We start from the raw sequence: 55,528 nt of genomic DNA, 5'->3' as shown, positions 1-55,528 counted from the left end.
ATCGTTTCAGCTTTTAAATGAATTTACCCTTATGAGGATTAATCCAAACTATTTATCTGATGATGTTGCTTCAAATAAATACGCAACATTGATGGAATGGAATAATGTTGATTATCAGCCGAACACGAAACGTTTTTACAAAACATCCAATCCTGTTCGCATTTGTGTTGTTCAGTATATGATGAAGCAAATTCGTTCATTTGAAGAATTTGCAAAACAAGTAGAGTATTATACAAATGTAGCTTCAGATGCAGGCTCAGACTTTGCTGTTTTCCCTGAAATCTTTACAACACAGCTCATGTCATTTTTAGATGAAAAAGTTCCAAGCTTGGCTATTCAACGTTTAACTGAATTTACAGAAGAATATATTGAATTATTTACTGAACTGGCAGTCAAGTATAATGTGAACATAATTGGTGGCTCACATGTCGTAGAAGAAGAAGGGCGGATTTATAATATTGCTTACCTTTTTAGAAGGGACGGAACAATTGAGAAGCAATATAAGCTCCACATTACACCGAATGAAAGAAAATGGTGGGGAATCAGCCGCGGTGACCAAGTGAAGGTGTTTAATACAGACTGTGGAAAAATCGCCATCCAAATTTGTTATGATATTGAATTTCCTGAGCTGGCGCGAATTGCTACAGACAAAGGAGCAAAAATTATCTTTACTCCTTTCTGTACAGAAGACCGCCAAGGATATTTACGTGTACGCTACTGTGCCCAGGCACGTGCTGTGGAAAATCAAATTTACACCGTTATCGCTGGAACTGTTGGAAATCTTCCGCAAACGAAAAATATGGACATTCAATATGCTCAATCTGCCATCTTTGCACCATCAGATTTTGAATTTGCCAGAGACGGAGTCGTGGGAGAATGTGATCCAAATATCGAAATGGTCATCATCGGTGACGTCGATCTCGAAATCCTAAGACGCCAACGCCAATCAGGTACTGTGAATCAATTGAAAGACCGCAGGAAAGATATTTATTCGATACAATATAAAAAATAATATGTAAAGCCAACTCAAAGATTATGATATAGAGTTGGCTTTTTTAGGGGTGTATTTTTAGATGTTAAACCCAAGATCAGGTTCATGTCATTGTGCTTTATAAGCAGTCTTATAACCTTTCTTTGCACTTTGGTAAAAGGAATATTATTATTTTTTTTTCAAAGTTCTATAAAAAGACTAATTTGGTTGATTGAAGCGAGCATCCTGGAGCTTCAAACAACCATACCTATAGACTTATTACATAGCAACTAAGTAAAAAAATGGGGAACCTCAAAAATTTTGTCGAAAAACAAATATAGTAATAAAGCAAATCCACCAGCTATATACACATTACTTTATTCCGATAATTGTTCTAAAATAACGTCTCCCTAACAACCTAAGCAAATGCGCGGAATTTGTAGAAATTCAATTATGTGGAATGTTCTATAATATGCTAAAATTAAGATGAAATTTTAGTAAAACTCCTAGGAGGTAAAAATGGGCTGGGAACAAAGCTATCAACGTTGGAATCAAAAACAAGATTTAGATCAAGAACTACGAACTCTATTAACAAACTTAGAAGGAAATGAAAAGGCTTTAGAAGATTGCTTCTATAAAGAACTAGAGTTTGGAACAGGTGGGATGCGTGGTGAAATCGGACCGGGTACCAACCGTATGAACATATATACAATCCGTAAAGCTTCTGAAGGTTTAGCAACATACATAAATTCTTTTGGTGATGAAGCCAAAAAACGCGGAGTCGCGATTGCGTATGATTCCCGTCATAAATCACCTGAATTTGCGATGGAAGCAGCAAAAACATTAGCTTCACATGGCATTCAAACATATGTATTTGAAGAATTACGTCCGACTCCTGAATTATCATTTGCTGTAAGACACTTACATGCATTTTCAGGAATCGTGATAACAGCCAGCCACAATCCACCTGAATATAATGGATATAAAGTGTATGGCGAAGATGGCGGACAATTACCCCCAGCTGCAGCAGATACTGTGATCTCTTATGTAAATCAGGTTGAAGATGAACTGGAAATAGAGGTTAAAGACGAGAGTGAATTAAAGTCTCAAGGTTTAATCAATATGATCAGTGAAGAAATTGACCAGGCTTATACAGAAAAGCTAACAACCATTTCAGTGAATCCTTCATTATCACAAGAAGTCGATCTGAAGGTTGTATTCACGCCGCTACACGGTACTGCAAATAAACCGGTTCGTCGCGGTTTAGAAGCATTAGGTTATAAAAATGTAACAGTTGTAAAAGAACAAGAGCTGCCTGATCCAAACTTCTCAACTGTTAAATCTCCAAACCCCGAGGAACATGATGCATTCACTCTAGCAATCCGTGATGGAAAAGAGATCGATGCGGATGTCCTGATTGGAACAGATCCAGATGCAGACAGACTTGGCGTGGCGGTTAAAAATAATGATGGGGAATACGTTGTTTTAACTGGTAACCAAACAGGTGCATTACTCCTGAATTATCTATTGTCAGAGAAAAAGGAACAAGGAACACTTCCTGAAAATGGAGTCGTCCTAAAAACAATCGTTACATCAGAAATCGGCAGAGAGATCGCAAAGTCATATGGTCTTGATACAATTGATACACTAACAGGATTCAAATTTATTGGTGAAAAAATCAATGAATATGAACGTACAGGACAATATCAATTCCAGTTTGGATATGAAGAAAGCTATGGCTACCTCATTGGTGATTTTGCTCGTGATAAAGATGCTGTACAAGCAGCGTTATTATCAGTTGAAGTAGCGGCTTATTATAAAAAGAAAGGTCTTACCTTGTACCAAGGCTTACTTGAAATCTTTAAAGAGTACGGCTACTACAAAGAAGGACTTCAGTCTCTTACGTTAAAAGGAAAAGAAGGTGCAGAGCAAATTCAAAGCATTCTGCAGTCATTTAGATCAAATCCTCCTACTGATGTTGCAGGCAAGAAAATTGTAGCAATTGAGGATTATAAAAGTAGTGAACGTCAAGATGTTGCGGCAGGTACAAAGGCGAAAATCGATCTACCTGGTTCAAACGTGTTGAAATACATCTTAGAGGATAATTCATGGTTTTGTGTAAGACCATCCGGAACTGAACCAAAAGCGAAGTTCTATTTTGGAGTGAAAAGTGACACACTTGAACAAAGTGATCAAGACTTATCAACTCTGGAAGCTGGAGTTATGGAAATCGTAAATGAATTAATCACAGCATTATCGAAGTAATACCAAAAAGCGGACAAGCTCATAATTGTCCGCTTTTTGTTTTCAAAAATACTCCAAAAGTCGTATAGAAATTAAGTCAGAAAGAGAAGGTCGTAAAAAGGGAGTTGTTGATATAATAAAGATAAGAAGACTAGGGAGAAAAGCAAATGACTGGAACTGATAAACGGATACAAGACTTAAATACGCTCAAAATCATTGCAGAAAAGTTAAATGAAGCGACGGATATTAAAGATATGTTAAATGATGTGTTAAAGGAACTCCTGCATGTAACAGATCTTTCAACAGGGTGGATTTTTTTAATCGATGAAAAAGGTCATTATAAGTTAGCAGCTGATCATGATTTGCCAACAGGGTTAACATGGAAACAAAAGAAGCCAATGTGTGAGGGCGGCTGTTGGTGTGTGGATAGATATCAGGCTGGACGATTAAACAAGGCGATTAACATTATTTCATGTAAGCGAATAGAAGAGGCGATCGAACATAATTGGGGAGAGACGAACGGAATTACCCATCATGCAACAGTCCCTCTGAGAGCTGGAAAAGAAAACTTCGGACTGCTTAATGTTGCGTCACCAAATAAGAAGCATTTTTCAGAAGAGGAACTTGCCTTATTAGAGTCTGTTGCTTTTCAAATTGGAACAGCTATAAAACGAATACAATTAGTCGAGAAGGAAAGAGCTCATGCATTGGTCAAAGAAAGAAACAGACTTGCACAGGATCTGCATGATTCAGTTAATCAGCTGTTGTTTTCCATTATGTTAACAGCCAGAGGAACGAAGGAAATGACAAATCAGGCAGATGTGAAAGAGATGCTGACATATATGCAGGAACTGTCCCAGGAAGCATTGAACGAGATGAAGGGTCTGATATGGCAGCTTCGACCACAAGGGCTGGAAGATGGGATTGCAACAGCACTTATTCATTATGGAAATGTGCTCGGATTAAACATATCTTGTGATATAGAAGGTATTTGTACATTGCCTCAATATATTGAAGAAGAGCTGTGGCGTATTGGTCAGGAGGCGTTAAATAATTGCAAAAAGCATGCTGAAACAACTGTGGTGAATGTCGCCCTTTCAAAAAAAGATGTATATGTAAAAATGATGATAGAGGATCATGGAAGAGGCTTTCATTATGATGAAAATGTTGCTATTCCTTCTTTAGGGCTAAAAGGAATGAAAGAAAGAGTAGAACGTTTGAACGGGAATTTTAAGTTGGTAAGTTTGCCGGGTAAAGGGACAAAGATTGAAGTTGAGATTCCATTAAGTAAAGGGGGATAAATGATGTCCAAAATTAAAGTGTTAATTGCAGATGATCACCATGTTGTGCGGAGAGGGTTGCTTTTCTTTCTAAAAACCCAGAAGGATATAGACATTATCGGAGAAGCAACAAACGGGAAAGAAGCTGTAAAGCTGGTTTCAGAACTAAATCCGGATGTTGTTTTAATGGACTTATCAATGCCTGAAATGGATGGAGTGATGGCTACTAAAATTATTAGGGAAACAAACACAACAGTTAAAATCATCATACTAACAAGCTATGGTGATCAAGATCATGTCATCCCTGCATTACGTGCGGGTGCTTCCGGATACCAATTGAAGGATATTGAACCAGATGATCTTGTTCAAACCATAAGAGACGTGTTACAAGGACAGAGTAAACTTCATCCGAAGGTCACTTCACATGTTATGGCTCACTTGTCTACACCGGTGATTCAGCCCCAAACAAAACTAGACGACTTAACGAAGCGGGAAAAGGAAGTGTTAAACGAGCTGGCGAAAGGGAAAAGCAATAAAGAGATTGCAAGTGCGTTATATATCACAGAAAAAACGGTTAAGACACATATATCAAATATCCTTTCCAAATTACAGCTGTCAGATCGCACACAAGCAGCTATATATGCGGTGAAAAATGGATATGTAGAATCTTAAAAATAAAGGAGAATGAAAATGAAATTATTGATTATCAATGGGGGCCCAAGAAAATCAGGGAGAACAAAAATAGCCGCCACATACATGGCAAAGGTCTATAAGGCGGAACATTTTGATTTAAGTGAAAAGGAATTCCCACTTTATAATGGAGAAGAAGCAGCTTCACAACATCGACATGTTCAAGAATTAAGAAAATTGGTTGTAGAGGCAGATGCTATTGTTTTATTATCTCCTGAGTATCATAATGCAATGAGCGGTGCCCTTAAAAACGCATTAGACTTTTTAAGCAGTGAGCATTTTTCTCATAAGCCTGTTGCACTTGTAGCTGTTGCGGGTGGAGGAAAAGGTGGAATTAATGCGTTAAATAACATGAGAACGGTGATGCGGGGATTGTATGCCCACTCGATTCCGAAACAAGTTGTACTTGATCCAAATTGTTTTGACTATGAACGGAAAGAATTACAATCGGAATCTGCATTGCTCATTGAACAATTAGTAAAAGAATTAGCTGTTTATACAGAAGCGCTTCAAAATATTCATCAATAAAGACTGACTAAGGGTAGGTGTGTGTATACTATCCTAAGTCAGTCTTTTTCTTAATGTAAAGCCTCAATAGCAAATGGTTCTTCCTCCACTGCGTGGTCGATATATCGCAAAAGGGAATACAGTTGTTTTTCAACCTCTTTATAGTCATGTTCGAAATTATAGGCATGTAAGAAATGTTCTATTTTCTTTGATAAAAAATCATCTTTCGTTCGAACCATTAAAATGAGTAAGTTATCCCACTGTGAACGATGTGTGTAATACAATGCTTTGTCATAATCAACATTGTTCATAATCTTCCCTCCCTTAAGGAGATATGATTATTGTATGTGATTTATGTTTTTTGTTACTGTGAAAATCTTGGTGTCGTTGCTATAAAAGGAATGGTAGTCATTACCCACATAAAACACTTCAGAGATGGTAACCTAAAATCAAAAAAGGATGAAAAAATGAAGAATTGTTTAATCTTAATTCTCATATTCTTATTAGCGTTAGGACAAAGTGTACAAGCGAAGGATATCGAGCAACAGATGTATACATATCAACTCATGAAAAAAGATCTTCTTTCGATTGCAAAAGAGTATGACCTGGAAGTAAGAAGGTTTGGTAAGTCAGAATTTGGACGAGATCTTCTTGCGGTGAAAATCGGTCATGGAGAGAATACCGTTTTTATTACAGGAAGTCACCACGGACGCGAATGGCTGTCAACACACATCATGATGGAAATGATCAAGCAATACGCGGAGGCTTATAAACATTCCCGTCCATTTTCAGGGCATTCTCCTGAGATCTTAGATGATGTTGCGATTTGGTTTATCCCGATGGTGAATCCTGACGGTGTGACGATTCAACAAAATGGGGTTAGCTCATTTCCCTATCTGTTTCAAGAGGTCTATATCGATATGAATGAAGGAAATGCAGATTTTTCCCGTTGGAAAGCAAATGGTTTAGGAGTGGATTTAAATAGACAGTATCCAGCCGGATGGGACAATATTGAAGGAGATACGGCATATGCATCCTACTCACATTTTAAAGGCGATAAGCCTCTGGAATCAAAGGAAACGAAAGCTTTAACACATTTTACAAAGCAAATAAAGCCTCTTACAGCAGCGGCCTATCATACCTCTGGTCGAGAGCTGTATTGGTATTATTTTAATTCTTTTCACCATCTTCAGCGTGACTACTCGCTTATTGAAAAAATCTCAGAGAAAACACGCTATGAAATCTCCTATCCGCCCTTTGATGCTATAGGCGGGGGATACACAGACTGGTTTATTCAAGCATATGAACGACCGGCTGTAACGATTGAACTTAGTTATCTTGTTGAGGATACAAACCCTCCATTGTCCGTGTTTGACGAGGAGTGGAAACGGAATAAAGAAATTGGATTCATTCTCTGTGAATATGCAAAGAAAGAGCTGCTGGTAGAAAAATAAATTATTTCTTTAGAGAATATGGACAAAATGTCGGGGCAGATTAATTGATAGAAAGCCGTAATGGAGGTCTGTCTTATGAAAACATTATCAAAAGTTTTTTTTGTGTTCATTGCTCTCTCAATTATTTTTACTGCAGGATTAAAAGCTTACGGGGAACAAAATGTACAGGAAGTGGATTACAAAAAATGGAGCCGTATTGCTTTATCATCTGCAAAAGAAAAATATCCTGACGCTGAGTTTGTTGATTATAAGTATGATGGAAGAGAAGCTGTAAATGAAGAAGAGTCAAAAGATGTTTTTCATGTGAAGGGAAAGCAAAACAATAAACCGTTTATTGTAAAGGTTGATGTTGTATTTAACCCGAAAACAGGACAATTGATTACCGTGAATGTTTCCGAAATGAGAGAAGGCAACCTGTGAGGTCGCCTTTTTTTATTTAGATAAAAAATAGGAGAGTAGAGCAGATTGATTCCTTGCTACGTCAGCTAAAGTATATTGATCAAGGACTTCCAGATATGCTTGTAATGCTTTGTTTAATACATGTTTTAAGCCACATGCAGGAGAGATAATGCATTGATTGTTGTCTTGATCAAAACACTCGACAAGATGAAAATCTTCCTCAGTTTTTCGAACAATATCTCCGATATTAATTTCCTCTGGAGGCATGGCTAACCGAATTCCGCCATTCCTGCCGCGGATTGTTTCGATGACATTCATTTTTCCGAGCTCATATGTGACCTTCATTAAGTGATTTTTTGAAATATTATAAACTTCTGCAATTTCTTTTATATTTGAAAGATCTTCTTTAGGTTTTGTAGCAAGATATACCAAGACTCTTAACGAGTAGTCTGTATAAAGGGTTAGTCGCATAAAACATACCTCACATTAATTTTTAGAAAGATTTAGTCGGACTGAAATGGATTTTTTGGTCATGATATTACTTCATAATTAGTATAGCGTATGGTTGATTGAAGCTCCAGGATGCTCACTTCAATCAACCAAAACAGTTTTCATAATAGAACCTATGTTTAAAAGTAACTTTAGACCTATCTTACCATAGGGTGTGTACGTTTTAGATATTATTGTAGGAAAATGTGACAGCTTTTTTAAAGATGTATTTTATATATTGCTTTTAAATCATGGTTTATCTATGATAAAGATGTATTCAAAATACTTCTTTAGGAGTTGGAATAGATGTTATCTAATAAAACAATTGAAATTGTGAAATCAACAGCACCAATCTTAGCTGAGCGTGGAGTGGAAATAACATCTTATTTTTACAAAAGCCTGTTTGAAGCACACCCTGCATTATTAAATATTTTTAATCATGCCAATCAAAAACAAGGTCGTCAGCAAACTGCTTTAGCTAATACGGTTTATGCAGCAGCAACATATATTGATCAACTAGAAGTATTATTACCAGCGGTTAAACAAATAGCTCACAAGCATAGAAGTTTAAATGTAAAAAAAGAACATTATCCAATTGTAGGAGAATTCCTATTAAAAGCGATTAAAGATGTATTAGGAGATGCAGCAACACCTGACATTATTGAAGCTTGGGGAGAAGCATATGGAGTGATCGCCCAAGTCTTTATCGATGTTGAGGAAGAAATGTATAACAAAGCCAAGAATGAGGCTTGGGAAGAATTCAAGGCATTCAAGGTTGTTAAAAAGGAACAAGAAAGCTCTGTTATTACATCGTTCTATCTTGAAGCTTCTGATGGTAAGCCAGCTCCAAATTTTCAAGCAGGTCAGTATATTACGATAAGATTATCTATTCCAGGTGAAGAGTATTTACTTAATCGTCAATACAGTCTTTCTGACTCTCCTGGGAAACAAACATTACGAATTTCCGTTAAGAAAGAAACAGGAGAAAACATAGATCAACATGGTAAAGTATCAAACTATCTTCATGATTCAGTCAATGTTGGTGATGAAGTAGAAATTACTGCTCCTGCAGGTGACTTTGTTCTAGATAGATCAGCAAATTCTCCGCTTTATCTCATTAGTGGTGGTGTCGGCATTACACCGATGCTTAGTATGCTAAAAACAGTTGGAGATAACCAGCCAAGTCGAATGGTAACATTTATCCAGGCAGCAAATGATGGAAATGTACAAGCCTTTGGACATGAAGTTAGTGAAACGGTTCAATCAATGCCAAATGCAAAGAAATATGTCATCCTCCAACAGCCAACTGCATCTGATCGTGAGGAAAATAAATTTGATTTTGAAGGATACTTAGATTTACAAAAGCTTGAACAGATTGTGATAGAAAAGGATGCAACATTTTATGTATGTGGTCCAGCACCATTTATGGGAAGTGTAATCGAAAACCTTCAAAGACTTGGTGTGAAATCAGAGAATATTAATTATGAATTTTTTGGTCCTGCAATTGATTTGAAGCAGTATCAGGAAGCGTAAAGTTAATTTTGAAGCGAGCCACTCACTTTAGGAAACGTATTCCTTACAGTTAGTGGTTTTTTGTATTTATAGGGCTTTATGGTTCAGAGTAAATTTTTCCTGAAAGGGTATAGATAAACTTATCAACTAGTATTATGCTTATATATTTGTAAAGTTAGGTGAGATAGATGGAGAAAGACTTGGAACAAAAGCAAAAAACAATCGATTCCAAATACATACAACAACACCTGGCAAATGAGCGAACATTTTTAGCTTGGATCCGAACAGCGATTGCGATTATTGGTGTGGGATTTCTTGTATCAAATTTACATGAAAATATGGAACCGAATCTTTCACAGACTAGTGATTATTTAGCCAATATTATTGGGATAACATCAGTTGGAGTAGGAATTTTAACGATCATTATGGCAACCATTGCTTATTTACGAAAATATAAAGCAATTAACGACCAGACATTTAGAACCCCGAAAATAACCGTGATTACACTTGGGATTTTTGTAATCGTGATTGCGTTTATTTTTGGGATCTACTTTTTATTAATGTAGAAGATGCTAGCGTCTTCCTTTGAACAGATTAGCATGTTTTTCAACTAAGGCTCATACATTATTGTAAGATTTGCTTTAGGGGGAGACCATGAAAGCAGCTGACCAAAAGGCTTTGGAATATGCTATTAGTGAAATAACCGAAGTTGCGAAAGGCTTCGGACTTGATTTTTATCCAATGAGATATGAGATATGTCCTGCTGATATTATTTATACATTTGGTGCATATGGTATGCCTACAAGGTTTTCACACTGGAGCTTTGGGAAACAATTTCACAAAATGAAGCTTCAATATGATTTAGGTTTGAGTAAAATCTACGAACTTGTCATTAACTCAGATCCTTGCTACGCATTTCTTTTAGATACTAACTCTTTAATCCAAAATAAATTAATCGTCGCTCACGTATTGGCACATTGTGACTTTTTTAAAAATAATTCACGTTTTAGTAATACAAAACGTGAAATGGTTGAGAGTATGTCTGCCACAGCAGAGCGAATTAAGAAATATGAACTCATTCATGGAAGGCAAGAGGTAGAAACATTTTTAGATGCGGTTCTTTCCATACAGGAACATATTGATCCTTCCCTTGTTCGTCCAAAGCTTTCTTGGACGATTGATGATATTGAATTTGACGAAGATGCGGAAGAGCCGAAGGTCACTCCATATGATGACCTTTGGAATCTTGATAAAAAGGCTGAACCAAAGCCTACAATAAAAAAGAAGAAAAAGAAATTTCCGCCTTCACCAGAGAAAGATATTTTATTATTTATTGAAGAATACAGCCGGGAATTAGAGGATTGGCAACGTGATATTTTAACGATGATGAGAGAAGAAATGCTCTATTTCTGGCCTCAGCTTGAAACAAAAATCATGAATGAAGGCTGGGCTTCATATTGGCACCAACGCATTATCAGGGAGCTTGATTTAACTTCTGATGAAGCAATAGAATTTGCGAAGCTTAATGCAGGTGTTGTACAGCCATCAAAAACAAGCATCAATCCATATTATTTAGGGCTGAAAATTTTTGAAGACATTGAAGAAAGATACGATAACCCGACAGAAGAAATGTTAATGTTCGGTGCTCAACCCGGGTCAGGCCGTGAAAAAATGTTTGAAGTCCGTGAAGTGGAATCCGATATATCGTTTATCCGTAATTATTTAACAAAAGACCTTGTCATGCGTGAGGATATGTACTTATTCCAGAAGCAAGGCCGGGATTATAAAATTGTTGATAAAGGCTGGGAATCAGTTCGCGATCAGCTTGTCAGCATGAGGGTAAACGGCGGCTTCCCATATATTACGGTTAATGATGGGGACTATTTGAAAAATAATGAACTTTACTTAAAGCACTGGTTTGAAGACATTGAGCTTGATCTAAAATACTTAGAGAAGGTGCTTCCATATATTTATCAATTATGGGGCAGACCTGTTCATATGGAAAGTATGCTGGAAGGGAAAAATGTGTTGTTTTCTTATGATGGAAAAAGTGTATCGAGAAGATACTTGTAAAAAATCGCTGCTTAGGCAGTGATTTTTTTATTAGCATAAGGATATGCATGAATGTAGAAACTTTACATAGGACTATATTTAGCTATTGAACATATAAGTAAATTATTATATAGTAATCTACGGATGCAAGTGGAGGTGTAAACAATGTCTGAAACAACTCTTGAAATAGATAAAGCTGCGACAGTATTAAAACTATTAGGTGACAGAACACGTTTAACAATGGTGAAAATGTTGGATTCAAATGATTGTTGTGTGTGTGAGTTTGTTGAAATTTTTAAAGCAAGTCAACCAGCCATCAGTCAACATCTCAGAAAACTAAAAGATGCAGGAATTGTTCAAGAAACGAGAAGAGGACAGTGGATCATTTATTCATTAAACAAAAGCAGTAATTATTATCCATTTGTTCAAAACGTACTTGAACACCTTCCGAACCAGGATTATCGAATAAAAGAATTAGAAGAACAAGGATTACGTATTTCGTGTGAATAATGGAGGGATGAAATGACATCAGTAATTTTGGCATCCGTTATCTTTTTACTCACACTTACGCTCGTCATATGGCAACCAAAAGGGTTATCCATTGGCTGGTCTGCATGTGGCGGGGCGATTTTAGCCCTTCTTGTAGGTGTTGTTGATTTTAAAGATGTAATCGATGTAACGTCAATTGTTTGGAACGCAACCTTAGCATTTATTGCGATTATTATTATTTCTTTAATATTAGATGAAATAGGTTTCTTTGAGTGGTCAGCTTTACACATGGCAAGGGCTGCAAAAGGAAACGGCATGAAAATGTTTGTTTATGTCAGTATATTAGGGGCAATTGTAGCTGCACTCTTTGCAAATGATGGAGCAGCATTAATCCTTACACCGATTGTCCTTGCGATGGTAAGAAACTTAAACTTTAATGAAAAGATGGTGTTTCCATTTATTATGGCTAGTGGATTTATTGCAGATACAACCTCACTTCCACTAGTCGTTAGTAATTTAGTGAATATCGTATCAGCAGACTTTTTCGGGATAGGATTTGTCGAGTTTGCATCAAGAATGATTATTCCTAACTTTTTCTCACTAGGTGCAAGTATTTTGGTTTTATTTCTCTTTTTCCGTAAAAGCATCCCGAGAAATTATGATATATCTCAATTGAAAAAACCAGTAGAAGCCATTCGTGATGAAAAGATGTTTAAATTGTCCTGGGCTGTATTGGGAATCTTACTTGTTGGATACTTTGCAAGTGAGTTCATCGGCATTCCTGTATCGTTCATTGCCGGTATTGTTGCCATCTTCTTTTTAGTCATGGCAAAAAGAAGTCCTGTTGTTAACACAAAAGCCGTCATTAAAGGGGCACCTTGGGCAATTGTCTTTTTCTCAATCGGAATGTATGTCGTTGTTTACAGCTTACGAAACGTTGGTTTAACAAATGTATTAGCCGATTTAATTCAAGTAACAGCAGACCGAGGGTTGTTTGCAGCAACAGTTGGAATGGGGTTTATTGCGGCAATCTTATCGTCAATCATGAACAACATGCCTACTGTTATGATTGATGCACTAGCCATTTCCGATACAAATACAACAGGTGTAATAAGAGAAGCTCTTATCTATGCTAATGTAATTGGTTCCGATTTAGGACCGAAAATTACACCAATAGGCTCTTTAGCTACTTTATTATGGCTTCATGTCTTATCTTTAAAAGGTGTGAAAATCTCTTGGGGCACTTATTTTAAAACAGGAATTATCCTAACCATCCCAACATTGTTTATTACCCTTGTTGGTTTATATATTTGGTTACTTATCATCCATTAATCTTATCTGAAAAGGAGAAATAAACATGTCTAAAAAAACAATCTACTTCTTATGTACAGGAAATTCTTGCAGAAGCCAAATGGCAGAAGGCTGGGCAAAAAAGCATTTAGGTGATGAGTGGGAAGTAAAAAGTGCCGGCTTGGAAGCACATGGTTTAAATCCAAATGCAGTGAAAGCAATGAAAGAAGCAGGTATTGATATATCAAATCAAACATCTGATGTGATTGATCCGGAAATTTTAAATCATGCTGATTTAGTTGTAACACTTTGTGGTCATGCGGCAGACAATTGTCCAGTTACTCCTCCACATATTAAACGAGTACACTGGGGGTTTGATGATCCGGCGAAAGCAGAAGGAACAGATGAAGAAAAATGGGCGTTCTTTGGGCGTGTACGTGATGAAATCGGAGAAAGAATTGAACGTTTTGCAAAAACCGGAGAATAATAAAAAAGCCGTGGGACACATATCCCGCGGCTTTTCCTTTACCAATACTATTCATTCATTACAACAAGAATCAATGGTATCTACTTCAGTGTCTTCTTTTGTTAAGAAAAATTCCCATTCGTGGCCATCAGGATCTGTTATCCAAAATTTATCTTGCTTAGCATAGCAGCATGTAGTATCACTTTCATTACGAGAGAAAAAACCTTCCGTTTCCAGCCTCTCTTTATGTTTTACCAACTCATCTGTACGGAATACTTGAAAACCAAAATGATTGATATGATTACCCTCTACACGATCTACTGGTCGTAATGTAAAGTTTAACCCGGGGTTCTCTAACAAAAACTTCACATAATCTGGTTTTACTTTTACAGGTTTTGCACCAAATAACTTAGAATAAAAGGTAAGGGAAGTCTCTAAATCTGTTACATTTAAACCAATATGAATGTTCATATTTTCATTCCTCCTAAGGGTCTATTTCGTCATTAATTCTCCGTTTTTAGCAACAAACTGTTTGGCAACAAATCATTTCAATTGATTTAGTATCATCAGTACGCTTATCTTCTTTAGTTACAGGAATCGAAAAAGAACTAAATTCAGTCATTTCATTTTGTTTTATTTTTGAAAGCATATAAATCTCATACTCATTAAACATAACTTCCTCCTAAAACAAATTATTTTGATCTATTTATCAAAAAAAATTGATATATTACAGAAAAAAATTATCAGCAAGTTGGCCGAAATAGACAACAAAGCTCTGCTGATAATAGGTGATTTACTTCATCGAGGTTAAGTTTGTAATAATTCCATGTACCTCTTGTTTCTCTTATAATAAGGTTGGCATCTAAAAGTATTTTTAAATGATATGACAGCTTTGATTGTGTCATGTTTACCATTGGAGCCAGATCATTAACATTAATTTCACCTTTTTGTGTAAGAAGGTTCATGATCTGCAATCTTTTTTTGTCTGCAATGGCTTTAAACTTGCTCTCATACATTTCAAAGGTTTTTTCTAAAGATACATCTTGGAAGTTGATTTCCTGTTTCATGAAATACACCTTTTCTATATCAATTTTTTTTGATGTTTAAACTATATATCCAAATTTTTCTTTTGTCAACGATTAATCAAAAAAAATTGATGTAAATGGATGTTAAAAAATATATATATAATGTAAAAGATATCTGAGTTTTTATCACAACTGTTTTTGCATAAATCGTTGCTATAATTGTAATGATAGATAGTGAAATGGAGCGGAAAACACTTGACTCCTGCGGGATGTGAGGAAAGGCTGAGACCCCACCGGCTCAGCTTCCTCCCCGGCGAGTCTTGTGTCTGGAGCGGAATGGAACGAATCGGTTTTTATCTTCAACTATCTAAATTACAACATAGAAACCTTTATTTTAGATAAAAAGTGTGAAGTAACAAAAGAAGCTACCAGATTAGGTAACTTCTTTTTGTTCGACATTAAATCAATCCAATAAGTAAACCTCCAACAGCCCCGGTCAACACAATGATCCATGGAGGAAGCTTCCAATAAACTAACATACTGAATAATACGGCAGCAAAGGCAAAGTCAATTGGTGCAAGTATACTGCTGGTCCAAATAGGGTGATAAAATGCGGAGATTAAGATTCCGACAACCGCTGCATTTACTCCAAGTAACGCTCCCTTAATTTTAGGATTACGACGCAATGTATCCCAAAATGGCAAAGTTCCTAGAATTAATAGAAATGCGGGTAAGAAAATAGCAACCGTTGCTACTAATCCACCTTGCCAGCCATTTATAACGGCACCTAAATAGGCTGCAAATGTGAAAAGTGGGCCGGGAACTGCTTGTGCTGCTCCATAACCGGCTAAGAAGGCTTCTTCAGACAGCCACCCGGTTGGAACAAATTCACGTTCCAATAAAGGCAAGACGACATGCCCTCCGCCAAATACTAATGATCCTGAGCGGTAAAAGCTATCAAACATTGCAATCCAACTTATCGAAGTCATTTCTCTTAAGATTGGTAGTAGAATGAGTAACCCGAAAAATAATGATAAGCAAACAATGGCAAATCCTTTTGAAATAGGAAACTCAATTCTTGATTCTTCAGATTCTGCGTGATCTTTATATAAGAGAAATCCAACGAATGCGGCGATGATAATCACACCGACTTGTGTAAAGGCTGTTAGCCATAACAGTGTTCCTACTAAGGCAAATAAAGCAATTGTTTTCCTCTTTAAATCAGGAGTTAATTTTTGTGCCATTCCTAGGATTGCATGGGCAACCACGGCAACGGCGACTATTTTCAGGCCGTGAATCCATCCGGCATCTGCGACATCAAATCCCTGAAGGATTAAAGCAAAGATAATAAGTGCTAAAACCGAGGGAAGGGTAAAGCCTATAAAGGAAGTGATTCCTCCCAATACTCCCGCACGCATGACACCAATCCCAATCCCTACCTGGCTACTGGCCGGTCCGGGGAGAAACTGGCAAAGTGCTACTAGATCCGCATAGCTTTTTTCATCCATCCATTTCCTTCGTCTAATATATTCTTCATGGAAATAACCTAAGTGTGCAATGGGTCCACCAAATGATGTAAAACCGAGTCTTGTTGAAACAATTAGTATTTCAAGCAACGTCTTTAGTGTATTTTTTTGTTCCATTATTATTTACCTGCCTTTCCTATTCTTTTATTTCTTTGAATAACTCATATGCTTTTGCCCGAGCTTCATTTAGAACCATGTTCCCTTTTTCAGTAGTTGTATAATATTTTCGTATTTTTCCTTCTACATTTCGGTCTTCTCTTATTAAGAGACCATCTGACTCCATGGTGTGAAGGATAGGATAAAGGGTGCCGGGACTGATATTATACCCGTGTTCTCTAAGTTCTTCGAGCATCCAGACACCAAAAATTGGGTGTTCCTTTGCATGGTGAAGGATGTGAATGTGAATAAAACCGAGAAACAATTTCCGCAGGACTTTGTCTTCCAATAAATCACCTCATTAATTTATGCCGATATCGAACTCCAATATTGGGTTTCGATATTAAATATTGTAACATCTTCATTTAATTTTTCCACTCATACCTACAATATTTACAAAACCTTTACATTTCTTAGAAATTAATAAAGTTGATATGATTTTTGCATACTTTCTGCAAAGTCATTTGTTATGTTAGAAATATAGAGACCTATAAATAAGAAAATATAGGGAATTACTTTAACAACTAAAATAAGAAAAAGGAGTAGTAAAATGAAAAAAATCCACCTAATTATTTTGACAAGTTTATTAGCCATTTTATTAGCTGCATGTACTAGTAATAATGAGAAAACATCTGAAAATAATGAGGATACGAATACAAATACGGCAAAACATTCGGAAATGGATCATTCTGAGATGAACCATTCAAGTTCTGGTGAGGTTCCGGAAGGTTTAAAGGAGGCAGAAAATCCTACATATCAAGTGGGGAGCCAGGCTATCCTTGAAACAGATCATATGGAGGGTATGAAGGGAGCAGAAGCAACAATTGTTGGGGCTTATGATACAGAAGTTTATGCTGTTTCTTATACACCAACAACAGGCGGAGATATAGTTGAAAATCATATGTGGATCATTCATGAGGAAATCGAAGATGCAGGGGATACACCATTTAAGCCAGGTGAAGAAGTTGTTTTAAATGCTGATCATATGGAAGGTATGAATGGTGCAGAAGCTGTAATTGACTCTGTTGAAGAGACGACTGTGTATATGGTTGATTACATACCTGCAACTGGTGGAGAAGAAGTGAAAAACCATAAATGGGTAACAGAAAGTGAATTATCACCAATAGAAGAGTAAGTATGAAGGAAAAGAGAACTTGGGATAACCCGAGTTCTCTTTTCAATATCGTTTTTTTATTTGTCGGAAACCCATTTATAACCTATTCCCCAAACTGTTTTTAAATATTGTTCTACAGGGAAGTTTGCTTTACGCAGCTTTTCTCTCATATTCCGTATATGTGAGTCAATGGTTCGATCTTCTGTTTCAGCCTTTAAACCCCATAAAGTTGAAAGTAAATGTTCTCTTGAAAATACTTTGTTTTGGTTTTCTAAGAACAATCCGAGTAAGCCATATTCCTTAGGTGTCAGAACAAGTTCTTTCTCTTGATATGTTATCTGATATGTGGACTGATTTAGTAATAACCCTTCAAAATAAATTATGTTTTCAGAGTGAGAAGTTCTGCTTGTTCTTCTCATAATGGCTTCTAAACGAGCGATTAACTCGTCTTCATGAAATGGTTTGACCAGGTAATCATCAGCACCTTTTTTTAAGCCTTTTACAATATCTTCCTTTTCACTTCTGGCTGTTAACATGATTATGGGTACATCAGATATTTTTCTTATTTTTTCACAGGTTTTCCATCCATCCAATTCAGGCATCATAATATCAAGGATTACAAGGTCAATGCTTTTGTGATACAGAATTTCTAAGCCCTCATTACCAGATCTCTTTTTAATACAGGTATATCCATAAGGTTCTATATATAAAGATAATAAATCGAGCATTCTTTGCTCATCATCTATCAGCAAAACGGTTTTCATCATACAGCCCCTTTAACGTAATTTTAAAGCATGTTCCCTTATTTACTTGACTTTCTACCGAAATAGTTCCACCATGGGCATCAATTATTTCTTTCACTATTGATAATCCTAACCCATAACCTCCCGTTAACCTTGAGCGTGATTTATCTACTCGATATAGGCGGTCAAAGATATATGGTAAATCTTCATCAGGTATTCCTGGACCTTGGTCTCTGACATAAATATCTATTATCTCTTCTTCCTTTGTTATTTCAATTTCAGTCAATGTATTGGTATCAGAGTATTTGAGTGCGTTATCCAACAAATTTAAGAAGACTTGTTCAAATCGAATAGGATCGATATGTGCAAAAGTTTCTTTTTGACAAATAAACTTAAGTTTTACTCCTTTGTTTTCAAAAGCCGGTTTCATTTTTTGAAAAATAGATTGTATGAATAAGCAGATGTTAACTTTGTCCTTTGAAATAGAAAAAGTATGTTGATCCATTTTAGCTAAATCAAATAGTTCTGTTAGAAGATCACTCACATGGTTTGATTCTTCATAAATAATATGTATGTAATGAAGTCGATCCTTTTCAGATATGTTGTTTCTTTTTGCGATATCTGCATAACCCTTAATATAGGTAAGAGGGGTACGTAGTTCATGAGAAATACTTCCTAAAAATTCATTTCTTTCTTTTTTTAAATAGTTTAAGTCGTTAGCTAAAATATGAATGGAAGTTGATAACTCTCCTATTTCATCATTTGAAGTTTTAGGCAGGGAAACTGAAAAATCCCCCTTACTTATTCTTCTTGTTGCTTCCTTCATTAAAATCAAAGGTTTAGTTAGAGCGTTTGATAAGAAGAATATGGTAAACAGCATGAGAAAGATAATGAGAACTGAAGCCAGCATAAAATGTTCATTTAATCGTGATATAACATGTTGTATTTGGTCGGTACTTTTGAACATATAAACAAACCCAAGCTCTCCATTACGAGCCTGGAATGAAGAAACCGTCGAAATATATCGTTCATCTTGCCAGTCAGATTGAATGAGAAGACCATTTTTAGATTCTTCATGTTTTGTTTTTAGGATTTTGTTCATTTCTTTGTCTATTGTTTTAGATGAAGTAATGACTTTTCCAACGTCATTTGTTATAACTACCTCAGTATCTGTTTGTGACTCCATTATTTTAATGTGATGTAATGTTGCCTCATCATAAGAAATTTCAATAACATCACGATGGCTGTTTCCCCGTAATTTTAGGGCGTTTAACTCTTCATTAACAAGAGAATGGACAACATTACGATGTAAGAAAAACATAGAAGATGCTTCAATGATAAAAATGCAGATAAAAAACCATAGACCGAGTTTAATAGAAATTTTCATAGGATACACCTTCTTAATTTTTATATGAATATTGTAAAGGTAAATTGTTGAGAAAATATGCAGAAATAAAAGAGCAAAGCTAATCACGCTTTGCTCTTTGACTATAAACCTTAGATTGTTCAATTTCTAGTGCTGCTTATGAAACCATTTGTCGACATGCTTCAGCACATTTAAAGCAAGAATCGGCACAGTTTTTGCAATGGTCATGTTCATGTTTCTGACACTCTTGACCACATGCCTCACAAATATCGGCACATAGCTTACAAATTTGTTCAGCAAAAGGACTATTCGATTGCATAGCTTTTACTGCAAAACCGCAAATATCGGCACACTCCCTGTCCAGACGGATACAGTTTGACATCATAGTTACATCATCTTCTTTTAGGCAGGCATGATAACAAGTATTACAAGCCTCCATACACTCTAAGCATGCCTGAATACATTCCTTAAATTGTTGAGTTAACATTTGACATTACCTCCTTATTTTTCACATAAATAATAGTACCCGTCCAAATTTTTAAAGAAACGTAGTTTTATCAACTCCTTTGAATCTGCACATTTAGACAATCACGAATCAAAAATAGAATGGGCCTTGCACAACAGCTTTTCCATGAAGCATATGATAAGTTGACATTTTATGTTTGAGGAGGACAATCATGTACATATATAATCCCACCTATCAATATGTTCCATTTCATAATGGGTATCATCGGAATACAAATGATAAAAGGCTCTTAAAGGATATTCAGAAAGCAATCAATGCCGAATACAGTGCCATTTCTTGTTATGAAAAATTAGCTAAATTGGCACCTAACCAGGACATAAGAAAGCAAATTTTAGAGATACAAAAAGATGAGAAACGACATCTTGAAGAATTCAGTAGAATTTACACAAATGTAACAGGTAAACAGCCAACCTATAAAATCAGTGAAGAATGTCCAGGAAAGTTTAGAGAAGGAATTGAATTTGCATTTAAAGATGAGCAGGGAGCGGTTGATTTTTATTTAGATATTGCTGATCAAGCTCAAGATCCTTTTATTAAAGAAAGATTTAGACGGGCAGCAGCTGATGAGCAAAATCATGCTGTTTGGTTTTTATTTTTTTACAAAAAGTAAATAAGACATTAGATCGACAAGGTGAAAATTATGGTGCAAAAGGGGCTTTGAGTGTATCAACACTGACCTTACCCAGTATGCTAACCTATGCTCTCCAAGATGAATATTTAGCACAGGCACGGTATAAAAACATATTAGAGACATTCGGAAATATCCGTACATTTACCCGAATAAAAGAAGCAGAATTGAGGCATATAAGTGCACTATTACCACTTTTTGAACGATATCAAGTGTCTATTCCAGAAGATAATTCAAGTCCATACGTAACAACACCTTCAAACATAAAGTCAGCCTATTCTGCTGGTGTTCAAGGTGAAATTGAAAATATTGCTATGTATGATAAATTCATATCACAAGAGATTCCTAATGATGTGAAAGCAGTCTTTACACAGCTACGCAATGCTTCTTTAAATCATCTAGAAGCATTTAAAAGAGGGCAAGCAAGAAATTAGGAGTGTCATATCTCAGGGAAGGCTAATTGGAAGTGTATTCCTCCTATCATGCTTTCCTGAGATAAGTTATTCCTGGTCAATAGGAGAATGAATATAGTCCTTGAACGTATCAACATACATATTTCCATTAGCAGCTAATACTGCATAAACCACATCATTTTTAGTTAATTTTCGTTTTTCTAATTCTAATTGTAACCAATTTTGAGTTAGGTTGTTTTGCTCAAGATTTTCTTTAATGATTTCACCATCCATAATTAGCTCAATAGGTAGTCTTTGTTCAGGAGCTGCTGCAACCGATAAATCCTGTCTCGTTACATTCCTAAATTGCGGTTTTTTAAGTACCGTTAATGTTCCATTCGTCTCAACAATGGCAAATAAAACTTCTTCGATATTAAATGTGTCTTTTTCCCTTAGCTGTTGATTTAAATAATCTAGTGTATAACGCATTTTATTCATATTTCTTTCTAAGATCTTTCCATTCTGTATGACAATCGTTGGATCACCGGCAAAAAATTTCCTTCCTTTACGGTTTTTTAGTGAAATAAGGGCAATAAAAAAAATGACGGCGACAAAAATGCAATAAGCAAGAATCGTATGATGAACCTTAATTGATGTATTAAATGCTAAGTTTGCAGCAATAGCACCCATAGAAATGGAAGCAATAAAATCAAACATTGTCATTTGTGAGATGGTTTGTTTGCCTAGAATTCGTGCCCCGATCAGGAGAAGAATAAAGGATGTGATTGACCGTAAAATTACCTCATAATGTTCAGCCATGTATTTCACCTCTGAAACTTAGAGTTTACAAATTTAATGCAAATCATTCCAAACCGACTTTCTTTCTATATCAGTTAAATTTACTTGCTCCTTGCCGTTCTGAGTAGAAGTATCTGAATAAGTATTGATCGCAAAAATTATTCTTTTGGAGACTTTCGGGTAAATTATGAAAAAGTCCAAAAGAGAAGGGATTGTTTCAATTGTTCGATTATACTGTTACAACAACTAAAAATATAAACGAAGCCATATCTAGTCTTGAATTAAAGCTAAAGGAAGAGAAATTTGGGGTATTATGGATGTTTGATATTAAAGAAAAGCTTAAAGAGAAAGGATTGAAGTTTGAAACAGATTATCTCGTTTTAGAAGTTTGTAATCCACATGAAGCTGAAAGAGTATTGAAAGAAAATTTATTAGTTGGTTATTTTCTACCATGTAAAATTGTTGTTTATCGTGACAATGGTAAAACAAAAATCGGAATGCCAAGACCTACAGCTTTAATAAATTTAATAAATAATGAAGAAATAAAAAGACTTGCTAAGGATATTGAGGAAAGATTGATTCAATGTATTAATAAAAGCATTCAAAGTTAAAGTAACATCCTATATGAAGGAGAGGGGTAAACATTGTTACCCTTCCTTATTGAATCTGTATTTTGGAATAATGATTTATTTAACTACTTCAAAAGCTGGAGGAAAAAATAAATATGAGGTGTTGACATTATACCCCTAGTGGTATAATATGAATCTTGTAAGTTGTTCCTTGCTACAAAAAAGGGAGGAGCTTTTCACATGGTGATCGTCAGTTTATTTGTGCTAATAAGTATCATGCATGTCTTATTTTTTAGATATTTTCCCGTTTTTGGATTGAATGAAATTGATATAAATAAAATAGAGTCAAACAATTCTTATGTAATAGATTTAAGGGATTATAACGAATCATATAAAGATCCTATCGATATAGGAATGAATATTCCAATTGCCTACCTTAAAAGATACTACAGTGAAATTCCCAATCATGAATTAATAGTCGTAGCCTCGAATTGTATGGAAAGAAATATTGGGGTTCGAATTCTTCGTAATAAGGGATTTAAGGTAGTTGGATACAAGATGACATCCCGCAAAGGAATAAGAATGGAAAACCAATTAAAATCAGAAATTTTTTGTTAAAGGAGGTTTTTGTAGTTGGAGTATACTGATCAAATGAAAAATAGAGTAAAGCGCATTGAGGGACAACTTAGAGGTATTTTAAGAATGATGGAAGAAGGAAAAAATTGTAAGGAAGTTATCACACAGTTATCTGCAGCAAGAACAGCAATTGATCGAACAATCGGCGTTGTTGTTAGTTCAAATTTAGTAGAATGTGTTCGACATGCAGAAGAAACAGGAGAACACAACACAGAAGAGCTAGTGAAAGAAGCCGTAAATTTACTTGTTAAAAGTCGATAATGAATGAGTTGACATCATCTTTTATTTACATTATTATATACCCGTAGGGGTAACTGTACTAATTAAAAACTAGGAGGATTTATGAATGAATATAGATAAAGTATTAGATGCAAAAGGTTTAGCATGTCCAATGCCAATCGTGAAAACAAAAAAGGCAATGAATGATCTAGAATCAGGTCAAATCTTAGAAATTCATGTAACAGATAAAGGTGCAAAAAGTGATTTAACAGCCTGGGCTAAATCTGGTGGTCATGAATTTTTAATGCATGAGGAAGAAGATCAAGTGCTAAAGTTTTGGATTAAAAAGGGATAAAAAATTTTAATGAATTTTATACCCTTAGGGGTAAGAGGAGGAACTACTTTGACAGAAAAGAAAAAAACAACGATTGTATTATTCAGTGGGGATTATGATAAAGCGATGGCTGCTTATATTATTGCGAACGGTGCAGCTGCCTATGATCATGAAGTAACCATCTTTCACACTTTTTGGGGATTAAATGCTTTACGTAAAGATGAAAATATCCAAGTGAAGAAAGGGTTTATGGAAAAGATGTTTGGCAAAATGATGCCTAGAGGGGCAGAAAAAATGGGATTGTCCAAAATGAACTTTGCCGGATTTGGTCCTAAAATGATTAAAGACGTAATGAAGAAGCACAATGCCATGCCTCTTTCAAATTTAATCGAAATGGCACAAGAACAAGAAGTCAAATTAGTAGCATGTACGATGACGATGGACTTACTTGGTCTTCAACAAGAAGAACTATTAGACAACATTGACTATGCAGGTGTTGCAGCATACCTCGGTGATGCAGAAGAAGGAAATGTGAACTTATTTATCTAACACGAATAGGGGAATACTCCCCTAAGTATGCAGGGAGGAAACCAATGGAATACTTGAACTATATCGTCATGGCTCTTTTTATATTTTTAATCCTGAACAAAATCATTCCTTCTAAAGGAGTTAGACAGATTTCGACAGTTGAATTGAAACATGAATTGAAAGATAAAAATAAGCAGTTTGTGGATGTGAGAACACCTGGTGAATATAATGGCAATCGCATTAAAGAATTTAAAAATATTCCGCTTCTCGAACTGAGTCAAAAAGCTAAAAAAGAATTATCAAAGGACAAAGAAGTAATTGTCATTTGTCAAAGTGGGATGAGAAGCCAAAAGGCTAGTAAGATACTTAAAAAATTAGGGTTTCCACATGTTACAAATGTAAAAGGCGGTATGAGCGCCTGGAGATAAAAGGAGGATTTTAAAAATGAAACAATTTAAGGCAAAAGAAGTCGAAAACATGTTAACTCAAGGTCAAAATGTAAACATCATCGATGTGAGAGAAGTAGAAGAGGTGGAAGCAGGGAAAATACCTGGTGTCATTCATATTCCATTAGGATTATTGGAGTTTCGTATGAATGAGTTAGATAAAACGAAAGAATATATAATGGTATGCCGCTCTGGCGGAAGAAGTGGTCGTGCTTGTCAATTTCTTGAGAGTTATGGGTTCAATGTGATCAATATGACTGGTGGAATGCTTGACTGGGAGGGCGAAACAAACTAATTTTTTTAAATGCAAATATACCCAGATGGGTAATTAGGAGGAACTTAATAGATGAACTCAATTAAAACAGATTTATTAGTAGATGCAAAAGGTTTAGCATGCCCGATGCCAATTGTTAGAACAAAGAAAGCGATGAATGAAATCGAAGCAGGACAGGTCTTAGAAGTTCAAGCAACAGATAAAGGGTCAAAGGCGGATCTCCAAGCATGGGCGAAAAGCTCTGGTCATCAATATCTGGGTACACTTGAAGAAGGGGATGTTCTAAAGCATTATTTACGTAAATCTTCAGATGAAGAAATGGTTGAAACAAAACATCCACATGTAACAACGAACGAAGAACTTGAGAAAAAACTAGAAGCTAACGAAAACATTGTGGTAATAGATGTAAGAGAAGCTGCAGAATATGCATTTAACCATATTCCAAACGCAATTTCGATTCCATTAGGGGAATTGGAAGAGCGTATTAGTGAATTGAATAAAGAAACTGACATTTATGTCGTATGTCGAACTGGTAGCCGTAGTGATCTCGCATCACAGAAACTGGCTGAAAAAGGTTTTACAAAAGTAAATAATGTTGTACCAGGTATGAGTGCTTGGTCAGGTCTAACGTCTACATTAAATAAGTGAAAATTTTTTTAAAACAAAATATACCTTAGGGGGTAATTTGGAATGACTATAAAAGCAATGACTTCAAAAGAAGTAACAAGAAAGGTCTTTGATAAAGAAGCATTATTTATTCTTGATGTTCGGAATGAAGCTGATTTTCAGGATTGGAAGATAGAAGGAGAAAACGTTGGTTATTTAAACATCCCATATTTTGAATTACTTGATGGTGTTGAAGAAATCTTAGGTAGTATTCCTACGGATATAGAAGTTCTAGTTGTGTGCGCGAAAGAAGGCTCTTCTATCATGGTCGCAGAAATGCTTTCAGAACAAGGTGTGGATGTTTCTTATTTACAAGGTGGTATGAAGGCTTGGAGTGAACACTTAGAGCCTGTGAAAATCGGCGATCTAAGAGATGGCGGAGAAATTTATCAGTTTGTTCGTATAGGTAAAGGCTGTTTATCATACATGGTTATTTCAAATGGTGAAGCGGCAATTATTGATTCAACTCGAATGACTGCTACCTATCTTGATTTTGCAAAAGAGATTGGTGCAACCATTACTCATGTATTTGATACTCATCTTCACGCTGATCATATTTCAGGAGGTCGCATCATCGCTGAAACGACTGGTGCAACATACTGGCTGCCGCCAAAAGATGCAACAGAGGTAACGTTTGAATATAGCCCACTAGAAGGCGGCAATACAGTGACAATCGGAAATACAGCTATTGATATTCATGCTTTATATTCACCAGGTCACACAATTGGTTCAACATCATTTGTTGTTGATTCATCTTACCTTTTATCAGGAGATACTCTCTTTATCGATTCAATTGGAAGACCGGATTTAGCAGGAATGGCTGAAGATTGGGTTGCAGATTTAAGAGAGAGTTTATATACACGCTATAGAGAACTTTCAGAGCAACTGATTGTTTTACCTGCTCACTTTATGATCATTGAAGAATTGAATGAAGATGGAAGTGTGGCTAAAAAGTTAGGGACGTTATTTGCAGAAAACCATGGTTTAAATATCGAAGACGAAAATGAATTTAGAAAGCTGGTAACTGAAAATTTACCACCACAACCAAATGCATATCAAGAAATTCGTGAAACAAATATGGGGAAAATCACTCCGAATGAAGAAAAGCAGCGTGAAATGGAAATCGGGCCAAACCGTTGTGCGGTTCGTTAATTTAGAAAAGGCTGAAATATAAAGGGAACCGAGTGTAGGTTCCCTTTTCTAAATCGGAGGGTAGAAACATGGAATTAGGATTTATTATGACAATTTTTCTAATAGGTTTTATAGGTTCATATATTTCAGGAATGTTAGGAATCGGCGGGTCTATTATCAAATATCCAATGCTATTATATATCCCGCCACTATTTGGTTTAGCAGCCTTTAGTGCTCATGAGGTTTCAGGGATTAGTGCGGTACAAGTATTTTTTGCGACGATCGGTGGTGTTTGGGCATATCGAAAAGGCGGATATTTAAATAAAACCTTAATAGGCTACATGGGAGTCAGCATTCTCATAGGAAGCTTTATTGGAGGATATGGTTCAAAATTAATGTCTGAAGGAGGCATTAATTTAATCTATGGAATTTTAGCTTTCATTGCTGCTGTGATGATGTTTATTCCTAAAAAGGGAATTGATGACATTCCACTCGATCAAGTGAAATTTAATAAATGGCTTGCAGCTATTTTAGCTTTAATCGTTGGTGTAGGGGCAGGAATTGTTGGGGCAGCAGGAGCATTTTTACTAGTCCCAATTATGCTAGTTGTACTAAAAATTCCAACTCGAATGACGATCGCTTCATCTCTGGCTATTACGTTTATTTCTTCCATTGGTGCTACTGTTGGAAAAATAACGACTGGGCAAGTTGATTACGTTCCGGCAGCTATTATGGTTATGGCTAGTTTAATTGCATCACCCCTTGGAGCGATGGCGGGTAAGAAGGTCAATACAAAAGTATTACAAGTTATTTTAGCTTTATTGATTTTTGCGACGGCTATTAAAATATGGTTGGAGATTATTTAGAAGTGCTAGAATAAATAAAATCGAGACATAAAAAACTCCACACCCTCAGTTTAAGAGGAACAGTGGAGTTTCTTTATGTCTTATTTCTATTTCCCTTTTTTAATTAATTTGAAAGATTGCAGTGTATCATTTTTATGAATTGGTATCAGTTTACTTTTTGACACACCAATTTGCTGCGAGGTATAGATACCTGTGTGCCCAGAGAATAAATAGCTAATAATACAAACAAGAAATAAATACAAACTGGCTTCTGATCCGAAAAGCTCAATTCCCATGATAAAGCATGCGATGGGTGTATTTGTTGCTCCGCAGAAAACCCCGATAAAACCTAAAGCGGCCAGGAACGGAATGGATACTTGCAAGATGTCACCTAATGAACTACCAAGTGTTGAGCCGATAGCAAATAATGGTGTAACCTCACCACCTTGATAACCTGCGCCTAAGGTAAGAGAAGTAAAGAGTAGTTTTGTAATAAAGGTAAGAGGTGAGACCTCTCCTTCAAACGCATCATCAATAAGTGGGATCCCTAAGCCAAGATATTTCCTCGTGCCCACCATATACACAAGCCCAATAATAACAAGTCCCCCGACAAAACTTTTTAACATTGGGTTTGGAAATAGCTTTGTATACTGTTTCTTCAACCAGTGAGTGAGTTCAGAAAAAAGTGTGCTTGTTAGACCAAATAAAATAGCAGCAAAAAGAATTTTAAGTAATAAAAGAGCAGTCAATGCAGGGATTGTGCCAATTTCATAATGATGATGGCCAACTCCCCAAACAGTGGTCGTGACAATATCACCTACAAATGCAGCAATAAAAGCCGGGAAAATGGCTTCATGTCTAATTAAACCTAGTGCCAGCACTTCTAAGCCAAATACAGTACCAGCTAAAGGTGTACCAAAAACAGAACCAAAACCACTGCTAATTCCACAAATAATGATTATTTTCCGATCAACTTCATCTAATTTAAATATCTTTCCTACCAGTTCAGAGAAAGCTCCACCCATCTGAACAGCCGTACCCTCACGCCCGGCAGAACCACCAAACAGGTGAGTGACAATGGTACCGAATAACACTAATGGAGCCATTCGAAACGGAATGCTTTCCGATGCGCCATGCGCCTGCTCTATTAGGAGGTTATTACCTTTTGCAGAATTCAGCCCATATTTCCAATACAAAAAACTGACAAGCACTCCACCAAACGGAAGGAGAAAAAGAAACCAGGAATAAGTCTCACGGGTTTCAGCAGCCCATTCCAAACTCACTAAGAAAAAGGCAGAAGCAGAACCCGCAAGCAAACCGACCAATCCTGCTAAAACCGCCCATTTTATCAAATATAAAAATAAATACAAATATATGTTTTGAGTCCGGAACATACAAGTCTCCTTTCATTATGGAACAGGGGGACAGGTTCTCTGTCCCTATTGTCTTGATGGAAGAAGCATAACAGAGACACCTATAAGACAAATACCTGCACCAAACCAATCGTATTTATCTGGTGTCTGTTTATCAACTCCCCATCCCCATAGCACAGATAGAATGATAAAAACACCGCCATAAGCAGCGTATACTCTTCCGAAAGAAGGGAAGGATTGAAATGTGGCAATTACACCGTATAAGGCTAATGCTATTGCTCCACTCAAACCGAAATAGAAGGGCTTTCCTTCTCGTAACCATAACCATATAAGGTACCCGCCACCGATTTCAGCCAAGCCTGCAAGTAAAAAAATTAAAATAGTCATTAACACAATCACTCCAAAAGGCTTTCTCCTAATAATGTACCACAAGAATGGAACGGGGGGACAGGTCCTCTGTCCCATTTGGGACGAGGGACCTGTCCCCCCGTTCCTTGACAACAGATAAATACCTTGATACAATAAATCTCGAATTAATAATAAATGAATTAGAGATATAAGATTTAATACGATAAGGTCTGGGTATAATTTAGTATGACCCGACTTTTATAAGTAAACAACAAGAGAGAACAGGTGTGGTGAATATGGGTTTTTTATCAAAGCTATTTAAAAATGATTCCAAAAAGGAGATGGAAAGTATGTCAAATGTGAAACTCGCCGTTATTTATTACAGTTCTTCAGGAACTAACTATCAATTAGCTCAGTGGGCAGAGGCAGGAGCAAAAGAAGCTGGTGCTGAAGTTAAAGTGTTAAAAGTACCGGAAACAGCGCCACAATCAGCCGTTGAGTCTAATCCAGCTTGGAAAAAGCATCATGAGGAAACAAAGAATGTTCCTGAAGTAACATTGGATGACCTTGAGTGGGCAGATGCTATTATCTTTAGTGTTCCAACCCGTTTTGGTAACATGCCAGCTCAAATGAAAGCTTTCCTTGATACAACAGGTGGTCTATGGTTTAACGGAAAGCTTGTCAATAAAGTAGTAAGTGCGATGGCTTCTGCACAAAATCCGCATGGTGGACAAGAAGCAACTATTTTATCTTTATACACAACGATGTATCATTGGGGAGCAATCGTAGCAGCTCCTGGCTATACAGACCCTGTAACATTTGCGGCTGGTGGAAATCCTTACGGTACAAGTGTAACCGTTGATCAGGATGGCAACATGGTTGAAGATGTTCAAGCTGCTGTTAAGCATCAGGCAAAACGCACAGTTTCAGTAGCGGAAATGGTGAAAAAAAGTCATAATTAAGTAAAATATAAATGAAAGTAATAGGGACTATCCCACATACAGGATATATCAATAATCATTCCTGACGTATGGGGTAGTCCTTTTTTGAAAGGAAGGAAACATCATGTCGTTTCATCAATATCCAACTACTTTTGTATCTAAGCTTAGCTTAAAAGTGTTAGATCTGGATCGATCTTTGGCTTTTTACCAGGAAATAATAGGATTCCAAATTCTTGAGCAATCAGAGAAAAGAGCCATTTTAACAGCAGATGGAAAAACAGCGCTAGTAGAGATTGAACAACCCGCTGATGTGATTCCAAAACAACCGCGAACAACAGGTTTATATCACTTTGCATTATTACTTCCATCGCGCTCTGATTTAGGAAGTGTATTAAAACATCTACTGAAAGTTAAGTATCCATTACAAGGAGGATCTGACCACCTTGTTAGTGAAGCACTTTATTTAGCAGATCCTGATGGAAATGGTATTGAAATATATGTTGACCGCTCTCCATCACAGTGGAACTGGGATAATGGTGAAGTAGAAATGTCAACAGACCCGATAGATGTAGAAGGATTATTGGCGAGTGGCAGGGATGAATGGAGTAAGCTTCCTGAAGGTACAGTAATGGGACATATTCATCTACATGTGTCAGAGCTTGAAAAAACAAAGAAATTCTACTGCGAAGGACTCGGGTTCGAAGTTGTTTGTAACTATGGTAATCAAGCATTATTTATTTCAACAGGAAAATATCATCATCATATCGGATTAAATGTTTGGAATGGCGTGGATGCACCACAGCCTTCCGAGAAAAGTGTTGGTCTAGTGGATTATACAATCGTGTATCCAAGTGAGATTGAAAGGGACCATGTCACTCAAAAATTACAACAATTAGGCTTTGATGTAACAAGAGCTGATAAGGTGATAATCACAGCAGATCCTTCTGGAAATAAAATCCGTCTTACCGTTAATTGACCGTATTAAAAAGTCTCCTCTTAACACAAAATAAAATAGGACATAAAGGAGGAAGACGCATTTGACACAAACGAAATTAAAATCAGATGTAATAGCTTTGCTTCAGGATAAGATTCAACTTATTAGAACACAAAAGGGTGCCATTTATTTAGTAGGGCCAATTCGACTTCCTGTTAATTTGTTTGAAGAGACCATCGTATTTCACTGGTATTGCTGGTTGAATTGTGATGAAGTGACAGAAAACTATGAGAAGATCATTGAAAAGCTAGCTAGCATCAATTTAGCAGAACTTCAGCAATCAAGCGTTTTAGTGTACGGAAATTTTGAAGATGAAGAAGAAGCACTTATTAGAATGCATTCTATTTGTCATACAGGTGATATTTTTGGCAGTAAGCGATGTGATTGCGGATTTCAATTGAAGAAATCGATGAAAATGATTGTTGATCATGGAACAGGTGCTTTATTTTATCTGGCAAATCATGAAGGTAGAGGAATTGGTTTGTTCAGTAAAGCAATGGCTTATATCCTTCAGGAGAATGGCTATGATACTGTAGAGGCAAACGAAAACCTTGGGTTTGTTGATGATTCTAGAAATTATGAGGATGCCATACATGTACTAAAAGCATTGCGTTCAAAACCAGTTACTCTTATAACAAATAACCCCAAAAAGCTTGAAGCATTGAAAGAATCAGGACTATATGTTTCAGAGCGAAAACCATTGTGGGGAGATCGATCTGAGTATAACGAAAAGTACTTGCAAACGAAGATCACAAGATCAGGCCATTTTAGTCAAAATGATCCATGTACAAATGATTAAAGAGGTAAAGGGCAGTTTTTTAAATCTGTCCTTTTTTTCGTTAGGAAACTATAAAATTCTTTGAACTGTGGATAAATGCCCTACGTCCAGCTCCGAAGCACAGGATGTGCAAGTGCAGTTTTTGCGACAGGACGTCGCGCTTTTAAACTGCCAGCGCCTAGCCCCTCTTGGGTCTAGCCACAAAGGAATTGAAGACAAAGTACGTATTCTATTCCTTTGCGTCTTATTTGCCTGAGGCTGATCAAGGCGCTTGCGCTTTTGTTCCTGTGTTAAAATAAACTAGGTACCATATATTGAGGGGGATAAAACATGCGCAAAAGAAATATTCTAGTGTTCGCCTTGCTGGGTGGTATGTTATCAGGATGCTCCAGTACAGGTGGACATGAATCTTCACATGATCAACATGAGGGACATGAAGTCGTGAATGATATACGAGAGGAAACAGCTGGTATAGAGGTATTGCCTACTTTCTTAAATGAGAAAACAGAAGATATGCAAACAATCTATCAAGCTGCTGCAGGACATAAAGAGTTGTTGGAAAATATGCCTTGTTATTGTGGCTGTGGTGAAACAGCAAACCATACAAGCAATTATGATTGTTTTGTTAATGAAGTTAAAGAAAACGGAGCTATTGTTTGGGACGACCATGGAACAAAGTGTGGTGTGTGTTTAGAAATAGCGGCACAATCAATTGTGGATTACCAAGAAGGAAAAACAATAAAAGAAATACGAACTAAAATCGATAACATGTATAAAGAGGGATATGCTGAGCCTACTCCAACACCGGAAATCTAAAACGTTACATGTATAAATATTTCAAACACTAACGAAACGCCAAAACCCCTATGAATAAAGGGGGTGGCGTTTCTTTGTGCTCAAGGATAAATTAGTTTCATAGCCGCCGATAAATTGCCCGAATTCAACTTAGTTGTACACTGCTTATTAAGTAAAATCCATACAAAAAGATTGCTCTAGACCCACCCTTTCTCAGTTTGATATTATAGTCAAGGCAAATGAGAGTAGGAGGACATGCGAGTGGAAGAGCAAAAATATAGTGATCTTAAATTAGGAGAGCGCGGGGCAATCATCAGTATAGTCGCCTATATTTGTCTTTCTGTCTTAAAATTAATTATTGGATATATGAGTAATTCAGCTGCGTTAAGAGCAGATGGTTTAAATAATACAACAGATATCATTGCATCTATTGCAGTGTTGATAGGACTCAAGCTTTCACAAAGACCTCCTGATGAAAATCATCGATATGGCCACTGGAAAAGTGAAACAATCGCCTCAATGGTCGCTTCCTTTATTATGGCAACTGTCGGACTACAAGTTTTAATTGATGCATGTATAGGATTGGTTCAAGGAAGAGATGAATCTCCTGATGTAATGGCAGCATATGTAGGTGTTTTTTCGGCAATCGTCATGTATTTTGTCTATCTATATAATAAAAAATTAGCGGAGAAAATTAATAGTAAGGCTGTTATGGCAGCAGCAAAGGATAATATTTCTGATGCATGGGTAAGTATAGGGACTGCCGTAGGAATCTTTGGATCCCAGCTTAACATGCCGTGGATTGATACGGTAACAGCTATTATTGTAGGAGTATTAATCTGTAAAACAGCATTTGATATCTTTATGCAGGCTTCACACGAATTATCAGATGGATTTGATGAAAAGAAATTACTGATTTATGACGAACAAATAAGAAAAGTTGATGGTGTCAAAGGGATAAAGCAGATCAAAGGAAGAAGTTACGGCAACAATGAAGTGGTTGATGTTGTGATCTTAGTAAATTCGAGACTCGATATCACGGAAGCCCATGATATAGCTACTCAAGTGGAAAAAGTAATGAGAAATGATTACGGAGTTTATGATGTACATGTTCATGTTGAACCGAATTAGATGAAAAAAATACCTAGTAGAAAGAAGAGTTAACAACAATGTTTGTTAGCTCTTTTTTGGTTATCTTGAAGGACCTTGTATACCATCGTTCCGGATTAAATAGTAGTATCATAAAATCTTTTTTGGATTTTTATGGTAAAGTAATAGTGGTCAACGACTTTTCATATTTACAATCATAATTACTTACGGAGTTGATTCTGTTATGTACAAAATTCTAATTATTGAGGATGATTTCATTATTGCAAAGTCGATAAAAAATCACTTGCTTTCATGGGGGTATGAAGTCGAATGTGTGGAAGATCTTAAACATGTCCTAACACAATTTGTTGAATATGATCCTCATCTCATTTTATTAGATATATCATTAACCTTTTATAATGGATTTCATTGGTGCAACGAGATTCGTAAAGTTTCCAAAGTACCGATTATTTTTATTTCTTCAGCAGCTGATAATATGAACATTGTTATGGCAATTAATATGGGAGGCGATGATTTTATCCCAAAGCCATTTGACCTTAATATTCTTACTACTAAAATACAGGCCCTTCTAAGACGTACATATGATTTTTCAAATAATAGTCACCTGCTGGAACATAAAGGAGCCATTCTTAACGTAAGTGACTCGACACTTACCTATCAGCAAAATAGAATTGAACTATCGAAAAATGATTTTAAAATTCTCCATATTCTGCTTGAAAATAAAGGGAAAACGGTAACGAGAGATGCTTTAATGACTAGACTATGGGAAACAGATGTATTTATTGATGATAATACGCTAACAGTTAATGTGACACGCCTTAGAAAAAAGCTTGATGAGTTTGGCTTAACAGGCTTTATTAAAACAAAGAAAGGTTTAGGATATTTGGTGGAGTAATGATGAGAAAACTTATTATCTCTTATCTCAAACGTCACCTTGTAAAATATCTAGTATTCTTTCTATTCACTAGCATTTTTGCCGTTGTCCTTTCTCTATATAATCTGCCGGTTGAACCTGTGATTTATTCATCTATCATCTGTGTATATGTAGCGATCATTTTTATTTTGTTAGATTTCATTAACTATTACAAACGTCATAAACAGTTAATTGAGCTCCGAAAAACAATCACTCTGCAAGTGGATTCCTTGCCTACAGCTAGAGACCTGATAGAGAAAGGTTATCACGACTTGATTAAACTGCTGCATGAAGATAAGGTGCATATCGTATCAAGCAATGACCAGGTACATAGTAATTTACAAGATTACTTTATTTTATGGGCTCATCAGATAAAAACGCCAATTGCTGCTATGGATTTAATCCTGCAGTCCGAGGAAAACGAGCAAAACGAGCAAAATAAAGAGTTGTCCATTGAATTATTTAAGATTGAACAGTATGTTGAAATGGTTCTTCAATATTTACGTTTAGGTAATATGACATCTGATTTATTATTAAAAAAATACTCGTTGGATGATTTAGTTAGACAGGCAATTCGAAAATATGCAAAACTGTTTATTCGAAAAAAGATTCAGCTTTCATTGTCAGATTTGGATCGCAACGTTTTAACCGATGAGAAGTGGCTGGTCTTTGTGATTGAACAATTACTATCAAACGCTATTAAGTATACAAAAAAAGGCAGTATTTTAATTTATATGGATCCTGCTTCAGAAAATACACTCGTCATTGAGGATACAGGAATTGGGATTGAAGAAGAAGATTTGCCGCGTGTGTTTGAAAAAGGATTTACAGGATACAATGGACGTTCTGACAAAAAATCAACTGGAATCGGACTCTATCTTTGCAAACAAATTTTAGCGACACTTGGCCATCAGGTCAGCATTCAATCTAATGTGGGAAAGGGTACAAAAGTATTCATTGATTTTCAATTAAATGAAATAAAGGTGGATTAAAATCTAATCTTACAAAAATGCAAGGTTAAGAGGGGAAATGTAAGCTAAAGTTATGTTAGCTATGTTTTCCCCTTTTGTATACTGAACATGAAATCAAATGTGGAGGGTAAAACAATGATGATATTAGAAGCAAAGAATGTAAAAAAAGTATATACTTCACGGTTCGGCAGAAATCATGTTCAGGCATTAGCCAATGTTAACTTTTCAGTTGAAAAAGGTGAATATGTTGCCATTATGGGCGAGTCCGGATCAGGAAAAACAACCTTGCTAAACATCTTGGCAGCACTTGATAAACCAACAAGCGGGGAGGTCTTATTAAATGGTAAAAGTATTGTCTCTATTAAAGAAAAAGACATTTCGATGTTCCGTCGTGAAAACCTCGGCTTTGTTTTTCAAGACTTTAATCTCCTTGATACGTTTTCAATACAAGACAATATTTTCATGCCACTCGTTCTATCTGGTAAAACATACGACGAAATGAGTCCTCTTTTAATACCAATCGCAAAAAAACTAGGTATTGATACGATTCTACAAAAATTCCCATATGAGGTTTCAGGTGGTCAGAAACAACGGGCTGCGGTTGCAAGAGCATTAATTACAAAACCTCAATTAATTCTTGCAGATGAACCTACAGGAGCTCTCGATTCCCACTCCACGGAAGGGCTGCTTCATATCTTTACAGAGATTAATAACGATGGACAAACGATTTTGATGGTTACCCACAGTACAAAGGCGGCCAGTCATGCGAATCGGGTTCTTTTTATTAAAGACGGTGCTGTGTTCCATCAGCTTTATAAAGGAGGAAAGTCGAATGAAGAAATGTATCAGATGATTTCTAATACGTTGAATGTCATTGCAACAGGTGGTGTTCATCATGAGTAAGTTCTTTTATGTAAAGTTGGCCATCACCAATATTCGAAAAAATGGTAAAACCTATTATCCTTACATTCTTACGTGTATGGGGACGATTTCCATGTACTATATTATGCATTTCCTTTCATTAAACGAAGGCTTGGACAACATAGCTGGCGGAAATTCATTAAAAACGATCCTAAATTTAGGGACTTATGTAGTTGCGATCTTTTCAGTCATCTTTCTTTTCTATACAAACAGCTTTCTTGTAAAGCGGCGCAAAAAAGAATTTGGTCTATTTAATATCCTAGGTATGGAAAAAAAACATATCGCAAAGGTTATGGCGTGGGAGGCAGTATTTGTTGCATTCACAAGCTTATTAATTGGTTTACTCACTGGGATATTGATGAGTAAACTTATGTTTTTGTCGCTCTTAAAAATCTTACACTTTAAGGTTTCGCTTGGGTTTGTTATTTCATGGAATTCATTATTAGGTACAGTAGTGTTGTTTATTGGGATATTCATTCTAACTCTTCTAAACAATTTAAGGCAAATTCACTTGGCAAATCCTATTGAACTCATCAAAGGGGGAGAGGTAGGAGAGAGAGAACCGAAAACAAAATGGCTTCTAACGTTAGGCGGAGTCATTTTACTTACAATAGGATATTGTATTGCCCTTACGACAGAATCACCATTAAACGCATTAAATTTGTTTTTTACAGCCGTGGTGCTTGTCATACTTGGCACATATGCTTTATTTATTGCGGGAACTATTACTCTTTTGAAAATGCTACGAAAAAACAAAACATTCTATTACAAGACCAGACATTTTATTAGTGTATCCGGGATGATCTATCGAATGAAGCAAAATGCGGCAGGCTTGGCAAGTATTTGTGTTCTCTCCACTTTCGTACTAGTGATGCTTTCATCAACAGTTTCTTTATATGTCGGGATGGAAGATCTATTACGCACACGGTATCCTCAAGATATTACGGTTTCCGCAAATAATCTTTCGGAAGAAGCTTCAGATGAGCTACACAGTTTGGTTATGACAGAAGCTGAGAAGCAGGTTAAGATGACAAATCACATTCATTACCGTTATTTGTCACTTATTGCTATTCAGAATGACCATTCATTTTCACCAGGACATGGAGAAAAATCATTTAATAAGTTTTCTGTATTAAACATTATTCCATTAAGTGAGTATAATCGGTTGGAAAATCAATCAGTGACATTAAAACAGAATGAGGTTTTATTATCTACTTTTCATGGTGAAGTAGAGGGTGACTTTATTAAAATTGCAGGCAGTTCATTTGATATTAAAGAACGGATTGATGAATTCTCAGTTGAAGGTATGTCAGAAGATTCACAGTTACAGGTTAATTCGTATGGAATCGTTGTGTCAGATGAAAGTGTCGTACAAACTCTCAATCATTCCATTAACGGTCCTGATAGTGATACAACGAATTTATCTTACTATATAGGTTTTGATGCAGAGGGTAAAGGAGAAAACGAGATTGCTTTAGCTACGAATATTCAAAAAATCATGCAAGAACATTCCATAGACGGGTACTCGGAAGGACGTGAACATTCAAAAGAATCCTTTTATTCTTTATATGGAGGCCTCTTCTTTCTCGGAATTTTCCTAGGCGGTCTCTTTATTATGGCAACAGTGCTAATCGTTTATTATAAACAAATCTCTGAAGGATACGATGATAAACATCGTTTCAAAATAATGCGAAAAGTTGGACTGTCTAATTCGGAAATTAAGGGTGCTATCCAAAGCCAAGTACTCATTGTCTTCTTTTTGCCACTTGTAATGGCAGTCATCCATATCGCATTTGCATTTAAAATTATTTCTAAGCTACTAGCTCTTTTTAACTTGACCAATGTATCCCTATTTGCCTTTACCACTGCTGGAACAATTGTTGTTTTTACGATATTGTATGGCATCGTGTATGGACTTACAGCTCGTGTTTATTATCGTGTTGTGAGCTCGTAAATAAATATGCTTCAGTCAAAGAGTGACATTATAGAAAAGGAGCTAACAATAAATTTGTTGTTAGCTCCTTTCTATTATTTCTCCGCTAAAACATATTTCTCAATAGCATGGGCAACACCATGTTCATTGTTTGTAAGTGTTACAACATCTGCCATTTTTTTAATCGTAGGGTCACCATTGCCCATTGCAACTGATAAACCTGCTGCTTCAAGCATTGGGACATCATTAAAGTTATCTCCGATCGCAACAGTGTCTTCGATCGGAATATTAAAGTATTCTGCCATCACACGGATACCGTTTCCTTTGTGACCGTTCGTGTCCATGATTTCGATATTATATGGACCGGAAGTTGTGATGGAAATGCCCTCAAGATCTTGTAGAGATGCAATTAAATCATCTTTACCAGAAATCGTAGGAATAAAGAATTTTTGAACGGTAATGTCTTCGATGCTAAGTACTTCCTTAACATCTTCAAATATTTTAATACTGTCCGTTTCTTTTGGCTGCTCTGTCATTAGCTTGTACTCTTTTTCAGTGAGATGATTCAGCACATCTTTATTCTTCTCTAAGAAAGAAAGCATCCGTTCAGACCATGTAGAGGCAACAAAAATTCCTATATTTGAATATATTTTAAATGGGTATTGTTTTTCATTAAGAGTGGCAGTAACACTCTCAACTAAATCCTTTTCGATTGAAATTTGACTTAAAAGCTTACCATCGGCAATAACCATTGTTCCGTTACTGCCTGCAACCGGACATTCAAGAGGTGTCTTGCTGATAACAGTTTTAATATCCTCCGGAGCACGACCGGAACAAATCATCACGATGTGACCAGCATCTTGAGCTGCTTGAATAGCTTTGATATTTTCAGGAGAAATATCAATATTGGAAGATAACAAAGTTCCGTCGAGGTCTATTGCAATAAGTTTTTTCATTATCATTACTCCTTTATAAAAACGTATGTATGTAATTCAAACCTTTACTCAATTATCTATTATGACATATTTTTCACAAATCCATTAGAAAAACGTTTGAAAAACGATTAAAAATGACAAAAGCTTTTTCTTTTTGAAAAAAAAGATATACTTGCACGTAGAAGATCTTACATTTGGGGGTAATAAATATGGTTCGATTCGGTATTATTGGAACAAATTGGATAACAGAAAGCTTTATTCAAGCAGCTAGTAAGGTAGAAGAGTTTTCACTTGCAGCTGTTTATTCAAGAACAAATGACAAAGCTTTAGAGTTTGCTGATAAATATGGTGCTGAACATACATATACTGATTTAAACGAATTTGTAAAAAGTCCCGAATTTGATGCTGTCTATATTGCAAGCCCGAATTCATTGCATGCATCACAAGCTGTACTTTGTATGCAAAATGGAAAACACGTTATCTGCGAAAAACCGATTGCTTCAAATGCAGATGAAGTAAGCAAAATGATTGCAGCTGCTAAGGAAAATAATGTTGTTTTAATGGAAGCTTTAAAAACAACACAATTACCTAATTTCCTTGCTATAAAAGAAAACTTACATAAGATTGGGAAGGTTAGACGATATTTTGCTAGCTACTGTCAATATTCTTCCCGCTATGATAAATACAAGGAAGGTACTGTGTTAAATGCTTTTAAACCAGAGTTCTCGAACGGATCATTAATGGATATTGGTATCTATTGTGTGTATCCTGCAGTAGCATTATTCGGAGAGCCAAATGAAGTAAAAGCATCCAGCTATATGCTGGAATCTGGTGTAGATGGAGAAGGAAGTTTGCTTCTTTCGTATGAGGAAATGGATGCTGTGATCATGTATTCGAAAATAACGAATTCTTATGTTCCTTCCGAGATACAAGGAGAGAACGGAAGCATCATCATTGATAAAATTCATACCCCGGAAAGTGTGAAAATACAGTACAAAGACGGCACAGTTGAAGATATAACAAGAGAACAAGTGTCAGAGAGTATGTATTATGAAGCTAAGGAATTTATTTCATTAGTCTCAGAAAATATTCAACAATCTGAGTTAAACTCTCATCAAAATTCAATCATTACTGCTAGAATTTTAGAAAAAGCTCGTAAGCAAGTTGGGCTAATTTATCCGGCAGATCAAAAATAAAGAAAAGAGGACAGTTCCATATACGGAACTGTCCTTTAGTTTTAATAAGGATCTGCTTCGTGCCCTTTTTTTACCGCATCTTCAGTTGCTTCATTTGCTGCTAATGTACCTTGGCCATATCGTGATTGACCTGATTCACGGCCGGGTACTTTATCAAGCTCCACATCTTTCATTTCTTTCATTTTACTCATTTTCATTTCGATACCTTCCTTCACACGACGACCGTATTCTTCATCCGCTTGTGTAAAGTGTTCGATCATTGCATCTTGAATTTTTTTATCACAAATGGCTAGGGCATCCGATAAGTTTTTAATTAATTCATCACGTTCCCAATCTTCAAGGCTGCGGTAGGTATGGCCTGCTTGACCGTAGTTGTTGGGGCGGTCAATTGGGGCAGTCATCGCCGCTGCATTATATGTTGGTCGGTGTGGTGCCCGGCCTTCGGTGCTTGCTTCCTTAAAGCCGCCGAGCATTGATGGCTCATAATTAATATGTGGATTAGGACCTGATTCTTCAGGGTCACGTACATCCATTTGTCCTCGCTGTTGATTTGTGTGTACAGGAGATTTTGGTGCATTCACCGGTAATTTCAGATAATTTGCTCCAACACGATAGCGTTGCGTATCAGAGTAAGAAAAGGTACGACCTTGTAACATCTTATCATCTGAAAAGTCCATTCCATCGACAAGGACACCTGTACCGAAAGCAGCTTGCTCAATCTCCGCATGAAAATCCTTTGGATTACGATCAAGTACCATGCGTCCGACAGGCAACCATGGGAACTTATCTTCAGGCCATAGCTTTGTATCATCAAGAGGATCAAAGTCGAGCTCAGGATGGTAATCATCCTCCATAATTTGAACAAAAAGCTCCCATTCCGGATAATCACCACGCTCAATGGCTTCATATAAATCCTGTGTTGCATGGCCAACGTTTTTAGCCTGAATGGAATCAGCTTCTTCTTGAGTTAAATTTCGGATTCCCTGCTTGGGCTCCCAGTGATATTTGACCAGTACGGCTTTACCCTCTGCATTCACCCATTTATATGTATTGACACCAGAACCTTGCATATGACGGTATGTAGCAGGAATACCCCATGGAGAAAACAAGAATGTAATCATATGAGTTGCTTCAGGAGTTCTGGATACAAAATCAAACATCCGCTCAGGATTTGGAACGTTTGAAGCCGGATCGGCTTTGAACGCGTGAATCATATCAGGGAATTTCATCGCATCACGAATAAAGAAGATTTTTAAATTGTTCCCAACAAGATCCCAGTTTCCATCCTCCGTATACATTTTCACAGCAAAGCCGCGTGGATCGCGTGCTGTTTCAGGTGAATCCTTTGCTCCTGCCACTGTAGAGAAACGGACCATTAATGGAGTTTTTTTACCTGCTCCGGAAAAAACTTTTGCACGTGTATACTTTTCAACCGGTTCATCTCCTGCTTTTCCATAGGTTTCAAAATACCCGAATGCTCCAGATCCGCGTGCATGTACGACACGCTCTGGTACTTCTTCCCGGTCAAAGTGGGAGATCTTTTCAATAAAATGATAATTTTCAAGTGTTGCTGGACCACGATCACCGATTGTTCGGATATTTTGATTATCAAAGACAGGGTGGCCTTGTCGAGTTGTTAACGTTTCACCAGATTCATTATTTTTTATTTTACCTTCATTTAATTCTCCAAATTCTTCATTATGGTCTTTTTTCAATGGTTTGCCTCCTAATAGAAAATAAATGAACATTTACATTTATTTGCTAAGGAGTCTAAAATTATACAAAATTGTTAAGGTTGTAGTTAATTTCTTTGTATGAATTTCATTTCACTGCAGACAATAGAAGGTGAGAAAACAGTTCAGAGAAAGAGGGTTTAACATATGGCGGAAAGAGATAGTCATAAAAATCAGCAGAAGAAAATGAAGAAAGCCAGTGATGCGATAAATACGGATAAAGACTTTGGAAATGACTTGGCTGAAAGAAAGCACAATGAAAAAAGATCAAATTAATTATCTTTTTATGAAAAAGACCCCAAGATTAAATCTGAGGTCTTTTTTGTTGGTATATAAATTAGACAATAAAGCTTTTAATAGCAGTGTGTAAATCTTTCAGATAATATGTATTTGGATTGCTAGGAAGGCTGTTTAACACCTTCGCATGATGAGGGGAAACTCCTATAATGTACGATTTTGCCCCCATTACTTTTAGCTCTAATACTAAGTTGCGCAAGGCTCGAATTCCTTCATTTGTTATGTCACCAATCCCATGAAAATCAATAAGGATTCGCTCGATTCTCTGTGTGCAAATGGTTTCTAGAATACGGTTATGATTTTTACTAACCAGCTCAATGTTTAACTCACCGATAAGTGGGACAAGAACCGTTCCTTTAGCAAGATCGATTATTGGAACAGATAATTCCAGTATTCTTTCAATAGACTGTTCAAGCTGTTCCTTTTTTTGTAATAATTCAAAATTGGTATCTGACAAACGTTGCCTATGTAACTCAACAGCATCAATCAGTTCTTGAATACGATGATCTTGTTCTATACAGACAATATGTCCAAGGTTATTTTGCCAATTGATTTGTATTTGGTAAAGACCATAGGGAGAATTCTTCGTGTTCATAACAAGCTCTGTTGTAACAAAAGTCGCTTTTGTGAGCATTCGTCTGGCCTTATTTTGACTTTCACGATCAACAATATCTAAAAAACTGTCAGATTTATTGAATGTTTCAAGTGCAATATCAGAGGCATCAATAATGTGAAAGTCCTGATTAATCGTAAAAAATGGAAGTGGAATATGTTTTATTGCTGACATGTTGAATACCTCCTTAAATCGAGTATTGCTTTATCCATTCTTGAAGATCAGACAATGATGTAAATAATGTTGTTTTACTTGAAACATAGGGAGTAAAATCATAGTTTCCTAAAAGACGGCCCCCGACAATAACAGCTGGCTTATGGGGAAGCTCTTCTAATGCTTTACTATAAGTAGTTAAAAGTTCCGCATGATACCAAATTGAAAATGAGAGTCCAATTACATCGGGTTCCCATTTTTCAGCAAAACGGACCGCTTCTTCTAACGGTAAATTTGGTCCTAGTAATCTAGTATTCCATCCATGCTCTTCGAATAGCTGGGCGACCATTTTGATTCCAAGATCATGCTGCTCTTTTTCAAGGCATAACAACATGACGTTTCTTGGTTCAACCTGGAGGAAACGATGGGTATTTTTCATATAAAAATCAAATCGAACGAGAATATATTCACACGTAGATGTTGCAAGATGTTCATCTGCAACAGTAATCTCATCCTTTTCCCATAACTCGCCAATATATTGCATTGCCTTTGTTAGTAGGTTTTCTAGTACATCTTTTCGACTTATATCATGACCGACTTCGTTCATCACGATGTTCCAGGCAGCATCTTGGTTCCCTTTCAGGAGTGAATCGGCAAATTCATGAACCGTGCATGTCATGTTCTCACCTCACTACAAAGGAATTTTTGTACAAGCCAAACTTTGCAAAAATAATCATCAATCCTTATTTTAACATATCTATCTTTATCCTGTTTAATATCTAACACATTGGTAGGAAAGTACTGACGTTATTTATCTAACTATGTGGAAAAAGGACCAACAGATTAGAACGAAGTGCTAATTCATAAACAGCTAATTATTACAATTTTCAGAACTCATGAGTTATAATAAAGAAATAGAGACAAGCATATTATGTTATATAGATAAAAGACAAGTTACTTAGTTAAATTGGGGGAATCGTATGACAGAAATACCAATGGAAGTACAAAAACAAATAAAGAAACACCAAGGTTTATCAAAGACTAAAATATTAAAACGTGCACTTTTTATCTTTATTGGTGCTGTATTAATGGGAGTTGGACTTGAGATCTTTCTAGTACCTAATCAAGTTATTGATGGTGGTATTGTTGGCATCTCAATTATTCTCTCTCACTTACTTGGATGGAAACTGGGATTATTTATCTTTATATTAAATATCCCGTTTTTCTTTATAGGATATAAACAAATTGGAAAAACCTTTGCTCTTTCGACTTTATTCGGAATTGCAATATTGTCCATAACAACAGCACTCTTGCATCCTGTACCGGCATTTACAGAGGATGTTCTTCTTGCTACAGTATTTGGCGGGATTATATTAGGTGTTGGTGTTGGGATTGTCATTCGATATGGCGGGTCACTTGATGGTACAGAGATTTTAGCTATTTTGGCAAATAAAAAGCTTCCATTTTCTGTTGGGGAAATTATTATGTTTTTTAATATTTTTATTCTTGGAAGTGCAGGTTTTGTGTTTGGCTGGAATAGAGCTATGTACTCATTAATCGCCTATTTCGTTGCATTCAAGACAATTGATGTTGTAATTGAGGGACTTGATGAATCGAAGTCGGCTTGGATTATAAGTGAACAATATCAAGAAATTGGTGATGCCATTATTGCCAGGTTAGGTCGAGGGGTCACATATCTTAATGGTGAGGGTGCCTATACGGGTGATGATAAAAAAGTCATATTCTGTGTGATTACGCGTCTTGAGGAAGCAAAGTTAAAATCAATTGTTGAAGACTTAGATGAAACAGCCTTTTTAGCAGTAGCAAACATAGCTGAAGTAAGAGGCGGTAGGTTTAAGAAAAAAGATATACACTAAAACTTGTGGCAGCTCCACAGGTTTTTTTAGTGGCTTCACATATATTTCCGTATGTCTTTTCATACCTATTATTAATGGACAGGAAGTACACGTTCTAAAATAGGGGTGTGAAGGGATGGAAAACGTCATCTTAGATGTTTTAGATTGGTTAACAAATCTCGGGTATGCAGGAATTGCGATTGGATTAATGCTTGAGGTGATTCCGAGTGAAATTGTATTAGGATATGGCGGTTATATGATTGTGCTTGGGAAAATTGGGTTTTTGGGCGCCTTGCTTGCAGGTGTTATTGGAGGAACCATTGCACAACTGATTTTGTACTGGATCGGAAGTTTAGGAGGAAGACCATTTCTTGAAAAGTATGGAAAATATTTGTTTATTAAAAAGCACCATATCGAATTATCCGAATTATGGTTTGAAAAATACGGATCCGGTGTTATTTTTGGTGCAAGATTTATACCGGTAGTAAGGCATGCCATTAGCATACCGGCAGGAATTTCAAAGATGTCACTATGGAAATTCACTCTGTATACGATCGCCGCGATGATACCATGGACAATCTTTTTCTTGTATTTAGGTATTGAGCTCGGGAGCAATTGGATGTATATCAAGGAAGCGGCTAAGCCTTATTTTATTCCAATCGTCTGTACGGCGCTCATGCTTGCTACGGTTTATTACTTAGTTAAGAAATTCAAACAACCAAGATCAAATTAAATACTACATATAGTGAGACTTATCACGCTCAAAACGCACATCATGTGGCTTCGCCTGACTTGGACGTCAATCGTTCGTCGGGTCTTTTCGGGCAGTTATCTCCCACTTATCCTTCTGTGGTTCTCTCAAATGTTTCGTTAAGAGTTTTTTACTACCCGTTAAGATGGGATAAAGATACCACTTAGTGGAAGAATGATAATGAAACAATTGATGATAGGGTGGTGAAGGAAATGAAAGAAAAGGATCAAGAATTTTATGATCATGAAGTATTTGCTCAGGCTGAAGTGGTGCAACATCCGAAGGAAGAGAATCATTCAGCATTAGTACTGAACCAATCTTTTAATGTGTTTTCAAATAAGGATTTAACCCAAGAAGAAGATTTTTGAACAAATGGACAGTCATGTTGACTGTCCATTATAGGTAATTAAAAGGTGAAAAAGACTGTTAACACCCTACATATTTTAATTAATATTTTTTAGTTTTTGTTCTGTCATTTGTGATTTATGAAGACCTCTTTCCTTAATCTCTGTCTCAAGCATTTTAATAAAGTCAGGGTTAACCTCTATTTTTTTTGCTTCGTAAAAGCTATATAATAAGGTCTTGTCTGAAAGTGGTGAAAACCTCATTTTTATCCATCCTCTACCATTTCGTACTTGTTTACTTTATACATTTACCACTAGTCATTTAATATTAAACAGGTTTTTGTAAAAAATGTAGCAGGAATGTTTTAAAGATATTGAACAGGTAAGGAAAGAAAACAAGATTTTAGGAAGGAAGGTAAGTAAATGAGTCGATTTCCCTCTTAATTAATGTTTGTTTAAGCAGGGATGACCTGTTTAGAGGTCATCAAATCCATTATCAGCATGGTTAACCTTGGTATATTGTCTTGACTTTTGCTCAAAGAAGTCGGATTTTCCAAGATCAACTTCTTCATACGCTTTAATCCATTTGAGCGGATTTGTGCGATATCCTTCAAACGGGCGTTCAAACCCTAATTGATTAGATCGAACATTCGCATAAAACTTAATATAATCTTCAACATCTTTTATATTAATTCCATCCATTTTGTTTCCAATGATAAATTGACCCCATTCAATTTCAAGTTCCGCTGCTTGAATAAATGTTTCTTTAACAAATGTAGCAAGCTCATCTGTATCGTATTCCGGATATTGTTTCAGTACTTCCTTAAAAATTTGGACGAATAAGTCAACATGAATTTGTTCATCACGGTTAATATAATTAATCATTGTACTTGTTGCCACCATTTTTTGATTGCGGGCCAAATTGTAGAAGAATGCAAATCCGGAGTAAAAGAAAAGGCCCTCTAATATCACATCATATACGATCGACTTTAGTAGGTTCTCAACATTGGGTTGTTCAGCAAATGCTTCGTATCCATTTGTAACAAACTCATTTCGCTTTCTTAAAATCGGTTCACTTCTCCAGTATTCAAACACCTCATCCTGTACATGCTTAGGTACCAGGCTTGATAGTACATAGGAGTAGGAATGGTTATGAATGACTTCCTGCTGTGCAAGCATGATCATTAACGCATTGATACTTGAATCTGTTATATAATCAGAAACCTTACCGGCATAGTCGGTTTGGATGCTATCTAATAGTGCCAGCAAACCGATAATCTTCAGAAAGGCTTCTTTTTCATCCTCGGTTAAATCGGGATATTGCTTAATATCTTGAGCCATATTGATTTCAAAGGGTGTCCAAAAATTTGCCAGCATTTTTTTATAGCGGGGATATGCCCAAGGAAATGAAACATCATCCCAGTTTAATACGTTTGAGCTTTCACCATTTATAATACCTGTTGAGCGGTTTGGTGCAGCCGCATCCATGATTTTTCGTTTCGTTAGTTCCATATGAAGACTCCTTTTTAACAATTAGGGAATAGTGAGAGTGACTTAAGGTCTTATTCGCAAACCTTGTTGTCTTTGTAATAAGTATTGAGATAGTTGATTGGAGCTCCAGGATACTCGCTTTCCGTGGGGTGGGCGGTGAGCCTCCACAGCGCAAAGCGCCTCCGGGGTCTCACCTGTCCCACAGCTCCCACAGGAGTCTCGAACCTTCCGCTCCAATCAACCTTTTCTTATAAAGAACTTATATAAAACATTTTTGAAAAGAGCTTTCCTAAAAAATATTTACCTAAAGAAATTAACTAGCGCAAGAATCACATTCTTCAATCGTACTGGAAGTAGATCGTAAATAATAAGTAGTTTTCAATCTTTCTCTCCATGCTGATAGATGAAGGTCAAGCAGATCCTTGGCTTTAATTGTATTTTGTACGTAAAGATTGAACGAGATTGATTGATCGATATGTCGTTGTCGTGCTGCATTTTGTTTAATGCTCCAATGCTGATCAATAAAATAAGCAGATTTATAATACCAAGTTGTTGTTGAATTAAGATCCGGAACAGTTACCGGAATTTTATAGTCTTTCTTTTCTTCTGAATAAACCTTTTGGAAGATTGGATCAATACTTGCTGTACTTCCTGCAATAATAGAGGTCGAAGCATTAGGTGCAACGGCCATTAAATATCCATTTCTTACTCCGTAATTTGCCACTTTCCTTTTTAGTGCGCCCCAATCAAAGCTACTTTCTTTTGTTTGATACCCACGTTTGTCAAAATAAGCACCTGTTTCCCAATCGGAGCCTTTAAACACAGAGTAGGTACCTTTTTCCTTCGCAAGTTCCATGCTTGCTGAAATCGTTAAGAAAGAGATCTTTTCGTATAATTCATCAGCAAATTGAATCGCTTCTTCATGCTCCCATTTAAGCTGCTTTAGAGCTAATAGGTGGTGCCAACCAAAGGTTCCTAATCCAATTGCTCGGTATTTTTCATTTGTTAATCTTGCTTGAAGAACAGGAATTGTATTTAAATCGATCACATTGTCCAACATTCTTACTTGGATAGGAATCAGTTTTTCCAACACATCATCAGTTACAGCTTTCGCAAGATTTATAGATGAAAGGTTACATACGACAAAATCACCCGGTGTTTTGATTGTGATGATTTTTCCATCTTCCGTATATTGCTCTTCCACAGTTGTTGGACTTTGGTTTTGCGTAATTTCCGTGCAAAGATTACTGCAATAGATCATTCCTTGATGAGAGTTTGCGTTTTTACGGTTTACCTCATCCCGATAGAACATATATGGTGTTCCTGCTTCTAATTGACTGATCATAATTCGTTTCATAATCTCAATAGCAGGGACCTTTTCCTTTGAAAGCTGTTCATTTTGAACACATGCCCAATAACGCTCTCTGAAGCTTCCATTTCCTTTTTGTTCGTCGTAAAAATCTTCAATGCTAAAGCCCATAACAGTACGGACTTCATGTGGATCAAATAAATACCAGTCAGCGCGTGCTTCAACCTGTTCCATGAAAAGGTCTGGGATACAGACGCCTGTAAAGATATCATGTGTCCGCATTCTTTCATCACCGTTATTGAGCTTGGCATCAAGGAAGGAGAAGATATCTTTATGCCATACATCAAGATAGACAGCGATCGCTCCTTTACGTTGTCCCAGCTGATCAACACTGACAGCTGTATTGTTCAATTGCTTCATCCATGGAATAATGCCGGAAGAAACACCTTTGAATCCGCGGATATCACTTCCACGACTACGAATTTTACCAAGATAAGCTCCAACACCGCCACCGGATTTTGATAGATTGGCAATGTCTGTGTTGCTGTCAAAAATTCCTTGAAGACTGTCATCAATCGTATCAATAAAACAGCTTGAAAGCTGTCCAATAGGCTTTCCTGCATTTGAAAGAGTTGGTGTGGCAACTGTCATATAAAGATTACTCATAGCCCAGTATGCTTGCTTAATAAGCGCAAGACGATTTTCTTTATTTTCGCGGGCCATTAACGTCATTGCGATCACTAAAAATCGTTCTTGTGGCAATTCGTACACCTGTTTTGAGAAATCCTTTGTTAAATAGCGGTCAGCTAATGTGCGAAGTCCAATATATGTAAATAGGTAATCATTGTCAGGGTTTAAAAAGGAACCAATTTGATCAATCTCATTCTTCGTATAATTTTCTACTAGACTTGTGCTGTAAAGTCCTTTTGATACAAGTGTTGTAAGTAGTTCGTAAAAATTACCGTATTTTTGTTTTTTATTATATCCGCGGTTTTGAGCAGCTTCTTTATATAGCTTGGCTAAATAAATATGTGAACAAAAATAGGTCCACTCAGGTTCTAGTTCATGGATATTTGATAGCCCTTCTAAAATAAGCAGATTTGTTAATTGTTCAGATGTATAGGAATCTCTTTGCAGAATCGTATTTTCAATTCTGTTCAGATATTCGTCAATATTTAATGTTGGAAAATGTTGATGGATATTTTTAATAAATGCAGTTAGTTTTGTAAAATCAAAGGCTTCTTGTCCATTGATCATTGGGGATAAGGTTGTCTTGCTCATGAATATTCCTCCGTCTTGTCGTTTATTGGCAGGGATAAGGAGATAAAACGACAGAAAGAGAGCAAGTTCTTAGGAAGTTGAATAGCTCAAGAGGTTACTATCGTTTCATCTTCTCAGTCCCCGAAGAAATTGAAACTTTCACAAGGTATAGGTAGGTCTCCTGACTTATGCTCTTCCTACTATGAGTCCTTCCCATACATGAGGTACAGTGGTTTTCTCAATTCGTCACATTTACAGTTGCGGGGACAGTTCTGGATTTTCACCAGATTCCCAATTAAGCTAAATAGCGCCTATTTCTTGTATGTATACAATATATAGTTTTTTGATAGAAATAAAAATCAATATATAGTTGATCTTTAGTATAGTTCCATCATAAAGCAGTTGGGTAAAATAAGCAATATAATTTTTCGCAGTTAACAAAGATTCGTAGATTTGGACAATTATAGTAATAATACAAGAACAAAGATAACAGGAACATGTAGCAAATACAAAATAAAAGCTTCTCTTAAAAATTATTAAGCTGAATCTAGTTCTAAAAAAAGTCAAAATTGTTGTTTCATCATTTATATATATGGGTAAAAGCTCCATAAAGAAAACTACTACTAATTTTTAAGAAAGGGAGAATGGAAAATGAAATCTAGTAAAGTAAGCTTAGATAATCTATTAGGAAAAAACACAAGAGCCAAACGTAAAAATATAGTCGGTCGTGGTGAAAGTCAAGATATGGAAGAGTGTATTATCCATAGAGAGATTCATGGAGATAAAGTCTATGTTCCATTAAATCTTGAGCGAGTATGGAACAGTATTTAGTATAAACTTAACCCCCCAAAGCCCATTAAGGGCTTTTTCAGACTGTTGACAAACGCTCGCTTTCTTCGTTACTCACCTTGCTACGGTGCTCATTACCAACACCGGTAACTCCGCTCCTCACAAGGCTTCGTGCTTTGATACGCAAGCGTTAGCAATCAGTCTGAAAGGCTAGCAAATTTTACTTTGTCTACAAACTGCAAAGCTTATTAAGGGCTTTTTTCGTGCTTTACCGAATGCTCTTCTATTGGAGTATGATTCTGCTTTTTACGTTTCTCTTCCATGATTTTTACATCCTCTTTGAATTTATCATTAATGATTTCCTTTTTCCCAAATAGTAGAATTTGATCGCCTTCATGAATTTTTGTATCATAAATCTTCTTTCTAATCTTTATTTCACCTCTTTTGATAAACAAAACAACAAATTCCAACTGCTCATGCTCTTTTATCACTTGGCTCATTGTTTTAGAAAAGAGAGATGATTCCTTATAAATGTGGAGGTTGAGGAGATCATCTTCTTCCTCGGTTAAAAATACATCCCGTATCGGTAAATCAGCTATTTCAATATTTCTTTTCAGTTTATTAGCAAAAAGCTTAGATAATAAATTCTGAATGTAGGGCAGTTTTACCAAACCAAGGATGAGGATTGCTCCACCTGCGATATAAAGAACTTCTTTTGTTTTAATACTATTAGAGAGGAAATTGCTAATAGACGATATAATCACAGCAAGTGAGACAGCACCAAACGAAATAAGAAAGATAGCCAACTTTCTTCGGATAGGATGGCCTAAAATAAGTTCTGATTCACCTGTTGTAAAGCCTGTACCTGTCATAAGTGATATGACTTGGAATCTTGAAACTTCGAGCTTAAGATCTGTTAACCGAAATAAAATGACATGAATTTCAATGACAGTTGCAATGACGATGAAGTAAATTACTAGAAAAAATAAAGCCATTTTTCCACCTCACCAAGATGATTATCATTTTTTACACACTACTTCTTAAAACAAAGAAATGAGCGGGGTACTTAGTTACCGCCGCTTCATTAAACTATCGCAAACTATTTATTTTTTATTTTGATAGAAAAGAAAGGCTTGGTAATAAGGAATCATGTTTTCTACTGTAATTTTTCATTATAGAAATTTACTGAATACATAGCACCTTCGCTGACCATTTTATTGTCTTCCAGATCATAAGGATGTGGATTTCCTCCCTTTTCAATTGGGAGACTTTTATTTTTTACATAAGAAGAAGGTCTTATCATCCGTTTCCAGTCTCTTAGTAAGTTTTCCAGCTTCACTCTATTCGATTTAGAAGATAACCATATTGAAGCAGATGCTCCTATACCAACAATCATTAATGCTCGTTTCATAACCATACCTCCTTGAGATGTAGAATCTTTCATTCTACTTTTGTATTTTTTTACCCACTATATAACAGATAAAACATAATGATTAGATTAAAAATATTACAAAACGATTAAACAAGAAAAAGTAGGTTTTAGAGGGAAAAGAAGGTGGTACAAGATTAGCGTAAGCAAATAAGAAGAAAAACTTAAAGGAGGATGTACAAAATGAGTAAAGATAATAATAAGAAAATGACATTAGAGGAAGCAGGACGTAAAGGTGGAGAAGCTACTTCAAAAAATCATGATAAGGAGTTCTATCAAGAGATTGGACGTAAGGGCGGAGAAGCGACTTCTGAAAATCATGATAAGGAATTCTATCAAGAAATAGGACAAAAAGGTGGAGAAGCCACTTCTGAAAACCATGATAAGGAATTCTATCAAGAAATAGGACAAAAAGGTGGAGAAGCCACTTCTGAAAACCATGATAAGGAATTCTATCAAGAAATAGGACAAAAAGGTGGAGAAGCCACTTCTGAAAATCATGATAAGGAATTCTATCAAGAAATAGGACAAAAAGGCGGAGAAGCGACTTCTGAAAATCATGATAAAGAATTTTATCAAGAAATTGGAGAAAAAGGCGGAGAATCACGCAGAAAACAAAATGATAATGACTAATACAAAATAAAGTGACTTTAATTGAATGAGAGCATTTTATATTAATAGAAAAGGAAACTAAAAGCTGCATGCATCGATTTGGTGTTTGCAGCTTTTAGTATGTATCGTCAACATTTTAGAAATTTTGTACGCTAAGTAAGTTTGACAAAAATATAATCGAATTCCTTAACGCATTTGGCTTAAGTTATAGATTAATTATTATTTAAGTCTCTTAGTAAATTATTAGTTGGTAAAATGTTTGATCAAATCTATATTATTCTCCAGAAAAAATGAAAATGTTCCCTTCCTAATGGTTAAATTCAACCATGCCTCTAGGCTTTGATCCAAGCAAATATTTATTAAAAGCGTACCCTAAAAGATAAGGAATAATGGGGTGATTAAATGTCCAAAAAAGAAAAGTAGCTAGAATGGGGCTTAACGGTTGTTGTCCTACCGTTCGTAAAAATGAATGTCCGCCTATTTGTCCTCCAGGTCCTCCAGGTCCACAAGGTGAGGCAGGACCCCAAGGACCTCAAGGAATTCCAGGTCCTCCTGGTCCCTCTTGTTTGAGTATTTGTGACTGTTGTATAACTCCACTTCAGTCAGTCTTAGAACAACTTGAGGGGCAAACTGTAATTCTTGCTACTATTGCAGATGCACCAAATGTACCTCCTCTCTTTTTTTATACACTATTGTTGAAGTGAATGATTTTTTAGTTACTGTTACAGATGGAGCAGCTACCTTCGTGGTAAATATTTCAGATGTAATAGGAGTAGGATTTTTACCACCAGGACCTACTATCAACTTATTACCACCTGTTGATTCTGAGTGCGATTGTGATTGTCGTGAACGACCTATTAGACAAGTTTTGGATACACTTATCGGTTCTACAGTTAATCTTTTAGCAAGTAATGGTTCTACTGCAGTAGGTTTTAACGTAGAACAAACAGGTCTTGGCATAGTGTTAGGTACTTTACCAATAAATGATGATACAATCGTTAAATTTGCAATTTCAACTTGCAAAATTGTAGCTGTAGGGCAGACTAGTTGAATAAGGGAAAAGATTTATTTAAGTTAAAAAGTAGGATAGAAGGATCTTCAGCCTAGATTTGTATACAGTATTCATTTGACAGTTCCAACTACTTTTTACAAAGTACTCAAAAAATTCTAAAATACATTTTTAATTTTTATATTTAGCTATATTACTAATCATATTAAATGAAATAGGACTATTTTGTTAAAATGGCATACCTTTATACAGGTTTAAAAAGATATATTGGAATAAACTACTTTGTTTTTACTTAACACTTCTTCATTCCTCATATATGTACCAAATAGAACAGTTAATTTCAAAAAAGTGGATGATTAAGGGCCTAATGATGTGATTCTTGCTCTTATACACGAATAATGTAAGTTCCTCCCGAATTCTGTAATGTAAAAAGAATTTAGGGAGGATTTTTTATGTTAAAAAGGTATAGAGACATGTTTATAGTCTTTGCAGTTGGGGTCCTTGTGATGGTAGGACCTACTTTTACAGCATCAGCGCTAGGGGATCGGATACTCACGAAGGGGTCAACAGGTAAGGATGTTGCGGAACTACAGGATTATTTGATGACAAAAGGAGTATTCCCGTATCACACATCAACTGGATACTATGGTGATATTACTGTAGAGGCTGTCAAGGACTTTCAGCGTAAACGCAGCCTGAAGGTTGATGGAATTGCCGGGCCGCAAACAAACCATGCGTTAAAAGTGTTGCGAAATGGAAACATTGGGAAGCAAGTTATACATATTCAGTATCAGTTAAAGCAAACAGGTCACTATAAATCAAGTGTCGATGGTATATATGGAGACGGCACAGTAAGTGCAGTCAAGAGCTTTCAAAAGCAACAAGGACTTGCGGTTGATGGAATTGCAGG

The 55,528-nt window shown here is 36.2% G+C and carries 65 protein-coding genes, 1 pseudogene and 1 riboswitch (2 of these 67 only partly in view); of the genes and pseudogenes, 44 read left to right on the top strand and 22 right to left on the bottom strand.

Annotation, left to right across the window (positions count from 1 at the left end; translation table 11 throughout):
• From AC0L8O_RS19270 to AC0L8O_RS19250, 5 genes are all read left to right on the top strand, one after another.
• Positions 1-1,012 carry the 3' portion of a GNAT family N-acetyltransferase gene (locus AC0L8O_RS19270; RefSeq protein WP_473444620.1) on the top strand. Its footprint begins 527 nt before the window's first position, so the window shows 1,012 of its 1,539 coding nt (coding positions 528-1,539); its start codon lies off the left edge, out of view; the stop codon is at positions 1,010-1,012.
• A 477-nt stretch (positions 1,013-1,489) separates the two neighbouring features.
• Positions 1,490-3,235, top strand: a complete 1,746-nt coding sequence (locus tag AC0L8O_RS19265) for a phospho-sugar mutase (RefSeq protein ID WP_473444618.1) — start codon at positions 1,490-1,492, stop codon at positions 3,233-3,235.
• A gap of 146 nt (positions 3,236-3,381) precedes the next feature.
• Positions 3,382-4,515: a GAF domain-containing sensor histidine kinase gene (locus AC0L8O_RS19260; RefSeq protein ID WP_473444616.1), complete on the top strand. Its 1,134-nt coding sequence runs from the start codon at positions 3,382-3,384 to the stop codon at positions 4,513-4,515.
• Positions 4,516-5,166 (top strand): response regulator, encoded by a 651-nt coding sequence (locus tag AC0L8O_RS19255; RefSeq protein WP_473444614.1) that lies wholly within the window; start codon positions 4,516-4,518, stop codon positions 5,164-5,166.
• A gap of 18 nt (positions 5,167-5,184) precedes the next feature.
• The gene (locus AC0L8O_RS19250; RefSeq protein ID WP_473444612.1) at positions 5,185-5,712 is read left to right on the top strand and encodes an NADPH-dependent FMN reductase; all 528 of its coding nucleotides are present in this window, start codon (positions 5,185-5,187) and stop codon (positions 5,710-5,712) included.
• 50 nt (positions 5,713-5,762) lie between these two features.
• Here the strand turns inward: AC0L8O_RS19250 and AC0L8O_RS19245 are convergent, their stop codons facing one another.
• Entirely contained in the window at positions 5,763-6,002 is a 240-nt protein-coding gene (locus AC0L8O_RS19245) for a YhdB family protein (RefSeq protein ID WP_078435489.1), read from the bottom strand.
• A 156-nt stretch (positions 6,003-6,158) separates the two neighbouring features.
• Between AC0L8O_RS19245 and AC0L8O_RS19240 the strand changes: the two genes are divergently transcribed.
• Both AC0L8O_RS19240 and AC0L8O_RS19235 read left to right on the top strand, forming a co-directional pair.
• Entirely contained in the window at positions 6,159-7,145 is a 987-nt protein-coding gene (locus AC0L8O_RS19240) for a M14 family zinc carboxypeptidase (protein WP_473444610.1), read from the top strand.
• Positions 7,146-7,220: 75 nt separating this feature from the next.
• Complete coding sequence (locus tag AC0L8O_RS19235; RefSeq protein ID WP_473444607.1) at positions 7,221-7,565, top strand: DUF3889 domain-containing protein; 345 nt, start codon at positions 7,221-7,223, stop codon at positions 7,563-7,565.
• A 12-nt stretch (positions 7,566-7,577) separates the two neighbouring features.
• On the opposite strand, the gene AC0L8O_RS19230 is transcribed toward AC0L8O_RS19235, so the two are convergent.
• Complete coding sequence (locus tag AC0L8O_RS19230; protein WP_473444605.1) at positions 7,578-8,015, bottom strand: RrF2 family transcriptional regulator; 438 nt, start codon at positions 8,013-8,015, stop codon at positions 7,578-7,580.
• A gap of 324 nt (positions 8,016-8,339) precedes the next feature.
• Here AC0L8O_RS19230 and hmpA point away from each other — a divergent pair, with 324 nt between their 5' ends.
• From hmpA to arsC, 6 genes are all read left to right on the top strand, one after another.
• Positions 8,340-9,566, top strand: a complete 1,227-nt coding sequence (gene hmpA, locus AC0L8O_RS19225; protein ID WP_473444603.1) for an NO-inducible flavohemoprotein — start codon at positions 8,340-8,342, stop codon at positions 9,564-9,566.
• 167 nt (positions 9,567-9,733) lie between these two features.
• Complete coding sequence (locus AC0L8O_RS19220; RefSeq protein WP_034332687.1) at positions 9,734-10,111, top strand: YidH family protein; 378 nt, start codon at positions 9,734-9,736, stop codon at positions 10,109-10,111.
• Positions 10,112-10,199: 88 nt separating this feature from the next.
• Positions 10,200-11,618, top strand: coding sequence for a SpoVR family protein (locus AC0L8O_RS19215; protein ID WP_473444601.1), 1,419 nt, complete (start codon positions 10,200-10,202; stop codon positions 11,616-11,618).
• A 144-nt stretch (positions 11,619-11,762) separates the two neighbouring features.
• Complete coding sequence (locus tag AC0L8O_RS19210) at positions 11,763-12,107, top strand: ArsR/SmtB family transcription factor (protein ID WP_473444599.1); 345 nt, start codon at positions 11,763-11,765, stop codon at positions 12,105-12,107.
• Positions 12,108-12,119: 12 nt separating this feature from the next.
• Positions 12,120-13,418, top strand: coding sequence for an arsenic transporter (locus AC0L8O_RS19205; protein ID WP_473444597.1), 1,299 nt, complete (start codon positions 12,120-12,122; stop codon positions 13,416-13,418).
• A 25-nt stretch (positions 13,419-13,443) separates the two neighbouring features.
• Complete coding sequence (gene arsC, locus AC0L8O_RS19200) at positions 13,444-13,863, top strand: arsenate reductase (thioredoxin) (RefSeq protein ID WP_473444595.1); 420 nt, start codon at positions 13,444-13,446, stop codon at positions 13,861-13,863.
• 51 nt (positions 13,864-13,914) lie between these two features.
• On the opposite strand, the gene AC0L8O_RS19195 is transcribed toward arsC, so the two are convergent.
• From AC0L8O_RS19195 to AC0L8O_RS19175, 5 genes are all read right to left on the bottom strand, one after another.
• The gene (locus tag AC0L8O_RS19195) at positions 13,915-14,313 is read right to left on the bottom strand and encodes an ArsI/CadI family heavy metal resistance metalloenzyme (RefSeq protein WP_473444593.1); all 399 of its coding nucleotides are present in this window, start codon (positions 14,311-14,313) and stop codon (positions 13,915-13,917) included.
• Positions 14,314-14,359: 46 nt separating this feature from the next.
• The gene (locus AC0L8O_RS19190; protein ID WP_473444591.1) at positions 14,360-14,515 is read right to left on the bottom strand and encodes a hypothetical protein; all 156 of its coding nucleotides are present in this window, start codon (positions 14,513-14,515) and stop codon (positions 14,360-14,362) included.
• Between the two features lie 70 nt (positions 14,516-14,585).
• Entirely contained in the window at positions 14,586-14,909 is a 324-nt protein-coding gene (locus AC0L8O_RS19185; RefSeq protein WP_026561166.1) for an ArsR/SmtB family transcription factor, read from the bottom strand.
• Between the two features lie 416 nt (positions 14,910-15,325).
• Positions 15,326-16,510 (bottom strand): chromate transporter, encoded by a 1,185-nt coding sequence (locus AC0L8O_RS19180; RefSeq protein ID WP_473444588.1) that lies wholly within the window; start codon positions 16,508-16,510, stop codon positions 15,326-15,328.
• 19 nt (positions 16,511-16,529) lie between these two features.
• A complete protein-coding gene (locus tag AC0L8O_RS19175; RefSeq protein ID WP_473444586.1) occupies positions 16,530-16,838 on the bottom strand; it encodes a PadR family transcriptional regulator in 309 nt (102 codons plus the stop codon).
• Positions 16,839-17,099: 261 nt separating this feature from the next.
• On the opposite strand from AC0L8O_RS19175, the gene AC0L8O_RS19170 reads away from it, so the two are divergent.
• The gene (locus tag AC0L8O_RS19170; protein WP_473444584.1) at positions 17,100-17,684 is read left to right on the top strand and encodes a YdhK family protein; all 585 of its coding nucleotides are present in this window, start codon (positions 17,100-17,102) and stop codon (positions 17,682-17,684) included.
• Between the two features lie 56 nt (positions 17,685-17,740).
• Here AC0L8O_RS19170 and AC0L8O_RS19165 read toward each other — a convergent pair whose 3' ends face one another.
• From AC0L8O_RS19165 to AC0L8O_RS19155, 3 genes are all read right to left on the bottom strand, one after another.
• Entirely contained in the window at positions 17,741-18,427 is a 687-nt protein-coding gene (locus tag AC0L8O_RS19165) for a response regulator transcription factor (protein ID WP_473449037.1), read from the bottom strand.
• A complete protein-coding gene (locus AC0L8O_RS19160) occupies positions 18,402-19,793 on the bottom strand; it encodes a HAMP domain-containing sensor histidine kinase (protein ID WP_473444582.1) in 1,392 nt (463 codons plus the stop codon). The genes AC0L8O_RS19165 and AC0L8O_RS19160 overlap by 26 nt, the downstream gene beginning before the upstream one ends.
• Before the next feature lie 136 nt (positions 19,794-19,929).
• Entirely contained in the window at positions 19,930-20,259 is a 330-nt protein-coding gene (locus tag AC0L8O_RS19155; RefSeq protein WP_473444580.1) for a four-helix bundle copper-binding protein, read from the bottom strand.
• A 190-nt stretch (positions 20,260-20,449) separates the two neighbouring features.
• On the opposite strand from AC0L8O_RS19155, the gene AC0L8O_RS19150 reads away from it, so the two are divergent.
• A complete protein-coding gene (locus tag AC0L8O_RS19150; RefSeq protein ID WP_473444578.1) occupies positions 20,450-20,908 on the top strand; it encodes a ferritin-like domain-containing protein in 459 nt (152 codons plus the stop codon).
• Entirely contained in the window at positions 20,881-21,360 is a 480-nt protein-coding gene (locus AC0L8O_RS19145) for a ferritin-like domain-containing protein (protein ID WP_473444576.1), read from the top strand. The genes AC0L8O_RS19150 and AC0L8O_RS19145 overlap by 28 nt, the downstream gene beginning before the upstream one ends.
• Positions 21,361-21,426: 66 nt before the next feature.
• Here AC0L8O_RS19145 and AC0L8O_RS19140 read toward each other — a convergent pair whose 3' ends face one another.
• Positions 21,427-22,137: a DUF421 domain-containing protein gene (locus AC0L8O_RS19140; protein ID WP_473444574.1), complete on the bottom strand. Its 711-nt coding sequence runs from the start codon at positions 22,135-22,137 to the stop codon at positions 21,427-21,429.
• 200 nt (positions 22,138-22,337) lie between these two features.
• Between AC0L8O_RS19140 and AC0L8O_RS19135 the strand changes: the two genes are divergently transcribed.
• The 10 genes from AC0L8O_RS19135 (at position 22,338) to AC0L8O_RS19090 (ending at position 27,785) form a co-directional block, all read left to right on the top strand.
• Positions 22,338-22,727 carry a DUF302 domain-containing protein gene (locus tag AC0L8O_RS19135; protein ID WP_473449034.1) on the top strand — a complete coding sequence of 130 codons (390 nt, stop codon included), beginning with the start codon at positions 22,338-22,340 and terminating at the stop codon, positions 22,725-22,727.
• A 198-nt stretch (positions 22,728-22,925) separates the two neighbouring features.
• Entirely contained in the window at positions 22,926-23,303 is a 378-nt protein-coding gene (locus tag AC0L8O_RS19130; RefSeq protein WP_473444572.1) for a rhodanese-like domain-containing protein, read from the top strand.
• A gap of 15 nt (positions 23,304-23,318) precedes the next feature.
• Positions 23,319-23,582, top strand: coding sequence for a metal-sensitive transcriptional regulator (locus AC0L8O_RS19125; protein ID WP_473444570.1), 264 nt, complete (start codon positions 23,319-23,321; stop codon positions 23,580-23,582).
• Positions 23,583-23,667: 85 nt separating this feature from the next.
• Positions 23,668-23,895 carry a sulfurtransferase TusA family protein gene (locus AC0L8O_RS19120; protein ID WP_026561179.1) on the top strand — a complete coding sequence of 76 codons (228 nt, stop codon included), beginning with the start codon at positions 23,668-23,670 and terminating at the stop codon, positions 23,893-23,895.
• Positions 23,896-23,943: 48 nt separating this feature from the next.
• Positions 23,944-24,423 (top strand): DsrE/DsrF/DrsH-like family protein, encoded by a 480-nt coding sequence (locus AC0L8O_RS19115; RefSeq protein WP_026561180.1) that lies wholly within the window; start codon positions 23,944-23,946, stop codon positions 24,421-24,423.
• A 44-nt stretch (positions 24,424-24,467) separates the two neighbouring features.
• The gene (locus AC0L8O_RS19110) at positions 24,468-24,830 is read left to right on the top strand and encodes a rhodanese-like domain-containing protein (protein ID WP_473444568.1); all 363 of its coding nucleotides are present in this window, start codon (positions 24,468-24,470) and stop codon (positions 24,828-24,830) included.
• A 16-nt stretch (positions 24,831-24,846) separates the two neighbouring features.
• The gene (locus AC0L8O_RS19105) at positions 24,847-25,143 is read left to right on the top strand and encodes a rhodanese-like domain-containing protein (protein WP_473444566.1); all 297 of its coding nucleotides are present in this window, start codon (positions 24,847-24,849) and stop codon (positions 25,141-25,143) included.
• 51 nt (positions 25,144-25,194) lie between these two features.
• Positions 25,195-25,770: a sulfurtransferase TusA family protein gene (locus tag AC0L8O_RS19100; protein WP_473444564.1), complete on the top strand. Its 576-nt coding sequence runs from the start codon at positions 25,195-25,197 to the stop codon at positions 25,768-25,770.
• A gap of 42 nt (positions 25,771-25,812) precedes the next feature.
• Positions 25,813-26,940, top strand: coding sequence for an MBL fold metallo-hydrolase (locus tag AC0L8O_RS19095; protein WP_473444562.1), 1,128 nt, complete (start codon positions 25,813-25,815; stop codon positions 26,938-26,940).
• 68 nt (positions 26,941-27,008) lie between these two features.
• Positions 27,009-27,785, top strand: a complete 777-nt coding sequence (locus tag AC0L8O_RS19090; protein ID WP_473444560.1) for a sulfite exporter TauE/SafE family protein — start codon at positions 27,009-27,011, stop codon at positions 27,783-27,785.
• A gap of 86 nt (positions 27,786-27,871) precedes the next feature.
• Here the strand turns inward: AC0L8O_RS19090 and AC0L8O_RS19085 are convergent, their stop codons facing one another.
• Together AC0L8O_RS19085 and AC0L8O_RS19080 are read right to left on the bottom strand one after the other, a co-directional pair.
• The gene (locus AC0L8O_RS19085; RefSeq protein ID WP_473444558.1) at positions 27,872-29,158 is read right to left on the bottom strand and encodes a voltage-gated chloride channel family protein; all 1,287 of its coding nucleotides are present in this window, start codon (positions 29,156-29,158) and stop codon (positions 27,872-27,874) included.
• Between the two features lie 45 nt (positions 29,159-29,203).
• Positions 29,204-29,524 carry a YnfA family protein gene (locus AC0L8O_RS19080; RefSeq protein WP_473444556.1) on the bottom strand — a complete coding sequence of 107 codons (321 nt, stop codon included), beginning with the start codon at positions 29,522-29,524 and terminating at the stop codon, positions 29,204-29,206.
• Between the two features lie 257 nt (positions 29,525-29,781).
• Here AC0L8O_RS19080 and wrbA point away from each other — a divergent pair, with 257 nt between their 5' ends.
• The 9 genes from wrbA (at position 29,782) to AC0L8O_RS19035 (ending at position 38,862) form a co-directional block, all read left to right on the top strand.
• Positions 29,782-30,447, top strand: a complete 666-nt coding sequence (gene wrbA, locus AC0L8O_RS19075; protein ID WP_473444553.1) for an NAD(P)H:quinone oxidoreductase — start codon at positions 29,782-29,784, stop codon at positions 30,445-30,447.
• Positions 30,448-30,550: 103 nt separating this feature from the next.
• Entirely contained in the window at positions 30,551-31,402 is an 852-nt protein-coding gene (locus AC0L8O_RS19070) for a VOC family protein (RefSeq protein WP_473444551.1), read from the top strand.
• Positions 31,403-31,463: 61 nt separating this feature from the next.
• Positions 31,464-32,219, top strand: coding sequence for a GTP cyclohydrolase II (locus AC0L8O_RS19065; protein ID WP_473444550.1), 756 nt, complete (start codon positions 31,464-31,466; stop codon positions 32,217-32,219).
• Positions 32,220-32,528: 309 nt separating this feature from the next.
• Positions 32,529-33,014, top strand: coding sequence for a PCYCGC motif-containing (lipo)protein (locus AC0L8O_RS19060; protein WP_473444548.1), 486 nt, complete (start codon positions 32,529-32,531; stop codon positions 33,012-33,014).
• Between the two features lie 240 nt (positions 33,015-33,254).
• Positions 33,255-34,124 carry a cation diffusion facilitator family transporter gene (locus AC0L8O_RS19055; RefSeq protein ID WP_473444546.1) on the top strand — a complete coding sequence of 290 codons (870 nt, stop codon included), beginning with the start codon at positions 33,255-33,257 and terminating at the stop codon, positions 34,122-34,124.
• A 202-nt stretch (positions 34,125-34,326) separates the two neighbouring features.
• Positions 34,327-34,998 carry a winged helix-turn-helix domain-containing protein gene (locus AC0L8O_RS19050; protein ID WP_473444544.1) on the top strand — a complete coding sequence of 224 codons (672 nt, stop codon included), beginning with the start codon at positions 34,327-34,329 and terminating at the stop codon, positions 34,996-34,998.
• Positions 34,998-36,008 carry a sensor histidine kinase gene (locus tag AC0L8O_RS19045; RefSeq protein WP_473444542.1) on the top strand — a complete coding sequence of 337 codons (1,011 nt, stop codon included), beginning with the start codon at positions 34,998-35,000 and terminating at the stop codon, positions 36,006-36,008. Before AC0L8O_RS19050 ends, AC0L8O_RS19045 begins: the two co-directional genes overlap by 1 nt.
• A 117-nt stretch (positions 36,009-36,125) precedes the next feature.
• Positions 36,126-36,890 carry an ABC transporter ATP-binding protein gene (locus AC0L8O_RS19040; RefSeq protein ID WP_473449032.1) on the top strand — a complete coding sequence of 255 codons (765 nt, stop codon included), beginning with the start codon at positions 36,126-36,128 and terminating at the stop codon, positions 36,888-36,890.
• Positions 36,883-38,862 carry an FtsX-like permease family protein gene (locus tag AC0L8O_RS19035; protein WP_473444540.1) on the top strand — a complete coding sequence of 660 codons (1,980 nt, stop codon included), beginning with the start codon at positions 36,883-36,885 and terminating at the stop codon, positions 38,860-38,862. Before AC0L8O_RS19040 ends, AC0L8O_RS19035 begins: the two co-directional genes overlap by 8 nt.
• 74 nt (positions 38,863-38,936) lie before the next feature.
• On the opposite strand, the gene AC0L8O_RS19030 is transcribed toward AC0L8O_RS19035, so the two are convergent.
• On the bottom strand, positions 38,937-39,803 hold the full coding sequence (locus AC0L8O_RS19030; RefSeq protein WP_473444538.1) for a Cof-type HAD-IIB family hydrolase: 867 nt from the start codon (positions 39,801-39,803) through the stop codon (positions 38,937-38,939).
• A 182-nt stretch (positions 39,804-39,985) separates the two neighbouring features.
• Here AC0L8O_RS19030 and AC0L8O_RS19025 point away from each other — a divergent pair, with 182 nt between their 5' ends.
• Positions 39,986-40,972 (top strand): Gfo/Idh/MocA family protein, encoded by a 987-nt coding sequence (locus AC0L8O_RS19025; protein ID WP_473444536.1) that lies wholly within the window; start codon positions 39,986-39,988, stop codon positions 40,970-40,972.
• A gap of 41 nt (positions 40,973-41,013) precedes the next feature.
• Here the strand turns inward: AC0L8O_RS19025 and AC0L8O_RS19020 are convergent, their stop codons facing one another.
• On the bottom strand, positions 41,014-42,720 hold the full coding sequence (locus tag AC0L8O_RS19020; protein ID WP_473444534.1) for a catalase: 1,707 nt from the start codon (positions 42,718-42,720) through the stop codon (positions 41,014-41,016).
• Between the two features lie 132 nt (positions 42,721-42,852).
• Between AC0L8O_RS19020 and AC0L8O_RS19015 the strand changes: the two genes are divergently transcribed.
• Positions 42,853-42,981 (top strand): hypothetical protein, encoded by a 129-nt coding sequence (locus AC0L8O_RS19015; protein WP_264143645.1) that lies wholly within the window; start codon positions 42,853-42,855, stop codon positions 42,979-42,981.
• 61 nt (positions 42,982-43,042) lie between these two features.
• Here AC0L8O_RS19015 and AC0L8O_RS19010 read toward each other — a convergent pair whose 3' ends face one another.
• The gene (locus tag AC0L8O_RS19010) at positions 43,043-43,789 is read right to left on the bottom strand and encodes an STAS domain-containing protein (protein ID WP_473444532.1); all 747 of its coding nucleotides are present in this window, start codon (positions 43,787-43,789) and stop codon (positions 43,043-43,045) included.
• A gap of 13 nt (positions 43,790-43,802) precedes the next feature.
• Complete coding sequence (locus AC0L8O_RS19005; protein WP_473444530.1) at positions 43,803-44,447, bottom strand: cobalamin B12-binding domain-containing protein; 645 nt, start codon at positions 44,445-44,447, stop codon at positions 43,803-43,805.
• A gap of 301 nt (positions 44,448-44,748) precedes the next feature.
• On the opposite strand from AC0L8O_RS19005, the gene AC0L8O_RS19000 reads away from it, so the two are divergent.
• The 3 genes from AC0L8O_RS19000 to AC0L8O_RS18990 all read left to right on the top strand — a co-directional run bounded on the left by AC0L8O_RS19000 (position 44,749) and on the right by AC0L8O_RS18990 (position 46,743).
• Positions 44,749-45,645: a YitT family protein gene (locus tag AC0L8O_RS19000; RefSeq protein WP_473444528.1), complete on the top strand. Its 897-nt coding sequence runs from the start codon at positions 44,749-44,751 to the stop codon at positions 45,643-45,645.
• 115 nt (positions 45,646-45,760) lie between these two features.
• Complete coding sequence (uptA, locus tag AC0L8O_RS18995) at positions 45,761-46,357, top strand: undecaprenyl phosphate transporter UptA (RefSeq protein ID WP_026560369.1); 597 nt, start codon at positions 45,761-45,763, stop codon at positions 46,355-46,357.
• Between the two features lie 230 nt (positions 46,358-46,587).
• The gene (locus AC0L8O_RS18990) at positions 46,588-46,743 is read left to right on the top strand and encodes a transcriptional regulator SplA domain-containing protein (protein ID WP_473444526.1); all 156 of its coding nucleotides are present in this window, start codon (positions 46,588-46,590) and stop codon (positions 46,741-46,743) included.
• Between the two features lie 75 nt (positions 46,744-46,818).
• Here AC0L8O_RS18990 and sda read toward each other — a convergent pair whose 3' ends face one another.
• The 3 genes from sda to AC0L8O_RS18975 form a co-directional block, all read right to left on the bottom strand.
• Entirely contained in the window at positions 46,819-46,983 is a 165-nt protein-coding gene (sda, locus tag AC0L8O_RS18985; RefSeq protein WP_473444524.1) for a sporulation histidine kinase inhibitor Sda, read from the bottom strand.
• Positions 46,984-47,193: 210 nt separating this feature from the next.
• Entirely contained in the window at positions 47,194-48,231 is a 1,038-nt protein-coding gene (locus AC0L8O_RS18980) for a ribonucleotide-diphosphate reductase subunit beta (protein ID WP_473444522.1), read from the bottom strand.
• A 292-nt stretch (positions 48,232-48,523) separates the two neighbouring features.
• Positions 48,524-50,776: a ribonucleoside-diphosphate reductase subunit alpha gene (locus tag AC0L8O_RS18975; RefSeq protein ID WP_473449030.1), complete on the bottom strand. Its 2,253-nt coding sequence runs from the start codon at positions 50,774-50,776 to the stop codon at positions 48,524-48,526.
• Positions 50,777-50,933: 157 nt separating this feature from the next.
• Positions 50,934-51,109: riboswitch (cobalamin riboswitch) on the bottom strand.
• A gap of 321 nt (positions 51,110-51,430) precedes the next feature.
• On the opposite strand from AC0L8O_RS18975, the gene AC0L8O_RS18970 reads away from it, so the two are divergent.
• Entirely contained in the window at positions 51,431-51,610 is a 180-nt protein-coding gene (locus AC0L8O_RS18970) for a hypothetical protein (RefSeq protein ID WP_473444520.1), read from the top strand.
• Positions 51,611-51,816: 206 nt separating this feature from the next.
• Here AC0L8O_RS18970 and AC0L8O_RS18965 read toward each other — a convergent pair whose 3' ends face one another.
• Together AC0L8O_RS18965 and AC0L8O_RS18960 are read right to left on the bottom strand one after the other, a co-directional pair.
• Positions 51,817-52,563 carry a hypothetical protein gene (locus AC0L8O_RS18965; protein WP_264143637.1) on the bottom strand — a complete coding sequence of 249 codons (747 nt, stop codon included), beginning with the start codon at positions 52,561-52,563 and terminating at the stop codon, positions 51,817-51,819.
• 161 nt (positions 52,564-52,724) lie between these two features.
• Positions 52,725-52,979 carry a hypothetical protein gene (locus tag AC0L8O_RS18960; protein ID WP_026560366.1) on the bottom strand — a complete coding sequence of 85 codons (255 nt, stop codon included), beginning with the start codon at positions 52,977-52,979 and terminating at the stop codon, positions 52,725-52,727.
• 201 nt (positions 52,980-53,180) lie between these two features.
• Between AC0L8O_RS18960 and gsiB the strand changes: the two genes are divergently transcribed.
• From gsiB to AC0L8O_RS18945, 3 genes and pseudogenes are all read left to right on the top strand, one after another.
• Positions 53,181-53,630 (top strand): glucose starvation-inducible protein GsiB, encoded by a 450-nt coding sequence (gene gsiB / locus AC0L8O_RS18955; RefSeq protein WP_473444518.1) that lies wholly within the window; start codon positions 53,181-53,183, stop codon positions 53,628-53,630.
• Positions 53,631-54,100: 470 nt separating this feature from the next.
• Positions 54,101-54,660 (top strand): annotated as a pseudogene (locus AC0L8O_RS18950) (hypothetical protein); the annotation flags it as partial.
• A gap of 410 nt (positions 54,661-55,070) precedes the next feature.
• On the top strand, positions 55,071-55,528 hold the 5' portion of the coding sequence (locus tag AC0L8O_RS18945; RefSeq protein ID WP_473444516.1) for a peptidoglycan-binding protein. Its footprint extends 343 nt past the window's final position; 458 of the gene's 801 nt are visible here — the first part of the coding sequence; its start codon is at positions 55,071-55,073; the stop codon falls past the right edge of the window.

The organism is Metabacillus sp. KJ11-3, assembly GCF_055808295.1.
This window is presented reverse-complemented; position numbering and strand designations above follow the sequence as displayed.

What these genes read in the sequence shown, in the direction of transcription:
- AC0L8O_RS19265 (WP_473444618.1), top strand. Translation starts at nt 1,490, where the DNA reads ATGGGCTGGGAACAAAGCTATCAACGTTGGAATCAAAAACAAGATTTA.
- AC0L8O_RS19260 (WP_473444616.1), top strand. Translation starts at nt 3,382, where the DNA reads ATGACTGGAACTGATAAACGGATACAAGACTTAAATACGCTCAAAATC.
- AC0L8O_RS19255 (WP_473444614.1), top strand. Translation starts at nt 4,516, where the DNA reads ATGATGTCCAAAATTAAAGTGTTAATTGCAGATGATCACCATGTTGTG.
- AC0L8O_RS19250 (WP_473444612.1), top strand. Translation starts at nt 5,185, where the DNA reads ATGAAATTATTGATTATCAATGGGGGCCCAAGAAAATCAGGGAGAACA.
- AC0L8O_RS19245 (WP_078435489.1), bottom strand. Translation starts at nt 6,002, where the DNA reads ATGAACAATGTTGATTATGACAAAGCATTGTATTACACACATCGTTCA.
- AC0L8O_RS19240 (WP_473444610.1), top strand. Translation starts at nt 6,159, where the DNA reads ATGAAGAATTGTTTAATCTTAATTCTCATATTCTTATTAGCGTTAGGA.
- AC0L8O_RS19235 (WP_473444607.1), top strand. Translation starts at nt 7,221, where the DNA reads ATGAAAACATTATCAAAAGTTTTTTTTGTGTTCATTGCTCTCTCAATT.
- AC0L8O_RS19230 (WP_473444605.1), bottom strand. Translation starts at nt 8,015, where the DNA reads ATGCGACTAACCCTTTATACAGACTACTCGTTAAGAGTCTTGGTATAT.
- hmpA (WP_473444603.1), top strand. Translation starts at nt 8,340, where the DNA reads ATGTTATCTAATAAAACAATTGAAATTGTGAAATCAACAGCACCAATC.
- AC0L8O_RS19220 (WP_034332687.1), top strand. Translation starts at nt 9,734, where the DNA reads ATGGAGAAAGACTTGGAACAAAAGCAAAAAACAATCGATTCCAAATAC.
- AC0L8O_RS19215 (WP_473444601.1), top strand. Translation starts at nt 10,200, where the DNA reads ATGAAAGCAGCTGACCAAAAGGCTTTGGAATATGCTATTAGTGAAATA.
- AC0L8O_RS19210 (WP_473444599.1), top strand. Translation starts at nt 11,763, where the DNA reads ATGTCTGAAACAACTCTTGAAATAGATAAAGCTGCGACAGTATTAAAA.
- AC0L8O_RS19205 (WP_473444597.1), top strand. Translation starts at nt 12,120, where the DNA reads ATGACATCAGTAATTTTGGCATCCGTTATCTTTTTACTCACACTTACG.
- arsC (WP_473444595.1), top strand. Translation starts at nt 13,444, where the DNA reads ATGTCTAAAAAAACAATCTACTTCTTATGTACAGGAAATTCTTGCAGA.
- AC0L8O_RS19195 (WP_473444593.1), bottom strand. Translation starts at nt 14,313, where the DNA reads ATGAACATTCATATTGGTTTAAATGTAACAGATTTAGAGACTTCCCTT.
- AC0L8O_RS19190 (WP_473444591.1), bottom strand. Translation starts at nt 14,515, where the DNA reads ATGTTTAATGAGTATGAGATTTATATGCTTTCAAAAATAAAACAAAAT.
- AC0L8O_RS19185 (WP_026561166.1), bottom strand. Translation starts at nt 14,909, where the DNA reads ATGAAACAGGAAATCAACTTCCAAGATGTATCTTTAGAAAAAACCTTT.
- AC0L8O_RS19180 (WP_473444588.1), bottom strand. Translation starts at nt 16,510, where the DNA reads ATGGAACAAAAAAATACACTAAAGACGTTGCTTGAAATACTAATTGTT.
- AC0L8O_RS19170 (WP_473444584.1), top strand. Translation starts at nt 17,100, where the DNA reads ATGAAAAAAATCCACCTAATTATTTTGACAAGTTTATTAGCCATTTTA.
- AC0L8O_RS19165 (WP_473449037.1), bottom strand. Translation starts at nt 18,427, where the DNA reads ATGAAAACCGTTTTGCTGATAGATGATGAGCAAAGAATGCTCGATTTA.
- AC0L8O_RS19160 (WP_473444582.1), bottom strand. Translation starts at nt 19,793, where the DNA reads ATGAAAATTTCTATTAAACTCGGTCTATGGTTTTTTATCTGCATTTTT.
- AC0L8O_RS19155 (WP_473444580.1), bottom strand. Translation starts at nt 20,259, where the DNA reads ATGTTAACTCAACAATTTAAGGAATGTATTCAGGCATGCTTAGAGTGT.
- AC0L8O_RS19150 (WP_473444578.1), top strand. Translation starts at nt 20,450, where the DNA reads ATGTACATATATAATCCCACCTATCAATATGTTCCATTTCATAATGGG.
- AC0L8O_RS19140 (WP_473444574.1), bottom strand. Translation starts at nt 22,137, where the DNA reads ATGGCTGAACATTATGAGGTAATTTTACGGTCAATCACATCCTTTATT.
- AC0L8O_RS19130 (WP_473444572.1), top strand. Translation starts at nt 22,926, where the DNA reads ATGGTGATCGTCAGTTTATTTGTGCTAATAAGTATCATGCATGTCTTA.
- AC0L8O_RS19120 (WP_026561179.1), top strand. Translation starts at nt 23,668, where the DNA reads ATGAATATAGATAAAGTATTAGATGCAAAAGGTTTAGCATGTCCAATG.
- AC0L8O_RS19110 (WP_473444568.1), top strand. Translation starts at nt 24,468, where the DNA reads ATGGAATACTTGAACTATATCGTCATGGCTCTTTTTATATTTTTAATC.
- AC0L8O_RS19105 (WP_473444566.1), top strand. Translation starts at nt 24,847, where the DNA reads ATGAAACAATTTAAGGCAAAAGAAGTCGAAAACATGTTAACTCAAGGT.
- AC0L8O_RS19100 (WP_473444564.1), top strand. Translation starts at nt 25,195, where the DNA reads ATGAACTCAATTAAAACAGATTTATTAGTAGATGCAAAAGGTTTAGCA.
- AC0L8O_RS19095 (WP_473444562.1), top strand. Translation starts at nt 25,813, where the DNA reads ATGACTATAAAAGCAATGACTTCAAAAGAAGTAACAAGAAAGGTCTTT.
- AC0L8O_RS19090 (WP_473444560.1), top strand. Translation starts at nt 27,009, where the DNA reads ATGGAATTAGGATTTATTATGACAATTTTTCTAATAGGTTTTATAGGT.
- AC0L8O_RS19085 (WP_473444558.1), bottom strand. Translation starts at nt 29,158, where the DNA reads ATGTTCCGGACTCAAAACATATATTTGTATTTATTTTTATATTTGATA.
- AC0L8O_RS19080 (WP_473444556.1), bottom strand. Translation starts at nt 29,524, where the DNA reads ATGACTATTTTAATTTTTTTACTTGCAGGCTTGGCTGAAATCGGTGGC.
- wrbA (WP_473444553.1), top strand. Translation starts at nt 29,782, where the DNA reads ATGGGTTTTTTATCAAAGCTATTTAAAAATGATTCCAAAAAGGAGATG.
- AC0L8O_RS19070 (WP_473444551.1), top strand. Translation starts at nt 30,551, where the DNA reads ATGTCGTTTCATCAATATCCAACTACTTTTGTATCTAAGCTTAGCTTA.
- AC0L8O_RS19060 (WP_473444548.1), top strand. Translation starts at nt 32,529, where the DNA reads ATGCGCAAAAGAAATATTCTAGTGTTCGCCTTGCTGGGTGGTATGTTA.
- AC0L8O_RS19050 (WP_473444544.1), top strand. Translation starts at nt 34,327, where the DNA reads ATGTACAAAATTCTAATTATTGAGGATGATTTCATTATTGCAAAGTCG.
- AC0L8O_RS19045 (WP_473444542.1), top strand. Translation starts at nt 34,998, where the DNA reads ATGATGAGAAAACTTATTATCTCTTATCTCAAACGTCACCTTGTAAAA.
- AC0L8O_RS19040 (WP_473449032.1), top strand. Translation starts at nt 36,126, where the DNA reads ATGATATTAGAAGCAAAGAATGTAAAAAAAGTATATACTTCACGGTTC.
- AC0L8O_RS19035 (WP_473444540.1), top strand. Translation starts at nt 36,883, where the DNA reads ATGAGTAAGTTCTTTTATGTAAAGTTGGCCATCACCAATATTCGAAAA.
- AC0L8O_RS19030 (WP_473444538.1), bottom strand. Translation starts at nt 39,803, where the DNA reads ATGATAATGAAAAAACTTATTGCAATAGACCTCGACGGAACTTTGTTA.
- AC0L8O_RS19025 (WP_473444536.1), top strand. Translation starts at nt 39,986, where the DNA reads ATGGTTCGATTCGGTATTATTGGAACAAATTGGATAACAGAAAGCTTT.
- AC0L8O_RS19020 (WP_473444534.1), bottom strand. Translation starts at nt 42,720, where the DNA reads ATGTTCATTTATTTTCTATTAGGAGGCAAACCATTGAAAAAAGACCAT.
- AC0L8O_RS19015 (WP_264143645.1), top strand. Translation starts at nt 42,853, where the DNA reads ATGGCGGAAAGAGATAGTCATAAAAATCAGCAGAAGAAAATGAAGAAA.
- AC0L8O_RS19010 (WP_473444532.1), bottom strand. Translation starts at nt 43,789, where the DNA reads ATGTCAGCAATAAAACATATTCCACTTCCATTTTTTACGATTAATCAG.
- AC0L8O_RS19005 (WP_473444530.1), bottom strand. Translation starts at nt 44,447, where the DNA reads ATGACATGCACGGTTCATGAATTTGCCGATTCACTCCTGAAAGGGAAC.
- AC0L8O_RS19000 (WP_473444528.1), top strand. Translation starts at nt 44,749, where the DNA reads ATGACAGAAATACCAATGGAAGTACAAAAACAAATAAAGAAACACCAA.
- uptA (WP_026560369.1), top strand. Translation starts at nt 45,761, where the DNA reads ATGGAAAACGTCATCTTAGATGTTTTAGATTGGTTAACAAATCTCGGG.
- AC0L8O_RS18990 (WP_473444526.1), top strand. Translation starts at nt 46,588, where the DNA reads ATGAAAGAAAAGGATCAAGAATTTTATGATCATGAAGTATTTGCTCAG.
- sda (WP_473444524.1), bottom strand. Translation starts at nt 46,983, where the DNA reads ATGAGGTTTTCACCACTTTCAGACAAGACCTTATTATATAGCTTTTAC.
- AC0L8O_RS18980 (WP_473444522.1), bottom strand. Translation starts at nt 48,231, where the DNA reads ATGGAACTAACGAAACGAAAAATCATGGATGCGGCTGCACCAAACCGC.
- AC0L8O_RS18975 (WP_473449030.1), bottom strand. Translation starts at nt 50,776, where the DNA reads ATGATCAATGGACAAGAAGCCTTTGATTTTACAAAACTAACTGCATTT.
- AC0L8O_RS18970 (WP_473444520.1), top strand. Translation starts at nt 51,431, where the DNA reads ATGAAATCTAGTAAAGTAAGCTTAGATAATCTATTAGGAAAAAACACA.
- AC0L8O_RS18965 (WP_264143637.1), bottom strand. Translation starts at nt 52,563, where the DNA reads ATGGCTTTATTTTTTCTAGTAATTTACTTCATCGTCATTGCAACTGTC.
- AC0L8O_RS18960 (WP_026560366.1), bottom strand. Translation starts at nt 52,979, where the DNA reads ATGAAACGAGCATTAATGATTGTTGGTATAGGAGCATCTGCTTCAATA.
- gsiB (WP_473444518.1), top strand. Translation starts at nt 53,181, where the DNA reads ATGAGTAAAGATAATAATAAGAAAATGACATTAGAGGAAGCAGGACGT.